At 73.6% G+C, this 56471-nt stretch carries 49 protein-coding genes and 1 pseudogene (2 of these 50 only partly in view); 26 read left to right on the top strand and 24 right to left on the bottom strand.

Annotated features, from left to right (window positions below; genetic code table 11):
• Together ACIBNE_RS04830 and ACIBNE_RS04825 are read left to right on the top strand one after the other, a co-directional pair.
• Positions 1-207 carry the end of a DUF6585 family protein gene (locus ACIBNE_RS04830; RefSeq protein ID WP_399269528.1) on the top strand. Its footprint begins 591 nt before the window's first position, so 207 of the gene's 798 nt are visible here — the last part of the coding sequence; the start codon falls outside the window, past its left edge; its stop codon occupies positions 205-207.
• Between the two features lie 101 nt (positions 208-308).
• Entirely contained in the window at positions 309-809 is a 501-nt protein-coding gene (locus ACIBNE_RS04825; RefSeq protein WP_399269526.1) for a hypothetical protein, read from the top strand.
• Positions 810-1065: 256 nt separating this feature from the next.
• On the opposite strand, the pseudogene ACIBNE_RS04820 reads toward ACIBNE_RS04825, so the two are convergent.
• Both ACIBNE_RS04820 and ACIBNE_RS04815 read right to left on the bottom strand, forming a co-directional pair.
• Positions 1066-1479, bottom strand: a pseudogene (locus ACIBNE_RS04820) (chaplin); the annotation flags it as partial.
• 222 nt (positions 1480-1701) lie between these two features.
• Positions 1702-2787 carry a DUF5937 family protein gene (locus tag ACIBNE_RS04815; RefSeq protein ID WP_399269524.1) on the bottom strand — a complete coding sequence of 362 codons (1086 nt, stop codon included), beginning with the start codon at positions 2785-2787 and terminating at the stop codon, positions 1702-1704.
• Between the two features lie 99 nt (positions 2788-2886).
• Here ACIBNE_RS04815 and ACIBNE_RS04810 point away from each other — a divergent pair, with 99 nt between their 5' ends.
• On the top strand, positions 2887-4131 hold the full coding sequence (locus ACIBNE_RS04810; RefSeq protein ID WP_399269522.1) for an MFS transporter: 1245 nt from the start codon (positions 2887-2889) through the stop codon (positions 4129-4131).
• Between the two features lie 40 nt (positions 4132-4171).
• Here ACIBNE_RS04810 and ACIBNE_RS04805 read toward each other — a convergent pair whose 3' ends face one another.
• Together ACIBNE_RS04805 and xylB are read right to left on the bottom strand one after the other, a co-directional pair.
• Complete coding sequence (locus ACIBNE_RS04805) at positions 4172-5482, bottom strand: ROK family protein (protein ID WP_399269520.1); 1311 nt, start codon at positions 5480-5482, stop codon at positions 4172-4174.
• A gap of 68 nt (positions 5483-5550) precedes the next feature.
• Entirely contained in the window at positions 5551-7023 is a 1473-nt protein-coding gene (xylB, locus tag ACIBNE_RS04800) for a xylulokinase (RefSeq protein WP_399269518.1), read from the bottom strand.
• 166 nt (positions 7024-7189) lie between these two features.
• On the opposite strand from xylB, the gene xylA reads away from it, so the two are divergent.
• Entirely contained in the window at positions 7190-8359 is a 1170-nt protein-coding gene (xylA, locus tag ACIBNE_RS04795; protein WP_399269516.1) for a xylose isomerase, read from the top strand.
• 215 nt (positions 8360-8574) lie between these two features.
• Positions 8575-10905, top strand: coding sequence for an FdhF/YdeP family oxidoreductase (locus tag ACIBNE_RS04790; RefSeq protein WP_399269514.1), 2331 nt, complete (start codon positions 8575-8577; stop codon positions 10903-10905).
• A 34-nt stretch (positions 10906-10939) separates the two neighbouring features.
• Here the strand turns inward: ACIBNE_RS04790 and ACIBNE_RS04785 are convergent, their stop codons facing one another.
• The 4 genes from ACIBNE_RS04785 to ACIBNE_RS04770 form a co-directional block, all read right to left on the bottom strand.
• The gene (locus ACIBNE_RS04785) at positions 10940-11365 is read right to left on the bottom strand and encodes an SRPBCC domain-containing protein (protein ID WP_399269512.1); all 426 of its coding nucleotides are present in this window, start codon (positions 11363-11365) and stop codon (positions 10940-10942) included.
• A 136-nt stretch (positions 11366-11501) separates the two neighbouring features.
• Entirely contained in the window at positions 11502-12281 is a 780-nt protein-coding gene (locus ACIBNE_RS04780; RefSeq protein ID WP_399269510.1) for a LuxR C-terminal-related transcriptional regulator, read from the bottom strand.
• Positions 12282-12332: 51 nt separating this feature from the next.
• Positions 12333-14045, bottom strand: a complete 1713-nt coding sequence (locus tag ACIBNE_RS04775; protein WP_399269508.1) for an amidohydrolase — start codon at positions 14043-14045, stop codon at positions 12333-12335.
• Positions 14046-14176: 131 nt separating this feature from the next.
• Entirely contained in the window at positions 14177-14968 is a 792-nt protein-coding gene (locus ACIBNE_RS04770) for an NADase-type glycan-binding domain-containing protein (RefSeq protein WP_399269506.1), read from the bottom strand.
• On the opposite strand from ACIBNE_RS04770, the gene ACIBNE_RS04765 reads away from it, so the two are divergent.
• Positions 14952-15260: a hypothetical protein gene (locus ACIBNE_RS04765; RefSeq protein ID WP_399269503.1), complete on the top strand. Its 309-nt coding sequence runs from the start codon at positions 14952-14954 to the stop codon at positions 15258-15260. The two genes, ACIBNE_RS04770 and ACIBNE_RS04765, sit on opposite strands and share 17 nt — an antisense overlap.
• Before the next feature lie 392 nt (positions 15261-15652).
• On the opposite strand, the gene ACIBNE_RS04760 is transcribed toward ACIBNE_RS04765, so the two are convergent.
• Positions 15653-18856 carry a hypothetical protein gene (locus tag ACIBNE_RS04760; protein WP_399269501.1) on the bottom strand — a complete coding sequence of 1068 codons (3204 nt, stop codon included), beginning with the start codon at positions 18854-18856 and terminating at the stop codon, positions 15653-15655.
• A gap of 315 nt (positions 18857-19171) precedes the next feature.
• Here ACIBNE_RS04760 and ACIBNE_RS04755 point away from each other — a divergent pair, with 315 nt between their 5' ends.
• The 3 genes from ACIBNE_RS04755 to ACIBNE_RS04745 all read left to right on the top strand — a co-directional run bounded on the left by ACIBNE_RS04755 (position 19172) and on the right by ACIBNE_RS04745 (position 23027).
• Positions 19172-20638 carry a hydrolytic protein gene (locus tag ACIBNE_RS04755; protein ID WP_399269499.1) on the top strand — a complete coding sequence of 489 codons (1467 nt, stop codon included), beginning with the start codon at positions 19172-19174 and terminating at the stop codon, positions 20636-20638.
• A 168-nt stretch (positions 20639-20806) separates the two neighbouring features.
• Entirely contained in the window at positions 20807-22222 is a 1416-nt protein-coding gene (locus ACIBNE_RS04750) for a hypothetical protein (RefSeq protein WP_399269497.1), read from the top strand.
• A gap of 58 nt (positions 22223-22280) precedes the next feature.
• Positions 22281-23027: a hypothetical protein gene (locus ACIBNE_RS04745; protein WP_399269495.1), complete on the top strand. Its 747-nt coding sequence runs from the start codon at positions 22281-22283 to the stop codon at positions 23025-23027.
• Between the two features lie 38 nt (positions 23028-23065).
• Here ACIBNE_RS04745 and ACIBNE_RS04740 read toward each other — a convergent pair whose 3' ends face one another.
• A complete protein-coding gene (locus ACIBNE_RS04740; RefSeq protein WP_399269493.1) occupies positions 23066-23989 on the bottom strand; it encodes a methyltransferase domain-containing protein in 924 nt (307 codons plus the stop codon).
• A gap of 257 nt (positions 23990-24246) precedes the next feature.
• The gene (locus ACIBNE_RS04735; protein ID WP_399269491.1) at positions 24247-24945 is read right to left on the bottom strand and encodes a peptidylprolyl isomerase; all 699 of its coding nucleotides are present in this window, start codon (positions 24943-24945) and stop codon (positions 24247-24249) included.
• A 185-nt stretch (positions 24946-25130) separates the two neighbouring features.
• Between ACIBNE_RS04735 and ACIBNE_RS04730 the strand changes: the two genes are divergently transcribed.
• The 5 genes from ACIBNE_RS04730 (at position 25131) to ACIBNE_RS04710 (ending at position 27840) form a co-directional block, all read left to right on the top strand.
• Positions 25131-25316, top strand: coding sequence for a hypothetical protein (locus ACIBNE_RS04730; RefSeq protein WP_399269489.1), 186 nt, complete (start codon positions 25131-25133; stop codon positions 25314-25316).
• A gap of 48 nt (positions 25317-25364) precedes the next feature.
• Positions 25365-25811 (top strand): DUF6892 domain-containing protein, encoded by a 447-nt coding sequence (locus ACIBNE_RS04725; protein ID WP_399269487.1) that lies wholly within the window; start codon positions 25365-25367, stop codon positions 25809-25811.
• A gap of 134 nt (positions 25812-25945) precedes the next feature.
• The gene (locus tag ACIBNE_RS04720; RefSeq protein ID WP_399269485.1) at positions 25946-26413 is read left to right on the top strand and encodes an SRPBCC family protein; all 468 of its coding nucleotides are present in this window, start codon (positions 25946-25948) and stop codon (positions 26411-26413) included.
• Between the two features lie 52 nt (positions 26414-26465).
• Positions 26466-27170, top strand: a complete 705-nt coding sequence (locus tag ACIBNE_RS04715) for a hypothetical protein (RefSeq protein ID WP_399269483.1) — start codon at positions 26466-26468, stop codon at positions 27168-27170.
• 181 nt (positions 27171-27351) lie between these two features.
• Positions 27352-27840 (top strand): hypothetical protein, encoded by a 489-nt coding sequence (locus ACIBNE_RS04710; protein ID WP_399269481.1) that lies wholly within the window; start codon positions 27352-27354, stop codon positions 27838-27840.
• A gap of 14 nt (positions 27841-27854) precedes the next feature.
• Here ACIBNE_RS04710 and ACIBNE_RS04705 read toward each other — a convergent pair whose 3' ends face one another.
• Both ACIBNE_RS04705 and ACIBNE_RS04700 read right to left on the bottom strand, forming a co-directional pair.
• A complete protein-coding gene (locus ACIBNE_RS04705) occupies positions 27855-29600 on the bottom strand; it encodes a serine/threonine-protein kinase (RefSeq protein ID WP_399269479.1) in 1746 nt (581 codons plus the stop codon).
• Positions 29601-29728: 128 nt separating this feature from the next.
• Entirely contained in the window at positions 29729-29920 is a 192-nt protein-coding gene (locus tag ACIBNE_RS04700; RefSeq protein WP_399269477.1) for a hypothetical protein, read from the bottom strand.
• Positions 29921-30041: 121 nt separating this feature from the next.
• Between ACIBNE_RS04700 and ACIBNE_RS04695 the strand changes: the two genes are divergently transcribed.
• Complete coding sequence (locus tag ACIBNE_RS04695) at positions 30042-30914, top strand: helix-turn-helix domain-containing protein (protein WP_399269475.1); 873 nt, start codon at positions 30042-30044, stop codon at positions 30912-30914.
• An 8-nt stretch (positions 30915-30922) separates the two neighbouring features.
• Here the strand turns inward: ACIBNE_RS04695 and ACIBNE_RS04690 are convergent, their stop codons facing one another.
• Together ACIBNE_RS04690 and ACIBNE_RS04685 are read right to left on the bottom strand one after the other, a co-directional pair.
• Positions 30923-31867 (bottom strand): isopenicillin N synthase family dioxygenase, encoded by a 945-nt coding sequence (locus tag ACIBNE_RS04690; protein WP_399269473.1) that lies wholly within the window; start codon positions 31865-31867, stop codon positions 30923-30925.
• Complete coding sequence (locus ACIBNE_RS04685; protein ID WP_399270076.1) at positions 31860-32288, bottom strand: nucleoside deaminase; 429 nt, start codon at positions 32286-32288, stop codon at positions 31860-31862. Before ACIBNE_RS04685 ends, ACIBNE_RS04690 begins: the two co-directional genes overlap by 8 nt.
• 358 nt (positions 32289-32646) lie before the next feature.
• Between ACIBNE_RS04685 and ACIBNE_RS04680 the strand changes: the two genes are divergently transcribed.
• Entirely contained in the window at positions 32647-34287 is a 1641-nt protein-coding gene (locus ACIBNE_RS04680; RefSeq protein ID WP_399269471.1) for a hypothetical protein, read from the top strand.
• A gap of 77 nt (positions 34288-34364) precedes the next feature.
• Here ACIBNE_RS04680 and ACIBNE_RS04675 read toward each other — a convergent pair whose 3' ends face one another.
• Genes ACIBNE_RS04675 through ACIBNE_RS04665 form a run of 3 tightly spaced genes read right to left on the bottom strand, consistent with a single transcriptional unit; the run spans position 34365 to position 37112 of the window.
• Positions 34365-35669, bottom strand: a complete 1305-nt coding sequence (locus ACIBNE_RS04675; protein WP_399269469.1) for an oxygenase MpaB family protein — start codon at positions 35667-35669, stop codon at positions 34365-34367.
• A gap of 50 nt (positions 35670-35719) precedes the next feature.
• Positions 35720-36799, bottom strand: a complete 1080-nt coding sequence (locus tag ACIBNE_RS04670) for a polyprenyl synthetase family protein (RefSeq protein WP_399269467.1) — start codon at positions 36797-36799, stop codon at positions 35720-35722.
• Positions 36789-37112 carry a hypothetical protein gene (locus ACIBNE_RS04665; RefSeq protein ID WP_399269465.1) on the bottom strand — a complete coding sequence of 108 codons (324 nt, stop codon included), beginning with the start codon at positions 37110-37112 and terminating at the stop codon, positions 36789-36791. Before ACIBNE_RS04665 ends, ACIBNE_RS04670 begins: the two co-directional genes overlap by 11 nt.
• Positions 37113-37426: 314 nt before the next feature.
• On the opposite strand from ACIBNE_RS04665, the gene ACIBNE_RS04660 reads away from it, so the two are divergent.
• Positions 37427-38623 (top strand): serine hydrolase domain-containing protein, encoded by a 1197-nt coding sequence (locus ACIBNE_RS04660; protein ID WP_399269463.1) that lies wholly within the window; start codon positions 37427-37429, stop codon positions 38621-38623.
• Positions 38624-38753: 130 nt separating this feature from the next.
• On the opposite strand, the gene ACIBNE_RS04655 is transcribed toward ACIBNE_RS04660, so the two are convergent.
• Positions 38754-39206 carry a hypothetical protein gene (locus ACIBNE_RS04655; protein WP_399269461.1) on the bottom strand — a complete coding sequence of 151 codons (453 nt, stop codon included), beginning with the start codon at positions 39204-39206 and terminating at the stop codon, positions 38754-38756.
• A gap of 40 nt (positions 39207-39246) precedes the next feature.
• Positions 39247-40071, bottom strand: coding sequence for a phosphotransferase (locus ACIBNE_RS04650; protein WP_399269459.1), 825 nt, complete (start codon positions 40069-40071; stop codon positions 39247-39249).
• A 229-nt stretch (positions 40072-40300) separates the two neighbouring features.
• Here ACIBNE_RS04650 and ACIBNE_RS04645 point away from each other — a divergent pair, with 229 nt between their 5' ends.
• Positions 40301-42127 carry a SpoIIE family protein phosphatase gene (locus ACIBNE_RS04645; protein WP_399269457.1) on the top strand — a complete coding sequence of 609 codons (1827 nt, stop codon included), beginning with the start codon at positions 40301-40303 and terminating at the stop codon, positions 42125-42127.
• Between the two features lie 83 nt (positions 42128-42210).
• Here the strand turns inward: ACIBNE_RS04645 and ACIBNE_RS04640 are convergent, their stop codons facing one another.
• Complete coding sequence (locus ACIBNE_RS04640) at positions 42211-42654, bottom strand: PPOX class F420-dependent oxidoreductase (RefSeq protein ID WP_399269455.1); 444 nt, start codon at positions 42652-42654, stop codon at positions 42211-42213.
• 403 nt (positions 42655-43057) lie between these two features.
• Between ACIBNE_RS04640 and ACIBNE_RS04635 the strand changes: the two genes are divergently transcribed.
• The 3 genes from ACIBNE_RS04635 (at position 43058) to ACIBNE_RS04625 (ending at position 46906) form a co-directional block, all read left to right on the top strand.
• The gene (locus ACIBNE_RS04635; RefSeq protein ID WP_399269453.1) at positions 43058-44470 is read left to right on the top strand and encodes a family 2B encapsulin nanocompartment shell protein; all 1413 of its coding nucleotides are present in this window, start codon (positions 43058-43060) and stop codon (positions 44468-44470) included.
• A gap of 117 nt (positions 44471-44587) precedes the next feature.
• Positions 44588-45991 carry a family 2 encapsulin nanocompartment cargo protein terpene cyclase gene (locus tag ACIBNE_RS04630; RefSeq protein WP_399269451.1) on the top strand — a complete coding sequence of 468 codons (1404 nt, stop codon included), beginning with the start codon at positions 44588-44590 and terminating at the stop codon, positions 45989-45991.
• 18 nt (positions 45992-46009) lie between these two features.
• Entirely contained in the window at positions 46010-46906 is an 897-nt protein-coding gene (locus ACIBNE_RS04625) for a geranyl diphosphate 2-C-methyltransferase (protein ID WP_399269449.1), read from the top strand.
• 97 nt (positions 46907-47003) lie between these two features.
• Here ACIBNE_RS04625 and ACIBNE_RS04620 read toward each other — a convergent pair whose 3' ends face one another.
• Positions 47004-47642 (bottom strand): SRPBCC family protein, encoded by a 639-nt coding sequence (locus ACIBNE_RS04620; RefSeq protein ID WP_399269447.1) that lies wholly within the window; start codon positions 47640-47642, stop codon positions 47004-47006.
• A 168-nt stretch (positions 47643-47810) separates the two neighbouring features.
• On the opposite strand from ACIBNE_RS04620, the gene ACIBNE_RS04615 reads away from it, so the two are divergent.
• The 3 genes from ACIBNE_RS04615 (at position 47811) to ACIBNE_RS04605 (ending at position 53585) form a co-directional block, all read left to right on the top strand.
• Positions 47811-48500: a TetR/AcrR family transcriptional regulator gene (locus ACIBNE_RS04615; protein ID WP_399269445.1), complete on the top strand. Its 690-nt coding sequence runs from the start codon at positions 47811-47813 to the stop codon at positions 48498-48500.
• Between the two features lie 253 nt (positions 48501-48753).
• Complete coding sequence (locus ACIBNE_RS04610; RefSeq protein WP_399269443.1) at positions 48754-50472, top strand: glycosyltransferase family 2 protein; 1719 nt, start codon at positions 48754-48756, stop codon at positions 50470-50472.
• A gap of 44 nt (positions 50473-50516) precedes the next feature.
• The gene (locus ACIBNE_RS04605) at positions 50517-53585 is read left to right on the top strand and encodes an acyltransferase family protein (RefSeq protein WP_399269441.1); all 3069 of its coding nucleotides are present in this window, start codon (positions 50517-50519) and stop codon (positions 53583-53585) included.
• Positions 53586-53681: 96 nt separating this feature from the next.
• Here ACIBNE_RS04605 and ACIBNE_RS04600 read toward each other — a convergent pair whose 3' ends face one another.
• A complete protein-coding gene (locus tag ACIBNE_RS04600) occupies positions 53682-54557 on the bottom strand; it encodes an alpha/beta fold hydrolase (RefSeq protein WP_399269439.1) in 876 nt (291 codons plus the stop codon).
• Between the two features lie 176 nt (positions 54558-54733).
• Between ACIBNE_RS04600 and ACIBNE_RS04595 the strand changes: the two genes are divergently transcribed.
• Together ACIBNE_RS04595 and ACIBNE_RS04590 are read left to right on the top strand one after the other, a co-directional pair.
• Positions 54734-55144 (top strand): pyridoxamine 5'-phosphate oxidase family protein, encoded by a 411-nt coding sequence (locus ACIBNE_RS04595; protein ID WP_399269437.1) that lies wholly within the window; start codon positions 54734-54736, stop codon positions 55142-55144.
• 20 nt (positions 55145-55164) lie between these two features.
• Complete coding sequence (locus ACIBNE_RS04590) at positions 55165-55611, top strand: hypothetical protein (RefSeq protein WP_399269435.1); 447 nt, start codon at positions 55165-55167, stop codon at positions 55609-55611.
• A 21-nt stretch (positions 55612-55632) separates the two neighbouring features.
• Here ACIBNE_RS04590 and ACIBNE_RS04585 read toward each other — a convergent pair whose 3' ends face one another.
• Positions 55633-56471: the end of a germacradienol/geosmin synthase gene (locus ACIBNE_RS04585; RefSeq protein ID WP_399269433.1), read on the bottom strand. It continues 1510 nt past the right edge of the window; 839 of the gene's 2349 nt are visible here — the last part of the coding sequence; its start codon lies beyond the right edge, outside the window; the stop codon is at positions 55633-55635.

The following is a 56471-nucleotide window of genomic DNA, read 5'->3' as shown; positions in this document are numbered from 1 at the left end:
GCCGACGGGGTGTCCGACGCGACCCGCGGCCGCCTCGCCTGGCCCGAGGTCACGGACGTCACCGTGAAGGGGGGCCGGGTGTACGTCATGCAGGCGGGCCAGAAGCACCCGTGGGCGAACAGGGAGGCGGACTCGGTGGCGAACCTCCACCTGTTCCTGACCATGGCCGAAGACCTCGGTCCACACCGGTCGGCCGACGCTCCCTGACACTCGTGGAACGCCGACGCAGCGCGCAGCACGTAAGCTGACGGGCCGTGAGCGGGGTCCGCACGGCCTGCGGGCCCCATGACGTTCGGCAGGTGGGGGCGATGTCCGCAGAAAGCTCGACGACCGCGGCGGAACGGGGGCCGCTGCCGCCCCGGTCCGGCTGGGGGCTGCGGTGTCAGTTCTTCCTGCAGTGGCTCTACCTGCCGCCGGTCCTGCTCTGCGTCTTCGCCGCGAGCCTCTTCTCCGGTGCGGGCGCCGGAGGGTCTCTCCGGGGACGCGGGGCCGAGATTCCCGAAGACCCCTTCGGGGACGGCTTGCCGCTGAGCCGGCGGCAGTACCGCCTGGAGCTGCGCGGCAGCCGCGAGGAGTGGCGCGTGCGCGCCGGTTTCGCCCTGCGCCGCGCCATCGCCCTGGGCCCCTCGGCCCCCGGGGAACCGTTGTTCCTTCCGGCCTGCGCCTATCGCGGGCTGGGACCCGAAGGCGTTCACGAGCTGGCCGTACCACTGGGGTGGCGCGTCGACTGGCCCCGCACCAGGTACGGGCCGGGCAAGGCCGTGTACCTGTCGCCCGCCGAGCCTTCTTCGCCTTCTTCGCGGACCTGAAATCGGCCCGCGGTCCCGTTCCGATGGGCCCCTAAACGCAGTGATGCCTCCCCGGCCCGATCGTGCTGGGGAGACACCATGGTGCTGCGGGGAAGAATCAGCCGCCGTAGTTCCCGTAGCCGGTGTCACCGGCGTCCGGGCCGGTGACCGGACCGGTGACCGGACCCATGCCGGTGACCGGGCCCATGTCGGGGCCCATGCCCACACCGGTGGCGCTGCCGGTGCTCACGCCCACGCCGTTGTCGCCCGCCTCGTCCTCGGCGCCGCCGCCGTTGGCGCAGGAGTTGCCGAACGCCGGGTTCAGACCGGCGATGACGTCGGCGGTGTTGCCGCAGGCGTTGACCGGAACGTGGACCGGGACCTCGGCCGCGTTGCCGGCGACCACGCCGGGCGAACCGACCGCGGCGCCCTCGGCCTTCGCGCCCTCGTCGTCGGCGTTCACACAGGTGTTGCCGAAGGCCGGGTTCAGCGCGCCGATGACGTTGACGGTGTTGCCGCAGAGGTTGACCGGAACGTGGACCGGGACCTGGACGGCGTTGCCGGAGGCCACACCGGGCGAGCCGACCGCGGCCGCCTCGGCGCCCGAGTCGGCGACGGCCAGACCGGCTCCGCCGAGGGCGACGGCACCCGTGCCGGCGAGTACCGCAGCAGCCTTCGCGATGCGAGACATCAAGAACTCCTTGTCTGAAAGCGACCGCACGGATCACGGCCGTCTGGCCCGCTCAACGCCTCATGCGGGACGGGGTCACGACCATTGGGCCGAACGGGAAAACTCCTCCGACCACGGGAAGAATCGTGCCTTCAGCCCCAGGTCGGAACGGCCGTCCCCCGCCGCGGGAAGGTGTCGCGCTTCGCGCCGTGTCGCTCGGGGGCGACCCTCGGGCACGGGCTCTCAGCGCAGCACGGCCGCCAGCAGGTCGGTGCCAAGCGCGGTGAGGTCGGGCAGGTTGAGGGTGTAGCGGACGTACCGGCCGTGCCGTCGGGGCGTGAGGAGGCCCGCGCGGCGCAGGACGGCGAGGTGGCGGGAGACCTCGGGGGGCGATAGCTCCCAGGCGTGGGCCAGTTCGCCGGTGGTGTGCGGGCCGCGGGCCAGGGTGCGCAGCAGTCGGAGCCGTACGGGATGGGCGAGCGCTTCCAGGCGGAGCGTGACCGTCTCCAGCGGGACCGGCTCCGCGGGGCCCGCCTCGGCCACGGGGTACTGCACCACCGGCTGCCAGCCGGCCGCGTGGACCACCACGAGGTGCGGGCGGCCGTGGACGCTGGGGATGAAGGTGACGCCGCCGCCACGGGCCGAGGTGGCCTTGTCCTGGAGCTTGTCGATGACGATGCAGTCCCCTTCGGGCGACAGGGCGACCGCGCCGGAGACCGAGGCGAGCGCCGCCCCGACGCCCTGGCGCTTCAGCAGGTCGTTCTTCAGGCGCAGGTCGGTGGCGATCCGCACGGCGACACCCGCCCAGGCCGCGTCGAAGAACGCGTCGGCGCACTGTTCGAGGGTGTCGCGCACCCTGGCCCGTACGGCGGCCGGGTCGGCCAGCAGGCTCTCCGCGAAGGCCCCTTGGAGCGGCCCGCGGGCCTGGGCCAGGTCCAGGGCTCGTGCGCGCGCGGCCGCGTCGGTGAGGGGCGAGGGGGCCGCGAGGAGGGACTGGCTGCTGCCGCACGTGGGGGCGAGCGCGGCGGTGACGTACGTCTCGTCGTCGATCCGGTCGACGTCGTCGAGTTCCCCGGCGAGGGTCGGCCGGGGCCTGGCGGGGATGAGGAAGTCGGCCTGCGAGGAGCGCCAGAGGGACTCCGTCTCGCGCAGCCGCTCGGCCAGTTCGGGACGCAGCCCGGCCCAGACGGTCCCCGCCCAGTCGGCGAGGTGCGGATGGTGTCCCGGCTCGGCCAGCGCGTGCAGCATCGCGGTGAGCTCGGCGAGCGGGGACGCGGCGAACCGCAACCGCTCGGACGGCAGGCCGCTGATGTCGATCCTCAAGGTCACGGCCTCATCATCACCGGGTACGCGGACGGAGGGGCACGCGGGTTGACCGAAACCGTCAACCCGTGCGGCGGATCCGGCGGCCGTACGGACCGTTGGCGCATGACGACCACCACCGCACCTCCCGCCAAGACCGGTCCCCGCGCCCTCGTCCGGGCCTCCGGAGGCCCCCGCTACGCCGTCGCCCTGGCCGTCGACGCGCTCGGCACCGGCCTGTTGCGGCCCTTCCTGCTGCTCTACGGGGTGCTGGTGCTGGACCTTTCCGCACCGGTCACGGGCATCGCCATGACCGTCGCGATCGTCGCGGGCCTGGTGTGCGTGCCGTTGGTGGGCCAGTGGCTGGACCGGGGCGCGCGCAGCACGGTCGTGGCGGCTTCCATGCTGGTGCGGGTGGTGGGCGTGGCGCTGCTGCTGGTGGCGCCCTCGGGGCAGGTGGGGCCGTTCGCTGCGGCGGCGCTCTTCCTCGGCATCGGCAACCAGGCGTGGCCCGCGGCCCATGCGGCGCTCGTGGCCACGGTCTCCCGCGGCAGGGAGCGCGACGCCGCGCTCGCCGGGGGCCGCGCCCTGCGCAACGCCGGTCTGGGGGTGGGCGCGCTCGTCGCCACCGCGTGCCTCGCGGGCGGCGCCGCCGCGCTCCAGGCGCTGGCGGCCTTCACCGGGCTCGCGTACCTCGCCGCCGCTGCCCTGGCGTGGTCGGTGCGGCTGCGTGCGCGCCCGGCCGCCGCCTTGGCCGCGGACGAGGAAGGGGACGAGGCCGGGGCCGGGGGCGGGGCCGGGGACGGGGGCGCTGACGCGGGGGCCGCGCCCCGGATGCGCGCGCTGCTGGCCGCCAACGTGATCTACGCCTTCTGCCTCAACGTCCCCGAGATCGCGCTGCCCCTGGTCCTGGTGACGCAGTTGGACGCGTCCCCCGTGTGGTCGGCGGCGGTCTTCGTGGCCAACACGGTGCTGGTGGTCGCCTTGCAGGTGCCGGTCACCGTCGCGCTGTCGCGCTTCTCCCGGCGGAGCGTGCTGGCGCTGGCCGGGGTGGTGCTCGCCGTGTCGTACCTGGGCTTCCTCGCGGCCGTCTCGCTGGGGCACGGTTGGGGCCCGCCGGCCGTCGCCGCGGTGTCCGTGGTCTGCACGCTCGGCGAGATCGTCTACGCGGGGAGCGCCACCGCGCTCGTCACCCACCTCGCCCCCGCCCGCGCCCTGGGCCGTACCGTCGCGCGCTTCGAGCTGTCCACGGGCTTCGGCCTCGCCGTCTCCCCCACGGTCATCACCGCTCTCGTGCCCCATGGCCCCGCCGCGCTCTGGGGCGGCCTCGCCGCCGCGACGCTCCTGTCGGCGGGGGCGGTCGCGCGCTGAGCGCTCGGAGCGGCCGGGTGGCGGGGCGGAGCCGGGCCGGTCAGCTCCGCTTCGCCGTCCCGTACGCCAGGGGGTCGGCCAGCACGTCCCGTGCGACGCGGCCCGCCGCTCCCCTGGCCGCGTCGGCCGAGGGGGAGGCGGCGCGGAGCCGGTCGCCCCCGGCCGCCCACATCCCGGAGACGGCGCGGCCGCCCAGCTCCCCGTCGGCCGGGGGCGCCAGCCAGGGCAGCAGGCCCCGGTAGACGCCGCCCAGCACCACCGCCTCGGGGTCGAAGAGGTTCACCGCGCCGGACAGGACCAGCCCCAGCACGCGCCCCGCCTCGCCGACGGCCGCCACCGCCCGCGCGTCGCCCGCGCGGACCCGCCGCTCCAACTCCCCCGTGCCGACCGGGCCCGCGCCCACCGCGCCCGCCGCTGTCGCACCGGACGCGCCCGCACCGGACACGCTCGCGCCGGGCGCCGCCGGCCCTGCCGCCTCCTCGATGCCCGCCGCCCTCAGGAGCGCGAGCTGCCCCGCGTACTGCTCCAGGCAGCCGCGCGCCCCGCACCGGCACTCGGGGCCCGCCGGATCCACCACGACGTGCCCGATCTCGCCCGCGAAGCCGTGCGCGCCGGGCAGCAGCGCGCCGTCCACGACGAGCGCGCCGCCGACCCCGATCTCCCCGCTCACGTAGAGGAAGCTGCGCACGCCGCCCATGCCGCCGAACCACAGCTCGGCGAGGGCGGCGAGGTTCGCCTCGTTGTCGGAGCCGACGGGGAGGGTGCGCAGGTCGGGGCGCACGTCCGTGAGGGCCGCCGCGAACAGTCCTTCCGCGTCGACCCGGTGCCACCCCAGGTTCGGGGCCTGGCGGACGACGCCGCCCGAGACGAGCCCCGGCAGGGCGAGTGCCGCGCCGACCGGGCGCAGGTCCTGCTCCTGCGCCGAGGCGACGGCGCGGGCGGCGATCCTGGCGGCGCGGGCGAGCACGTCGCCGGGCGCGGGCGCGCTGTTGTCCACGTACTCGGTGAGCCTGACCCGGCCGGTGCCCGCCAGGTCCACCACGCACACCGAGACGTAGTCGACGTTGATCTCCACGCCGAGGCCGGCGGGTCCGGTGCGCGCGACCTTCAGTACGGTGCCGGGCCTTCCCGCCTGGCCGCTGAAGGCCTTGCCCGACTCGGTCAGGAAGCCGTCGCGCAGCAGTTGGTCGGCGAGGGAGGAGACGGCGGCGCGGGTGAGGCCGACCCTGGCCGCGACGCCCGCCCGCGTCGCCTCGCCCGCGTCGTGCACGGTGCGCAGCACGAGGCTGAGGTTGTGCCGTCGCACGGTGTCCTTGCCCGCCCTCGAATCCCGCGCGTTGCCCTCGCTCATCACCACGGGAGCCTAAGGGATCGCGAGGAGGCCGGGCGTCCTCGCCCGCAGGCCGCGCGCCGCACGGCTCAGCCGAGGAGGGCGGGGCCCGCCCGGTCGATCACCGCGCCGATCCGTTCGAAGGCGGCGGTGTCCCGCTCGACGGGCGGCAGTTCGGTGCCGCGGCCGCTCTGCCAGGCGGTGGCCAGGGTCACCGGGTCCTCGCCCGTGGCGGCTCCGGCCGCGAGGGCGGCGGCGCCCAGGGCGCCCAGTTCGGTGCTGTCGGGGATCAGCAGGGGGCGCCCCGACAGGCGTCGTACGGTCTCGATCCACGTACGGCCCCGGGCTCCGCCGCCGACCAGGCGCAGCGGGCGGGCCGCGGCCTCGGGGGCCGTCGGGTCGAGGCCGCAGACGCGCAGGAGTTCGTCGAGCGCGCGCAGCACGGTGACGGTGGCGCCCTCGTAGGCGGCGCCGAGGAGCTGCCGCGGGGTGGTGGTGTGGCGCAGGCCGGTGAGCAGGCCCGCCGCGCCGGGGAGGTCGGGGGTGCGCTCGCCGTCGAGGTAGGGCAGCAGGACGGCTTCGCCGCCCGGTTCGGCGTCGTCGCGGTCCAGGCCCAGCAGGGAGGCGACCTTGTCCACGGCGAGCGTGCAGTTGAGGGTGCAGGCGAGCGGCAGGTAGGCGCCGTCCGTGGCGGCGAATCCGGAGAGGGCGGGGGTGCCGGGCCGGGAGCGGGTGGCGGCGAAGACGGTTCCCGAGGTGCCGAGGCTGAGGACGGGGTGGTCGAGCAGCCCCGCCGTGCCGAGGCCCAGGCCGACCGCGGCGGCCATGTTGTCCCCGGTGCCCGCGGCCACCGCGATGCCCGCGGGCAGCCCGAGCGCTTCGGCGGCGCGCGGGGTCAGCGGGCCCACGCGGGTGGCGCCGGTGGGGGCGACGTCGGGCAGCAGCGCGTGGTCCAGGCCGATCAGGTCGAGGACGTCCCGGTCGTAGGCGCCGGCTCCGTGCGCGTACCAGCAGGTGCCCGAGGCGTCGCCGGGGTCGGTGGCCGCGACGCCCGCGAGCCGCTCGGTGAGGAAGTCGTGCGGGAGGCGCACGGCGGCCGTCGCCCCGGCGACGGCCGGTTCGTTCTCCCGCAGCCACTGCCACTTCGCGGCGGTCACCGCGGCGACCGGCGCGGAGCCGACGCGCCGCGTCCAGGCGTCCGGGCCGCCGAGCGCGTCCGTGAGCGCGGCGGCCTGCGGGGCGGACCTGGTGTCGTTCCAGAGCAGTGCGGGGCGCAGCGGGCGCCCGGAGCCGTCCAGGGCGACGAGGCCGTGCTGCTGGCCCGCGACGGCGATGCCGACGACACGGGACGCGGGCACGGCGGCCTCGGCGAGCCCCGCGGCGACGGCGGTGCGCAGCGCCCGCCACCACGCCTCCGGGTCGCTCTCGCGCGCGCCGCCCTCTCCGGTGACGGTGTGGGGGGCGCGTCCGACGGCGAGGAGGCGGCCGGTGGCGGCGTCCACGCACGCGGCCTTGGTCGACTGGGTCGAGCTGTCCACACCGACGACGACGCTCGGCGCCATGATCCGACCTCTTCCGTCCGCTCATTTGATCAGTGGGACAACAAATTACGAGAAGCACGGCTCTCGCACCAGGGGTTCTGCCGCGTCCCGGCATGTGGTTGATTAGTAATCTTAGAAAACAATTACCGGTGCCCTCCGGGCCCGCAGACGTACAAGGCGGCCAGAGATGTCGGAACGCTTCGCCCCCACCCCCCAGGACCGCTTCACCTTCGGCCTGTGGACCGTCGGCTGGCAGGGCCGCGACCCGTTCGGCGAGGCGACCCGCCCCGCGCTCGACCCCGTGGAGACCGTCGAACGGCTCGCCGGCCTCGGGGCGTACGGCGTCACCTTCCACGACGACGACCTGATCCCCTTCGGCGCGCCCGAGGCGCGGCGCGAGGCCGCCGTGAAGCGGTTCAGGGACGCCCTGGACCGCACCGGCCTCCAGGTCCCCATGGCCACCACCAACCTCTTCGCCCACCCGGTCTTCAAGGACGGCGCCTTCACCGCCAACGACCGGGACGTGCGCCGCTACGCACTGCGCAAGACGATCCGCACCATCGACCTGGCCGTCGAGCTCGGCGCGCGGGTGTACGTCGCCTGGGGCGGGCGCGAGGGCGCCGAGTCCGGCGCCGCGAAGGACGTCCGGGTGGCCCTGGACCGGCTGAAGGAGGCGTTCGACCTGCTCGGCCAGTACGTCACCGAGCAGGGCTACGAGCTGCGCCTCGCGATCGAGCCCAAGCCGAACGAGCCGCGCGGCGACATCCTGCTGCCCACGATCGGGCACGCCCTGGCCTTCATCGAGCGCCTGGAGCGCCCCGAACTCGTCGGCGTGAACCCGGAGACGGGCCACGAGCAGATGGCCGGGCTCAACTTCCCGCACGGCATCGCGCAGGCCCTGTGGGCGGGCAAGCTCTTCCACATCGACCTCAACGGCCAGTGCGGCGTCAAGTACGACCAGGACCTCCGGTTCGGCGCGGGCGACCTGCGCCAGGCGTTCTGGCTCGTCGACCTGCTGGAGTCGGCCGGGTACGCGGGCCCGCGCCACTTCGACTTCAAGCCGGTGCGCACCGACGGCCCCGACGGGGTCTGGGAGTCCGCGAAGAACTGCATGCGCAACTACCTGATCCTCAAGGAGCGCACGGCCGCCTTCCGCGCCGACCCGGAGGTCGTCGCCGCGCTCGCCGCCTCCCGGCTGGACGAACTGGCGCTGCCCACGGCCGCGAACGGCCTCGCGGAGCTGCTGGCCGACCCGACCGCGTACGAGACCTTCGACGTGAACGCGGCGGCGGAGCGCTCGATGGCCTTCGAGCGGCTGGACCAACTGGCCCTGGAGCACCTGCTCGGCACCCGCTGACGCCCGTGTCCGGCGCCCCCGACGCCCTCCGGACCCGGCGGGCGCGCCACCCGTCCCGGCGTGCGGGGCCGCCCGCGCTCCCCCAGAATGCGAAAGACGGAAGCGGGTGCCGGGTGCCGGGTGAGCGTGGAGGGCGGATGCGTCGGCTGTCCGGTTGGCGGAGGCGTTCCCGTGCCCGGCAGGCGCGGCTGGACCGGCTGGAAGGGGCGAGAGCCGTGAGCACCAGCAGTGACGAGCAGGAGCCGGCGCGCCCCCGCGTGGGGCCCGCCCCGGCGGCCGAGCCGGAGTTCCGGCCCTACCACCACCCCGCGGCGGGCTGGGGCGCCGCCAAGAGCGTGACCAGGTTCCTGCTCCGCGAGCGCGAGCTGGTCGACGGGGCGCGGGCCATCGCGAAGATGAACCACGAGAACGGCGGCTTCGACTGCCCCGGCTGTGCCTGGCCCGACGACCGCAAGGGCCTGCGCCTCGACATCTGCGAGAACGGCATCAAGCACGTCACGTGGGAGATGACCGGCAAGCGGGTCGGGCGCGAGTTCTTCGCGGCGCACTCGGTGGGCGAGCTGTCCGGGTGGAGCGACTTCGCGCTGGAGGACCAGGGACGGCTCACCGAACCGATGGTCTACGACCCCGGAACGGACCACTACGTCCCCATCGGCTGGAAGGACGCGTTCGAACTGGTCGGCGCGGAGCTGCGGGCGCTGGACAGTCCGAACGGGGCGTCGTTCTACACCTCGGGCCGACTCGGCAACGAGGCGACGTTCCTGTACCAGTTGTGGGCGCGCGAGCTGGGCACGAACAACCTGCCCGACTGCTCCAACATGTGCCACGAGGCCAGCGGGCGGGCGCTGAAGGCGTCGCTCGGCACCGGCAAGGGCACCTGCGACCTGAAGGACTGGGAGAGCACCGACGCGCTGTTCGTCATGGGGGTCAACGCCGCGTCGAACGCGCCCCGCATGCTCACCGCCCTGGCCGGGGCGTACGAGCGCGGGGCACAGGTCGTGCACGTGAACCCGCTCGTCGAGGCGGCCGCGACCCGGACGATCATCCCGCACGACATCACCGACATGGCCCTGTTCAAGTCGACCAGGACCAGCACCCTCAACCTCCAGGTGCGCATCGGCGGCGACATGGCCTTCCTGCGCGGCGTCGCCAAGGCCCTGCTGGACCGGGCCCGTACGGAACCCAAGGCGCTGGACCGCGAGTTCGTCGACCGGTACACGACGGGGTTCGAGGAGTACCGGGCGATCTGCGAGGCCACGTCCTGGGAGGAGATCGAGCGGCAGTCCGGGCTGAGCCGCGAGGACGTCCTCGCGGCGGCGCGCGTCTATCACGAGGCCGACCGCAGCATCATCAGCTGGTGCCTGGGCGTCACTCAGCACGAGCACGGCGTCGACACCATCCGGGAGATCGTCAACGTCCTGCTGCTGCGCGGCAACCTGGGGCGCGAGGGCGCGGGCCCCTCTCCCGTGCGGGGGCACAGCAACGTCCAGGGCAACCGCACCTGCGGCATCGACCACAGGCCCGCCCCGGAGTTCCTGGACCGGCTCGCCGCGGCCTGCGGCATCGATCCGCCGCGCGAGCACGGGCTCGACACGGTCGGCACCATCCGGGCCATGCACCGGGGGGACGTGAAGGTGTTCGTCGGCATGGGCGGCAACTTCGCCCTGGCCGCGCCCGACACCCCGTACACCCACGAGGCGTTGCGCAACTGCGAGCTGACCGTCCAGGTGAGCACCAAGCTCAACCGCAGCCACCTCGTCCACGGGCGCAAGGCGCTGATCCTGCCCTGTCTGGGCCGCACCGAGAAGGACGAGCAGCGAGGCGGCGTGCAGAGCACGTCGGTCGAGGACTCGATGAGCATGGTCCACCTGTCGGTGGGCATGAAGCGGCCGGCGTCGAAGCACCTGCTGTCCGAGCCCGCGATCATCGCGGGGATGGCCCGCGCGTCGCTGCCCGCCAGCGCCACCCCGTGGGAGTGGTACGTCGAGGACTACGACCGCGTCCGCGACACCATGGCGCGGGTGCTCGACGGCTTCGAGGACTGCAACCGCCGGGTGCGGCTGCCGTTGGGCTTTCGCATCAAGCAGCCCGCGCGCGAACTGGTCTTCCTCACCCCGTCGGGCCGCGCGGAGTTCTCCGCGGTCCCGCTGCCCGACGTCGTCCCCGAGCCGGGCACCCTGGCGCTGGGCACGATGCGCTCGCACGACCAGTGGAACACCACGATCTACTCCGACGACGACCGCTACCGCGGCATCAAGAACCTGCGCACGCTCGTCTTCATGAACAAGGACGACATGCGCGAGCGGGGCGTCGGCGAGTTCGACCCGGTGGACATCACCAGCACGGCGAAGGACGGCAGCCACCGCGGTCTGTACGGCTACCTCGCCGTCCCCTACGACATCCCGCGCGGCTGCGCCGCCGGGTACATGCCCGAGATGAACGTGCTGTGCGCGCTGGGCGACCACAGCGCCCAGAGCGACCAGCCGATCATGAAGCACCTGAAGGTGACCGTCACGGCCGCGGCGGGAGCCGGCGCCCCCGGATAACCGGGCAGGGGGGCGGCGGCCCGCCGGGGCCCGATCACGGCTCTATGTGGGCGGCCAGGCCCGCGAGGATCATCGTGCTGCCCTCGCGGGCCTGCTCCCGCGCCTCCTCGGTCGCGTTGGTCTGGTCGATGGTGACCCGCGCACCGCCCTCGTGCTCCTCGAACGTGATCGCCATGACCTCGGCGGGAGCGTCGGGCACGTCCATCGTGAGGACGATCCTGCGCCCCTCCTCGACCTCCAGGAAGAGCCCCGTGAGCGGGTACGCCCCGCCGTCAGGACCGAGCAGCGTCGCCTTCCAGGCGCCGCCCGCCCGCACGTCGATCTCGACGCTGCCCTCGGCCGCGCCGAACCAGGCCGGCCACTCGGCGGCCGTCGTGTAGGCCTCCCAGGCGCGCCCGAGAGGCGCGTTCATGACGCGGGAAACGGTGTAGGGGAAACCGGTGGTGGCGTGCTCGCTCATGGCAGGTCCTTCTCTCGCGTCTCCACGGCCGAAGCGGCCGTTGCTTTCGAAGTGTTGACGCTCGGAGCGGCGAGAACTCATCGCGGGTTACGCGGTGACCCGGGTCACATCGCGGGCGGCCGTGGCGCGGCCCCTGTCAGCGGGCGGGTTCGATGCCCCAGGCCGTGGCCCTGGCGGCGGCCGCCGCGCGGTTGGGGAGGTCGAGCTTGGCGAGGATGTGCTCGATGTGGGTGCCCACGGTGCGCGGTGTGACGTACAGCCGCGCGGCGATCTCGCGGTTGGTGCGGCCCGCGGTCAGTTCCGCCAGCACCTGGAGCTCTCGCGGCGAGAGCCCGCCGGGGCGCCGCTCACCGGAGGCGGCGGGGGCGGCGGGCGCGGCGGAGGCGGTGGGCGGCGGGCCCGCGTGGGAGTCGACGGCCGCGGCGAGGGCCTCGGTGAGCAGCGTGACCGCGGCGCGCGCCGGATCGGACGCGCGGCGCGGCGCGCGGGTGCTGACGTTCAGCATGCCGACGTACCGCCCGTCGGCGGCGAACAGGCACTGGGCCACGCCGTCCTCGATGCCCAGCGGGGACAGCACGTCCCGGAAGCCGGGGGACGCCGCCAGGAGCCGCCCGGGGACGTCCTTGAGCCACAGGCCGCCCCTGGCCGGGCTGCGGAGCACGGGGAACACCGGGTCGTGGTGGAGACGGGCCTCGATGTACGCCGTGGCGTCGTCCGGGTAGCTCCCGGCCAGGGTGGTGTGGCGGCGGCGCAGCGGATCCCACCTGGTCAGCGAGGCGTGGTCGTACTCCACCACCTCGGACAGCGCGGCCAGGACCGCGTCGACGCCGGTCGCGCCCGCCGTCGCGCGCCTGGCGGCCTCCCGGACGTGGACGGCCGCGTCCAGGACGTCCGCCGTGCTGCGCTCCGCTCTCATCCCATCAGGATGATCATTTGTCCGGATGACGTCAATCTCGGCCGGATGGCGTCAATCGCGAAGGGTGTCGTGCACGATCCGTCCGTCCATGACCGTGAGGACGACCGGCATCCCCGGGATGTCGTGCGGGTCGGCGCCGAGCAGGTCCCCGTCGAGCACGCAGAGGTCGGCGGCCTTCCCCGGCTCCAGGGAGCCCTTCCAGTCCTCGGCGAAGTCCTGCCAGGCGGCGTCGATGGTGTACGTGCGGATCGCGTCGGCCAGGCCGATGCGCTGCTCGGGCCCGCTGACCCGGCCCGTGGCCTTCGACTCGCGCAGCACCATCGTGGCGACGCCCTGGCGCCAGTCGGGGTGCGTGACGGGGGCGTCGGACCCGCTCGCGACCCGTACGCCCGCGTCGAGGGCGTCGCGGTAGGGCCAGGCGTACGCGGCCCGCTCGGCGCCGACGAAGTCCTCCTCCATGTCGGCGACGGTCCACTTGATGGTGGGGTTCATGTTGACGCCGAAGCCGTGCTCGGCGAGCACCTTCATGCTGTGCGCGGTGAGGAAGTCGCCGTGGATGACGTAGTGCCGGGCGTCGGGCAGCGGGTGCTCGGCCGCCGCGGCGGCGAAGGCGTCCGCGACGGTGTCGCAGGCCCGTTCGCCGGTGGCGTGGATGCCCATCTGGTGTCCGGCCGCGTGGGCGTGCCGGACGATCGCGTCGATCTCCCCGACCCGGTCCTCGTCGGTCTCGCCGCCGACGCACAGGGAGCCGCAGCCGCCGCCGACGTACGGCTCGTGCATCCAGGCCGTCTTGTTGGGGACGATGCCGTCGGCGAAGATCTTGACGCCGTGGATCGCGAGGCGGCGCGGGTCCGCGGAGTGGCTCTCGCCGGACTCGTCGAGGGCGGTGAGGGTGCGGGCGAACTCCTCGGCGGTGCCGGTCATTCCGGTGGGCAGGAGCAGCACGCCGACGCGGGCGGTCAGCTCGCCGTCGGCCAGCAGGTCGCGGTAGACCTCCAGGGTCCGGGCGCCGAGCGCGCCGCGCATGATGCCGTCGCCGCCGGGGCCGAGTCCGGGCTCGGTGTAGCTGGTGATGCCGAGCCGGGCGAGCGTGGCGAGCGTCGACCTGATCGCGTCGGTGCGCTCCTGGCGCGTGAGCGGCGGCAGCACCTCCTGGATGAGCGCCTGGGCCCCTTCGTGGAGCATGCCGGTCGGCTCCCCCGCCCGGTCGGCGACGATGGCTCCGCCGGGCGGCGCGACGGTGTCCCGGTCGATCCCGATGAGTTCGAGCGCCTTGGAGTTGACCCAGGTGGCGTGCCCGGAGAAGGAGTAGAGGGCGACGGGGTGGTCCGGGCTCACGGCGTCGATGTCCTGCCGCGCGGGCTGCCTCGCCGGGTCGGCGACGCACTCGTCGAGGTAGCCGGTGTCCCAGCCGTGCCCCGTGATCCACTGCCCGTCCGGGACTCGCCCGACGGCCTCGCGGACCGCGTCGGCGACGTCCGCGAGGGAGGACACGGCGGGGTGGCTCAGGTCGAGCGAGAGCGGGGGCGTCGACATGCCGAAGGCGCAGCCGTGCAGGTGGGAGTCGTTGATGCCGGGCAGCAGCGTCGCCCCGCGCAGGTCGACGACCCTGGTGCCGGGCCCGACGAGCGGCGCGACGTCCTCGCGCCCGCCGACGGCACTGATGACCCCGCCGGTCACCGCCAGGGCCGACGCGACGGAGAACTCCGCGTCGACCGTGACCACCTTCCCGTCGAGAAACACCAGGTCCGCGTACGTGTCCACAGAAGGGTCCTTTCGGAAGCCGGGCGCACGAAGGCCACCCGGGAACGATCTCCCGAGAACCATCGCCGCTGCCCCGCCGCCGCCACATCGGTCATCCGACCGATGCGGGCCCTTCCGGCGGCGCCGTACGGTCAGGACCGCTTGAAGAACTCCACCTCTCCGAGCGCGATGTGCTTGCCGGACTCCAGTCCCACCGCGGCCCGGACCACCAGTTGGGCCTTGACCACGTCGCTGACGCCCAACTGCACGGTCTGCTGGCCCGGCTTGTCGTTGAGGGTCAGCTTCTTGCGGCGGACCTCGCCGTCCTTCGAGGTCGTCACGAGCTCCAGCTGGGTGGCGCGCGCCTGGTTCCGGAACTCCTGGGCCTTCGCCGACGGGCCCGTGAAGACCACGGCGGCCACCAGCCGGAAGGGCCTGTCGAAGGTGAACGTGACCGACTCGCCGAGCCGGGGAGCACCCCAGTACCGGTTGGACAGCCCGTCCATCGCCAGGCCCGCCGGGTGGCCCGGCACCTCCGCACTCGCGGTGACCGCGCTCGGGCTGATCTCCACCGGCTTCTTGAGCTTGTCCTGGGTGTCCTCGAAGAGCGCGCGGCCCGCCGGTATGAGCAGCACGACCGCGGCCAGCACGGCGAGCGCGACGAGCACGATCACCGTACGTCTGAACCCGTCGCCGGAACCCGCGCGCACGCCGCCCTTGCGCCCGAAGGGCCAGCGCGTGCGCCAGCCCGTCGGCACCGGGGCGGTCCTGGTCTCCGTCAGCGGCGCGGCGCAGCGCAGGCAGAAGCGCCGCTCCGGCTTGTTGGGCGTGCCGCAGGCCGGGCAGGGCCGCCCGTCCGTCGCCTCGGTGACTTCCGCGGACCGTACGACAGGGCGCTGCGCGACCGGCTTCGCGGGGAGCACCGGCGTGAAGTCGTCCTGCATCTGCGGGGCCGAGGAGGACGTGGGGCGGGGCGGATCGCCCTGCGCGGGCCGTACCGGCCGCACGGGCTGGATGGACGGCGCGGACGGCGCGGGCCGCACGGGCGGCGCGGAGGGCGGGGGCTGTACGGGCGGCGGGGCCTGCACCGGCGGCGCGGGCGGCGCGACCGGTGCGGGCGGGGTGGACCGGGCGGGAGGCGCGGGCGGCGCGGCCGGAACTGGTGGGGTGGCCGGTACGGGCGGCGCGGGCGCTTCGGGTGTGCCGGTCGCCCCGGCCGTCCCCGTCGGCACCTGACCCGTCCCCGTCGCAGCCGGCACCTCGCCCGTCGGCGCGACGGGTGCCGGGGGCACTGGTGCCGGGGGCACGGCGGGCGCGGGTGTCACGGCGGGCGCCGGAGGCACGGTGCTTCCTGCGGGCGCGGGAGCGGGGGCGGGCGCTGCCGCGGGGGCCACCGCCGTACCCGCTCCCGCGGTCGACGCCGCGCCGCGCTCACCGGTCCGCGCGTCGTTGGCGGTCGTCTCCGACTGCTCGGCCCAGCGCAGATACGCCCCGCACGTCCCGCAGAAGTCCTCGTTCTCCTCGTTGGCCGCGTTGCAGCTCGGGCACGGGCGCACGTGGTCAGTTCCTTCCACGGTCGGTACGGTTCGGGCGCGTCGCCCGGGTTGCGGCACGGGACTGGCGTCCGGTCATCGGCGGTCCACCTCGTACGGCGGCTGCACGCTGCCGTTGACCACCAGGAAGGGCGTGGTGACCGGGGAGAACCCGGCGCCCTTGGCCGTGATGGTGCGCGGCCCCGTCTGGTCCTTGCGGAGGATCAGCAGCTGCGCGGTGAACGTGAAGTCGGCGCCGGGGCGGGTCGGTGCCGCCGCAGCCGTGATGCCGGGCTTCCAGGTGAGCGTGACCGGCACGCCCGGCGGGAAGTCCCAGCCGCGCACCAGGGTCACGAAGCCGGGCTTGCCGATGGCGGGCACCGCGAGGATGCGGGGCTGGAGGATCCGCAGCGGCACCCGGGCGGTGTTGTCGCGGAGGTCGGCGTCCGTGCCGGTCGTCGTCAGCTCGGCGTCGATCCGGGTGTTCACGGCCTTCGTCGGCGCGAGCACGACGCGGGTCACCGCACTGCCGCCCGGCGCGAGGTCGGGCAGGGCGCACTCGCCGCCCGCGCAGCCCGCGGGCAGCTGCTCGGCGGGAATGCCCTGCGGCAGTCCGAGCCGCAGCCGCAGCCCGGTGGCCAGCGCGCTCTTTCCGTTGCGCACCGTGTAGGTGACGACGACCTTGCCGCCGACGAAGCCGGGGCTCGGCTGCGCCGTCGCGGTCAGCGCGGGCCCGGCGAGGGGGGCCGGGGGCGGCTTCGGGAGCGGCGGCGGTACCGGCTTGGTGGCCGGGGGCTCGGGGGACGGCGGCCTCGGGGACGGCGGGACCGTGGGCCGCGTGGGCGTCGGGGTCGGCATCGGGGGCCTCGTCGGCGGCCGCTCCTTCTCGATGACCTCGACGGAGGTGTCGGCGGAGTTGTCGCCCGGCGCCGCGTCCGTGACGGAGCCGGAGACGGTCCAGCCGATCCGCACCTGACCGGTGGTCACACCGGTCAGGTGCGCCGTGACCTTCACCGACTCACCGGGCTTGAGCACGCCGATGGCGCACTTCGGGGACCCGTCGGCGCACTGTCCCTCCGTGGTGGTCAGCCGGTCGAGGTTCAGGCCCGGCGGCACGTCGGCGACGATCTCGGTGCCCGGCGAGGCGGCGGGGCCGTTGTTGGTGACCGTGACCTCGATGGTGGTGGACGACTCGACGCGTACGGGCGGCGCGGTCGGCGAGGCCTTGACCGTCAGGTCGACGGACTGCTGGACGGTCGGCTCCTTCTGGCGTCCGGGCAGCCGGTTGGTGAGCCAGGTCATCTTGTCGGTCGTCAGGTCGAGGGTCTTCAGTCCCTCGCGGGCGTTCGGGGCCGCGCCGCGCCGCGCGCTGAACACGAGCGTGTTGCCGTCGGCGGTCCAGGCCACGTCGCGCGGCTGGTGCGGGCCGGTCTCCGCGGTGTCGGGCAGCGGCCGCTCGCAGGCGTCGGGGTCGTCGCGCAGCCCGGCGGGGAGCAGGACCTCGCAGCGACCGCCGTCGACGGGGGCGAGCACGAGGCCGTTGCGCTCGTTGACGCGGCCCGCGCCGTCCTTGCGGTTGAAGACGATGTTCCCGCCGTCGGGCGAGAACGCCGGGCTGTCGTCGATGACCGCGCACCGGTCGGGGCAGGCGGTGGCGCTCAGGTCGCGCTGGTCGCCGAGGTCACCGACCGGCACGGTCCAGACGTGCTTGTTGCCTCCGTTACCGCCGATCAGCCGGTTGCGGGTGAAGGCGAGGGTCTTGCCGTCGGGGGACCAGGTCGGCTGGGCGTCCTGGCCCGTGAGCCCGTCCGCGGGCGGTACGACGCGCCCGGTGATCGCCCCGGTGGCGACGTCGGCGATCAGGATCTGGCTCGGGCCCGCGGCCCCGCCCGCGCCACCGGGCGACACCCGGGTGAAGGCCAGGCGCTTGCCGTCGGGCGAGAAGGTCGGGTCGGTGTCCCAGTCCCTGGCGCCGCGTCCGGCGAGCGGCAGCGCCGCGTAGTTGGAGCCGTCCGCGTCGGCCAGCCAGATCCGCATGACGCGCGCGTCGGCCGGCCCCTCGAAGCGGGTCACCACGATGCGGCGGCCGTCGGGCGTGTAGTTCTGCCGCTCGGTCCACGGGTCGTTCCCCGGGGCGGGGTTGAACAGCGGGTCGACGGCCGGGTCGGTGTTGGTGTCGGCCGCCGGGTCCTCCTTGAGGATGTCGAGCCCGAGGTCGCGCGGGTCGGATCCGTCCGGGCGCACGTCCTGGAGGGTCGCGGTACGGGTCGTGGGCTGCGAGGTCCTGTCGACCACGACGCCACCGCCCTCCTGCGGGCCGAGCCAGGTCGCCGAGGAGACCGAGCGGTCCTCGTCGAGCACGAGGACGGGGACGACCTCGCTGAGCTTCGTGGCGCGGAAGACGTGGTCGAACTCGGTGGTGCAGTCACAGGTGCGCTCGGGGCTGATGAAGACGACGTCGCTGCCGTCGGGCAGCCAGTCGGCGGTCCTGGCGTTCCAGTTCTCCGCCGCGCCGCCCAGCAGCGGCCGGTCCGTGCCCTGGCAGTCGGCGAGCCGCAGCTGCGTCTTCTTCGCACCGGGGGCGCGCAGCGTGTAGGCGACGAGTTCGGCGCGGTTGGCCCTGGTTGAGGGGTTCCAGACGGGCTCCGTCGCGTCGCCTTCGGGGCCCGTGCTGATCCGGGTCTCGGGGCCGCCGTCCAGGGCGCGCATGAAGATCTGGCGGCCGCGCGCGGCGTCCACGTCGCTGGAGTACGCGATGCGCGCGCCGTCCGGGGAGACGCTGGGCGACGTCTCGTCGGCCGGGGTGTCGGTGAGCTTGCGCGCGCCGCTGCCGTCGGTGCCGACGATCCACAGGTCGCGCTGCTTGGCGCCGGAGTCGGCGGAGTCGAAGACCACGGACGTGCCGTCCGGGGTGAGCCTGGGGTGTGCGGCGTCGCGGCCCGTGGTGAGCCTGCGCACCTCTCCGTCGCTGTTGCGCAGGTAGACCTGGGGCCGTGCCTCGTCGCGCAGGCTGGTGAAGACGGTGACGTCGCCGCGTGCGGCGGGCTGCCGGTCGAAGTGCGCGGGTCCCGGGCCGAACAGCGGTTCGCTCGTCCTGGTGTCCTTGACGCGGCCGAGGCTGCGGTGCCCCGTACCCGCGTACGCGATGCGTCCGGCTTCCGCGGCCGGGCCGTCCGCCGCCCTCGCCTCCGACGACCTGGACCAAGTGGCGGCGCCCACCGCGAGCAGCGGAACCAGCATCGCCAGGGCCAGTACCAGTCTGCCGAGGCGGGACTTGCCCGCCGGGCCAGCGGTGCCCATCACATCCACCCCATCAGTCCAGGAAACGCCATACGAACACCAGATTGACAGCTCTTCAGAAAGAACAACATGTCCGGACCAGCAGACTTGAGGGCAATCCTCGCTGCCCTTTGGACCAACCGGTCAGTTGCGGCCCCGCACCGCACCGCCCGAACCCACCTGTTCCGTACGGCGGAAGCAAGGCGTACGCCCGTCCCGCGCGAACATCACGGATGGCCGTCCGGTGTCCACGAGGGCACAAGAGGGCAACGCGCGTGCCCGTTCGTTGCCCACCACTCCCTTCGCACGAACCTCCGTTCGCCCTACGTTCGTACGGTGACCACATCTGCCAAACTCGACACCTCCACCGTGACCGTCGCCCCGGGCGGCCGGGCTGCCACGAGCCTCACGGTGCACAACACCAGCGACATCGTCGAGGGATACACCCTGGAAGTGGTCGGCGACTGCGCGCCGTGGACCACGATCGAGCCCGCGAAGATATCGCTGTACCCGGGCACCTCCCAGACGGTGACGGTGCACCTGGCGCCGCCCCGCTCCCCCGAGGTGCGCGCGGGGGAGGTTCCCCTCGGCGTCCGGGTGCTGCCCAAGGAGCACCCCGAGTCGGTGGCGGTGCCTGAGACCACGGTGTACGTCGAGCCGTTCCAGCAGCTGCGCGTGGAGCTGGTGCCGCAGCGCAGGCGCGGATGGCGCGGCGCCCGCTACCGGACCACCGTGCGGAACACGGGCAACATCCCGGTCGACGTCGCCCTCGCGGGCAAGCAGGAGGGCGAGGACCTCCAGTTCGGCATCACGCCGGAGCGGCAGCGCGTGGAGCCCGGTGCGCGGGCCGACGCCCGCCTCCAGGTGAAGGTCCGTCGGCTGATCTGGTTCGGCCAGCCGACGACCTGGCCCTTCGAGGTCCAGGCGACGGAGACCGTGGCCAAGGCGCTCGCCGCCCCCGTCGCCGTCGCCGCCACGGCGGGCGCCGCGGCGGCCGCCCCCGCGGCGCCGACCGCGTCGGTGGCCTCCACCCTCGACCCGCCGAAGCCGACCCCGGTGCCCGACCCCTCGGCGGTGGGCCCGGTGGATCCGCTCCAGGGCGAGTTCGTGCAGATGCCGCTGCTCCCCCGGTGGCTGCTGGCCGTGCTGGCCGCGCTGCTGGCACTGATCCTCGCCTGGTTCATGCTGGTCCGTCCGGCCGTGCGCAGCACCGCCCAGGAGGCCGCGGACAAGGCCGTCAAGAACAACCCGACCGCGGACAGCCAGGGTCAGCAGGGCGGCGGTTCGGGCACGGGCAAGAACCCCGGCGGCCAGAACACCGGCCAGTCGCCCTCGGCGGGCGCGGACGGCTCGGGTACGGGCACGGACGCCGGTTCCGGCGGGGCGAGCACCGGTGCGGGATCGACCGGGGGCGGCGGAGTGGCGGACGCGGTGCCGGGCAGCGGACGGCAGAGCTCGGCGACGATCGACGTCGAGACGGGCGGCGGTACGGAGAAGGCGGGCACGTACAGCGTCCCGGCCGGCAAGGTCTTCGGCATCACGGACGCGGTGGTCGCCAACTTCCAGGGCGACGAGGGCGTTCTGACGATCTCGTTCGGGGCGACGAAGGTCACCACCATCGCGCTGGAGACCTTCCGCAACCAGGACTACCACTGGGTCACCCCGATCCGGGTTCCGGAGAACGAGACCGTGACGGTGTCCGTGACGTGCGCCAAGCCCGGTACTCCGGCGAGCGGCCAGCAGGCGTCGGGGTGCCACGAGGTCCTGAACGTCAGCGGAGTGCTGAGCGACATCAAGCGCTGAACCGGCGTCGGAAGTGGAGGGCCCGCACCCCGGAAAGGGGGTGCGGGCCCCGTTGTCTTCCGGTCGAACCGGGCCGGTCGACAGCCATTGGAATGATTGTCCGACCATGATCGAAAAGTCGTGCGCGTGCTGTCGGGCCGGGGCCCGGTCGTCGCCGAGCATGACGGCATGGGTGTCCGTGTCCGCAGGGTGAAGAAGCGCGTGTGGCCTCGCCAGGTGTCCGCGCTGCTGGTTCTGATGTGCGCCGCAGCCGTACCCGGAGGCGGGCACGCGCTCGCGGACGGGGCCGGGAGCGGCGGTCTCGAACTGCGGGTCAGCGTCAACTCCAGGCCCGGTACGGAGGCGTTGCGGCCCGGCATCCGGGTCGGCGACCCCGTCCGCACGGTGTACCGCCTGATCAACCACACGGGCGCCGACCTCCACGACGTACGGGTGACCGACCCGGCCCTTCCCCCGGGCACCTCGATCAGCTGCGGGGGCCGCTCCCGCGTGGCGATGCTGCGCGGCATCAGCTCGACCACGTGCGAGGCCGAGACGCGGGCCCGCGCCGGGGTGTGGACGGGCGAGGTGACCGCGGTCGGCAGCATCCCGTCCCTGCACCTGAAGTCCCGGGCCCGTGCCCGCGCGGGGTACCGCGGTGTCGGCGGCGTCCTGACGCTCGACCAGTCGGTCGAGGCCGCGGGACGCAGGGCCGTGATCCGCTACGCCGTCGCCAACGAGGGCAACCGCACCTTGTACGACGTCCGCGTCGGCGACGCGCTGCCCGGGGCGCGGGCGGTCGACTGCGGGGGCGGCCGGCCCGTGGTCGCCCGGCTCGCCCCCGGCGACTCGGCGTCGTGCCGCTCCACCGTGCGCGGGGAGCCGGGCGGTTACCTGAGCGAGGGTCGGGCGGGCGCGAGCGACCGCACCCGGACGCTGGGGCGCCGGGGCGACCTGCTCCCGCCCCCGCACCTCACGGCGCGCTCCTCCGTGCGCTTCGTCCTGCGCGACGCCCCCGTCGAAGCGGACGGGCCCGCCGACCCGCCCAGGGACCAGGACCAGGGGCAGAACCAGGAACAGGAGCAGGGCCAGGAGCAGAGCCCCGGCCGGGAGCGGGAACAGGACCAGGGACAGGACCCGACCGCCGACGAGTCGTCCCTCCCCCCGGCCGACGCCGACGCGCCCTCGCTCCCGCCGGCGGGCCCCGACGCCCAGCGGCCGAAGGCCCCGTTGGCCCCGTTCTTCCCGTTCGCCCCTCCGGCCCCGCTTCCCCCGGCCGCCCTGCTGAAGCCCCCGGTCGGCCCGCTCGACCCGTACGGCCCGCTCGGCCCGGTCGTCCCGTTCACCCCGTTCGCCCCGCCCGGCGCCGCGCCCCCGCCCGGCGTAGCGCCGCCCGCCCCCGTGCCCCCGGCTCCCCTGGCCGAGGACGAGGGCTCAGCGGCCGCACGGACGCGGCCCCACCGCGCCGCCCGAGATGTGCCGTTCCTGGAGCGGTTCTATCGTCCGGGACAGGGGCCCACCAGGACCGGTCTGGTGGCCATCCTGTTCCTCGTGGTGCTTCCGGCGGTCCTCGCGGCCGTCCTGCTCGGCTCCCGTCTGAGGTGATCCGGCGGCCCGCGGGAGGGGAGACGTACGCGCAGGGGGCTCGGCTGAGAGGGCTTGGATGACCGAGACGATCGCAGTGGTCCTGGGCGTCGCCCTGCTGGCCGCGGCGGGCGTGCTGCTGCGCCACCGCTACTGGCCCGGCTCCGAGCAGGAGCCGCGCGAGGACGTCGCGGAGTACATCGCGATGATGGTCGGCGTGCTGTACGCGCTGCTGCTGGGGCTGTCCCTGGTGTCGGTCTGGGACGCCCGCGCCGGCGCGGAGGAGCACATCCAGAACGAGGCCAGCGCCGCGCACGAGATCTACCAGTTGGCCGACACCCTGCCCCCGGCGGACTCGCGGCGCCTGCGCGACAGCGTCACCCGGTACGTACGGCACACCGTGCGCACCGAACTTCCCGCGATGGCCGAAGGGAAGCCGCCCGAGCAGGAGGGCTGGCGGCTCCTGCACGACGTGCGCACCGCCAACCAGGTGCCGCCGGACGCCGAGGCGGTCGAGCAGGCCACCGTACGGGAGGTCCTGACCCAGCTCTGGTCCCTGGGCGACGCCCGCAGGGGGCGGGAGGCCGACGCGCGCGAGAGCCTGTCGCCGATCCTGTGGTTCGGGCTGCTCGGCGGCGGGCTGCTGACCGTCGCCTTCATGTTCATGTTCGGCATCCAGCGCAGCGCCACCCACGTCGTCATGGTGATGGGCCTGACCGGGCTGATCACCCTGACCGTGCTGCTCGTCCACCAGCTGAACCAGCCGTTCACCGGCCCCATGGCGGTCGACGCGTCCGCCTTCGACCGGTACTTCCCGGACGCGTAGCGCGGCGGCGCGCGAGCGGGCCCGGTCGCCCGGACGGCCTACCGGGCCGCCACCGGCCCCCGGGGCTCGACGACGATGCGCTGCCCCGAGCGGCCCGCCGTGACGCGGTACTGCTGCCAGGCCGGCCAGTTGCCCGGCGGGTAGGCACGGGACGGCGGCCAGCCCAGTTCGCCGTACGTACGGCCGTCGCGCTGTCCGCGCACCCGCATGAACGCGACGCCGCGCAGCAGGCGCCCGCGGCCGGTGCCGTGGCCGTCGGCGACGAGGCGCAGGAGCCCGTCGCAGTCGAAGGGGGTGTCCAGCGGGGCCAGCAGCACCCCTCCGGGGCGGAGCTGGTCCAGCCAGGAGGCGGGGACGCGGCGGATGGAGGCCGTGGAGATGATCCGGTCGTAGGGGGCGCCCGGCGGGTGCCCGCGCTCGCCGTCGCCCACCACGACGGTGGCGCGCACGCCCTGGGCGGTCAGGGTCCGGGCGGCGCGGACGGCCAGGGCCGGGTCGATCTCGATGCTGACGACGTTGCGCGCGCCGACGCGGTGGGCCATCAGGGCCGTGTTGTAGCCGGTGCCCGTGCCGATCTCCAGGATGTGTTCGCCGGGCAGGGGGGCGAGGTGGTGCAGCATCTCCACGACGACCGCGGAGCAGGAGATGGAGGAGGTGAACTCCCGGTCGGTGGGGCCGTCCTCGGGGCGCACCGTGCCGTCGGCCACCTGGGTGACCAGGGAACTCCTGGGCCGGTAGACGGCCTTGAGCCAGGCGCGGGGCCTGGTGGCGCGGTCGATGACGTGGCACAGCCCGTCCTCGCGCGGGTGGGGCCACCACACGCGGTCGGGGACGAACGCCTCCCGGGGAACCGCCAGGAACGCCTCGCGCAGCCACGGCCTGCCGTGGAAGTGTCCGCTCTCGTACGCGTCGATCTCGGCCGCGCAGCGCGACCTCAGCTCGTACGCGTTCGCGGCGGACATCTAGTCGTCGTCCTCCACCGGTTCGGGATCCGGTTCCGGCATCGGGTTGCCCGGGTCACCGGGGCTGGAGTAAGGGCCGCCCACCTCGCCGTCGTCGTCCCGCCGGTGCATGAACGTCTCCTTCCGCGCGATGTCCGTTCGGCTGCCGCACGCCCTTCGTGCGGCTTGTGGGCCTCTCGCCCCATTGTGGCGTTCCGCGGCCGGTTCCGGCAGGGCGCCTCGCACCGTGCCGGAACCGGCCGCGCCGCACGCCGGGGCTACTTGCTGTTCTTGATCTTCACGCGCTTGATGTCCACCGGCAGGGTCGGGAACCCGTCGCCGGGGCCGTTCTGGTCGTCCTGGCCGCCCGCCGCGATCTTCCGCAGCACATCGAGTCCCTCGGTGACCCGGCCGAACGGGGTGTACGCGGGCGAGAGCTTGGTGTCCTTCCAGACGAAGAAGAACTGGCTGCCGTTGGTGTTCGGCCCCGCGTTGGCCATGGCCACCGTCCCGGCCGGGTAGGTGGCGCCCGTCAGGTTCTCGTCGGGGAAGGAGTAGCCGGGGCCGCCGCTGCCCGTGCCGGTCGGGTCGCCGCACTGGAGCACGTGGATCCGGGCCGTCGTCAGGCGGTGGCAGTGCGAGCGGTCGAAGTAGTCGCGCTCGGCGAGGAACCGGAAGGAGTACGTGGTGCACGGGGCCTTGTCGGTCAGCGCCCGCACCTTGATGGTGCCCTGCCGGGTCCGCAGAGTGGCGGTGTACGGCTTGGCGGCCTTCACCGGGTCGAAGACCGGTATGCCCTTGAAGTTGTCCGCGGGGACGGCCGGGGTGTACGTGCAGGCGGCCGCGGCCGGCTGTGCGGAGCGCGCGGGCCGTGCCGGGGAGTCGGCCTCGGACTGCGTCGCGGTCCCGAGCCCGACGGGGACCAGGGCGGCGGCGACGAGCAGGGCGTGGGTCTTGCGGAGCGCGGGACGGGACACGGGACGGGGCCCTTTCGGATCGGCGACGGACCTTCCTGACATGGCCGCCTCATCCTGCCCGTTTCACGGCGCCCCATGCGCCGTCGGCCCCGCGGTTCCGGGGCGCGGCACCCCGACGCTCCCGGACGTGAGAGCGTGTCCCTGTTCCCGGGATCCGGCTCGCGGGACGGGACGGGAGGAACCGCGTGGGCGGCGTCGACGACGAACTGGAGATCACCCGCACCGACTGCCCGCAGTGCGGCGCGGAGGTGTCGGGCATCGAGGGCCGGTACGCGTGCACGCTGTGCGGCTGGACCAACGACTGGTCGCAGGGCCACCGCCCGCTGCCCGAACCCGAAGAGGCCCCGGAGCCCCCGCTGCCGCTGCGGTGAGGCCCGGCGGGAGCCGCGTTGTCGGTGCCCCTTGATATACCTGGGCGCGTGACTGCACCGATCGTGTTCCGCGACTTCAACTTCAAGCTGCTCGTCGTCGAGAAGCTCATGTACGAGGACGAGACGCTCGTCCCCGCCTTCGACCTGTCCGAGCACATGCGCGCGCACGGGGTCGACGACCTCGCCCGCCACGTGAGGGAGAACGGACTGGAGTACACCGTCCTCGCCGAGGCCCGCGCCCACTTCGAGCAGTTGGAGATACCGGCGGAGCTGCTCGCCTCGGTGGAGGAGCTGATGTTCGACGGCGGGCTCCAGGTCTTCGCGGAGTGCGCCCCGGTCTGGGACGGCGAGGACGACCTCTTCGACGTGCGCGGCCTCGACGACCTCGACCTGCTGCCGAACCTCAAGGTCTTCTCCGGGGTGGACGCGCTGGAGTACATGCTTCCCGGCGCGACCGAGGTGCTCACGGCCCGGGGGATCGAGACGGAGGACTGAGAGCCCGCGCCTGAACCCGGCCAGACGCCGAACGGCGCTTCACCCGCGACCGGTCGGGACGAGCGGCCCTGCGGCCCTTCGCCGATCCGGCACGGCCCCGCTCCCCGCCAGGTCCCCGGCCCTAGAATCGGCCCATGGCAAGGACCGACTGCGCCGGCCGGGTGATCGCGGCACCACCGGCGGCCGTCTACGGCGCCCTCCTGGACCGCGCGGCCCTTCAAGCGTGGCTGCCGCCCGACGGCATGCGCGGGCGGATCGAGCGCTGGGACCCCCGGCCGGGCGGCGGGTTCCGGATGGCCCTCACCCGTCTCGACCCCACCGGCAGCCCCGGCAAGACGTCGGCGGCGACCGATGTCGTCGACGTCGGGTTCACCGACCTGGCGCCGCCCGAACGCGTCGTGCAGCAGGCGCGGTTCGAGACCGACGACCCGGCGTGCACCGGCACCATGACGATGACCTGGCAGCTCGTGGCCACCGGCGCGGGCACCGAGGTGACCGTCACCGCCACTGACGTGCCGCCGGGGATCGACCAGGCGGTCCACGAGGCCGCGATCGCCTCCTCACTGGCCCATCTGGCGGCGCACGTCGAAACCGCCCGCTGACCGCCCGGCCCCGTCCCGCCCTTTGGCGGCCGCTCTCCGAAGGAGGGCCCGAGTGATATCCGAACCCGAACTGGTCGGCGGCGACGGGGCACCACCACCGGAGCCCGTGCCTCCGGACCACGACGGCGCCGCCCGCCACCGGCCGCTGCGCGAGCGCCCGTGGGCCTGGGGACTGACCGGGGCGCTGCTGGCCTCCGCGCTGTGGACGGTCGGCCTGTACACCGGCGACCGGACCCCCGAGCCCGACCGGCGCGGCTACCACCTGGACGACGACACCTGCGAGCGGATCGCCCTGGCCGGCCTCACCGCCCAGCTGGGACGGCGCGACCGTCCCACCGACACCCAGGAGGTCTTCCAGGACCCCGCGTACAACAGGGTGAGCTGCAACCTCGGGATCCGCACGACGGACGCCCCCGAGAAGGCCACGTACTACACGGTCGAGTTCACCGTCGAGCAGCACCTGCGCACCGACCCGGGCCCCGAGTTCGAGGCGGTCCTCCGCAGCGGCGGCCCGAGCGGCATGGAGCCCAACGAACAGCAGCCGGTGGAGGGGCTGGGCGACGAGGCGTACTTCATGACCGTCCCCGACATCATGAACAGCGTCAAATTCGCCGTCCGTGACGGGGGCACGGTCCTGACGCTCCGGATGAACGCCTTCCGCAACGGTCCGGTCGACGTCCGCGCGGAGCACCCGGGCGCCCTGCTGAAACTGATCGAGGCGGACGTGCGGGCGGCGATGGCCGCGCTCAAGCGCTGACCGGTCCCGCCCGCCCGCCGCGTCCCTGCGGGCGGCCGACCAGGGGCGGGTGCGGTACGCGAGTGACGCACGTGCACAATGCGTGGGTCGCCCGGCCCGCCGGGGACACGACCGTCGCCGCCCGTCCGTACGGCCTCGGCACCGTCCACGCACCGCCGCCCGACCGTGAAGGGGATTCCACATGCACCGCGACGCCTCCTGGGATCCGCCACCGGTCCGGGGCTCCGCCCGACTGACCGCGCAGTTCCTCCTCACGGTGGTGTACGCGCCCGTCCACTGGGTGCTGTGCGCGGCGCTCGCGCTGGTCGTCATCGCCTGCGGCGTGGTGCTCGAACTGATCTCCTGGATTCCCGGGGTGGAGGCGGGGCTGAAGAAGCTCGTCGACGTGGTGTTCGGCGTCGTGCCCTTCTGGCCGCGCTGGTTCGTCACGCTGCCCGAGCTGCGGCACGAGGGTGACACCGACTTCTACCGGGCCCGCGTGCACCACGAGCTGAGCGGGTCCGGGCGGCCCGTGAACACCAGGACCCGCGCGCTCTCACTTCCGCTGCGCAAGTACCGCGCGGTGGGCGCGGGTTACGTGGTGCGGACGGCGCCCGCGCACAACTGGACGCCGGACCCGGGCAACGCGTACGACCCGAGGCGCGAGGTCGAACTGCTGCGTCCCGTCTGACCGGCCGGGCCCCGTCAGGACTTCTTCACGTACTCCGCGGGTTCCGCGTCCACGTCCATGCTGAACAGCAGCATGCGGCCGTTGTCGGCGACGGTGAGGAACACCGCGTCGGGCTGGCGGCAGTCCTTCCCCGATTCCGCCGCGTACGTCGCCGGGCTCAGCGCCAGGACCGGGGAGACCGCGCCGACGACGTACGAGCTGTCGCAGTACTCCTTCTTGCCGTCCTCCGTGTCGAACGTGCTCGACGTCCGCACCAGGCGGCCGCCGGCCGGCCCCTGGGAGATCCGGATCATCTCCTGCTCCCGGTAGCGCTCGTTGGCCGGCACCCAGGCGCCGACGTACCGCTCGGGCACGGCCTCCCTGCCGCCGGTCGACCGGTGCAGCTCGGCGCTCCGGCCGCCGGACGTCCACGTCAGCACGTCCCGCGACCGCACCTTCAGGGTCTGCTCGACGGGCGGTGCGCAGCGCCCCTTTGGCATTGCCGCGGTCACCAGTCCCTTGCCGACGACCAGCCCGTCGGCGTCGGCAAAGACCAGTGCGGCGCGCCCCGTGCACTGGAGCCTGCCGCCGGTCTCGATGTACGAGGCGATCTTCTCGCCAGGGCCGCCCTGGGCGAGTTCCAGCCGCAGCACCCGCTTCGGCATCTCGGGGTCGCCCTTGAGCACGCCCTCCCAAGCGCCGAGGAGTTCCCTCGGCACGGCCGCGCCGCGGCCCGGGGCCGTCGGGTCCGCGGCCGACGAGGACCTGGCGGGCGCGCCGCCCGTCCCCCGCTCCTTCTCCCCGCCGTTGCGCAGCACGAGCGCGGTGCCGGTGGCCACCGCGGCGAGCGCCACCGCCCCGGCGACGACGGGCACCCAGCGCCGCTTGGGCCGTGTCGGGGCCGGTGAGCCCTGCGGCGGGGTCCGTGCCGTGAGCATCCGGGCGGCGAGCCGTCCGAGGTCGGCCAGCAGCTCGGCCGACAGCCAGGGCACGGCCGCGTCGGTACGGGTCCAGGCGGCCAGCTGCCCCGCCGTGGGGCGGCCGTCCGCGTCCTTGGCGAGGCACGAGGTGACCAGTCCGAGCAGGCTGTCCGGCACTCCGGTGAGGTCCGCCTCCTCCTCGGCGATGCGGAACATCAGCGCGTGCGCGCCCACTTCGGCGGAGCCGAACGGCAGCCGCCCGGTCGCCGCGTACGTCAGGACCGAGCCGAGGCTGAAGACGTCCGTCGCCGGTGTCACCCGCTGTCCCCGCACCTGCTCGGGCGACATGAAGCCGGGCGAGCCGAGCACGACGCCGGTGGACGTGCGCAGGCTGCCCGCCACGGTGTCCAGGGCCCGCGCGATCCCGAAGTCGATGATGCGCGGGCCGTCGACGGTCAGCAGGATGTTGGACGGTTTGAGGTCGCGGTGCACCAGGCCCGCGCCGTGGACGGCGCGCAGCGCCCGCGCGAGCCGCCCGGCCAGGGAGTGCAGCGTGGCCTCGGGGAGCGGGCCGTAGCCGGACTCGACGACCTGCTGGAGCGAGGGTCCCGGCACGTACTCGGTGGCCACCCAGGGCGCCGCGGCCCCGGTGTCGGCGCCGAGGACCGGCGCCGTCCACTCGCCGCCGACGCGGTGCAGCGCGGCGACCTCCTGGCGGAACCTGGCCCGGAACTCGGGGTCGTCGGCCAGCTCCGCCCTGACCACCTTCACCGCCGCGACCCGGCCGGCCTCGTCGCGCCCCAGGAAGACCTGGCCCATCCCCCCGACGCCGAGCCTGCCGATCAGCGTGTACTCCCCCATCCGCCGTGGGTCCCCCGACTCCAGGCCGTGCATCCGTGCCCCGCTCTCCCCGTGAACGCCGTTCCGCTGTACGCGGCGGCGACGTTACCCGCTCGAACAGGCCTACGGGGCCACCCGGCAACGGAGGTTCAGCGACAGCGCCAGACCGGCTGGTCGTGCAGGGCGTCGGTGAACCCGTGCAGGGGATCGTCGTCCAGCGCCCGTGCGGCACCGCGCCGGGCGTGCAGGACGGCGGCACGTTCGCCCTGTTCGGCAGAACCGGCGCGCGTGACACCGGCGTAGCGGCACACGGCCCGCACCAGACGCCTGATCCTCTTCATCCCGTCTCCCTCGGCCCTGCGCGGGGCTTCACCGCCCGCACGGTGCCCTTCACACTGGAGGACGGTCCACCACCCGTCTTGTACGCACACGCAGCGTCGTCCGAGGTACCGGGAGCCCGCCGTGCCCGAGCCGTCAGCCCCGGCCCACGACCGGGGCGAGACCTTCCAGCGCCCCGCCCCCGCCTGGCTGCGGGACCACGTGGTCGGGTACCGGGGATACCGGTCGGTGGCCGCGGGACCGACCAGGCTGACGCTGCCCGCCGCCACCGTCACCCTGGTCCTGGGCTGGGGAGCGCCCGTGCGCCTGGCCGATGCGGGCCCGACGGGCACCGTGCAGGAGTGGAGCGCGATGCTCGCGGGCCTGCGCACCTCGCCCGTGCGGGGCCGCTGCGACGGTCTCGCGCACGGTGTCGAGGTGGAGTTCACTCCGCTGGGCGCCTACGCGCTCCTCGCCCTGCCGCTGCGGCATCTGTCCCGCACCCGCGCGCACCCCGACGACGTGCTCGGCCTCGGCTGGACCCGGCGCCTGACCGAACGGCTCGCCACGGCACCCCACTGGCGCGACCGCTGGCGCGTCCTCGATTCGGAGTTGGCCGGACGGCTCGCGGCGCCCGCCCGGATCTCCCCGGCAGTGGCCCAGGCGTGGGACATGCTCACCCGCACCCGTCCCGCAGCGGCCGTCGCCGACCTCGTGGCGGCCACCGGGCTGGGGCACCGGCGGCTGCAGTCCCTCTTCGGCGAACAGGTCGGACTCCCGCCGAGCGCCCTCATCAGGGTGCTGCGCTTCCAGCGTGCGCTCGCCGTGGCTCCCGGGGCCCGCAACCTCGCCGACCTCGCGGCCGCCTGCGGGTACTACGACCAGGCGCACCTCAACCACGACTTCCGCGCCCTGTCCGGCCGCACGCCCGCCCAGCTCTCCGCCTCGGCCGGCCTTCTGGCCCGCATCGGGGAACCCGCACCGGACAACCACCTCACCGGCGTGTACGCCCTCTGAGGGCCGGCTCAGTCCGCGGTGATCGCGTCCAGTTGTGCGCGCAGGTAGGTGTGCGAGTCCGTGCCGCGTACGTCCGTGCCCGGGTCGCACTCGTAGAAGTAGACGAGCGACATCAGCTCCTCGGCCGGGGCGTCGGCCGGCGGGGGCAGGACGCGGTGGCGGCCGGACCGCCAGCGGTCCCGGGTCCAGCGGGCCATCAGGTCACCGATGTTGACCGTGAAGGCGCCGGGGACGTACGGGGCGTCCTGCCAGCCCCGCGCGTCGGTGAAGACCTGGAGCCCGCCCTTGCCCGCTTCCCGGTCGAGGACGGTGACCGTGCCGAAGTCGGTGTGCGGGCCGATGCGGAACTGGCCGGGCGCGGGCTCGCCCACGGTCCGCGTGCCCGGGTACCAGTTGATGTTGAAGCCCCAGGTGGGGTGGCCGGTGTGCCGGGTGAAGAAGTCCGCGTCCTCGCCGAGGACCGTGCCGAGCAGTTCCAGCAGTTCGTCGGAGAGCGTCCGCATCTCGCGCAGGTAGCGCTCAGCCGGTGCCCGCAGTCCTGGGACCTCCCGCGGCCAGACGTTGGGCCGGAACCACTCCGCGTCCACCGCCGCGTCCCCGGTCGGCTCCTGCGCCGCGAAGGACAGCGACTCCTTCAGGTCGGGCGGCGTCCGGGTGCCCTCCGCGTAGCCGTTGGCCTCCGCCCCGGGACCCAGCCAGCCGCGCCCGCCGACCTTGACGGCGTAACGCTCCTTGAGCTCCGTCGGCAGCCCGAAGAACTCCCGCGCGGCGGAACGGATCCCGGCGCGCAGCCCGGCGTCGACGCCGTGCCCCGTGACGAGCAGGAAGCCCGCGTCGCGCAGGGCCGGGTCGACGGCGGCGGCGATCGCCCGCCGGGCGTCCGGGCCGCCGGTGCGCCACTCGCGCAGGTCGACGACGGGCAGGGAGGCGGGAGGGCGGGGGTCGTCAGGCATCGCCGATGTCCTCGTTCCACAGGTCGGGCCGGGCGCCGATGAACGCGCCCATCATCTCGGCGCACTCGGGATCGTCCAGCAGCATGATCTCCACCCCGTTCCCGGCCAGCCAGTCGTGGCCGCCGCGGAACGTACGGGCCTCGCCGATCACCACGCGCGAGATGCCGAACTGCCGGACCAGGCCGCTGCAGTACCAGCACGGCGAGAGCGTGGTCACCATGGTCGTGCCCCGGTAGTCGCGCACCCGCCCCGCGGCGCGGAAGGCCGCCGTCTCGGCGTGGGTGGCCGGGTCGTCGTCCTGGACGCGGCGGTTGCGGCCGCGCCCCAGCAGGGTGCCGTCCCGCCCGTACAGCGCGGCGCCGATGGGCAGCCCGCCTTCGGCGAGCCCGGCGCGCGCCTCGGCCAGCGCGGTGGCCAGCATCCGGCGCGCGAGGTCCTGGGTGATCGGTTCCACGGCGGCTCCGGATCTCCTGGGGCGGATTCCACGGGGGCGGCAGGTCGTGACCGTGCGCCCGGCAGGGGTTCACGGCGCACCGTACGGGAACCCGACCCGTCGCGCACCGAGCACCGCCGAAGAAGACGCGACCGGCGACGCGCGGCACCGGGTTCCGCCGCCGGTCGCGGTGGACCCCCTTCAGGACGGGCACACGACTGGCGGAAGTCAGTTCGATCTCGGCGCGCCGGGGTGAAACTTCCGTTTCCCGGGGGCTGATCGGCCGTGATCCCTGATGATGGGGACCGCGTGGGACAACGGGTCGAGCGATTCTGGGAGTACGCACATGGTGGTGGAGGCGAGCACGCAGCAGGATCGCGTCGCGGGACGGGTGTGGACGGTGCGCCTCGATCCCCACGGCCGCGCGTCCGCCAGCGAGGTCCGGCTCTCCTGCTCCGGTCCCGCGTGCGCCGACGAGCGGTTCCCCAGCACCGCCGTGGGCCGCAAGGCCGCCGTCGCGCACGTCAACATGCATCTGGCCAGGATCCGCACGGGCGGCGGACCGCGCGGCGACGCGTGGTGCGGCTGCCGCGCCGCCGACTGCGCGTGGCACACCTCCGACCCCGACGCCGTCGCCGGGCGGCGCGGCGGCCCCCGGCCGGGCGCGGTGCGGTGCGGGGGCCCGGTGACGCTGTCGGTGTACGCGGACCGTACGGGGCGGTTGTGGCGCATCGCGGAGACCTGCGCGCGCTGCGCGGCCGCCACCACCGGCTGCCGCGTCCTGGACACCGCGCCCCCTCCCGCGCCCCGCCCCGCCCCGGCGGACCCGTCGGCGGCGGGGCGGGAGCCGACGGGCGGCAGCGCGGCGGCGACCTTCTCCGACCAGGCATCCTCCTCTCCCGTTTCCGCCCCGGCGGATTCCTCCGACGAGGACGCCGCCGCCCCGGCCGCCGAATCCGCCACGGTCCCCGCCGCCCGCGCCGCCTCGTCGGGCCGGGCGCCCGGCCGGGCGAAGCCCTTGGGGAAGATCGCGCAGCGCACGGTGCCGCCCGACCTCGGGCCCGAGGCCCTGCGCGTCGAACTCATCGAGCTCGGGGACGCGTTCCGCGCCTACCAGAAGCGCACCGAGCCCGACCTCCTGCTCCTCGCCGAACTGCACGAGCGCAAGGCCCGCGCGTTCGCCCTGTGGGCCGACGTCACCGCCGACACCTCGCTGCGCCTCGAAGCGGAGCGGGCCGAGAAGGCCGCGCGGAGCAGCCGCGAGATGTACGAGAACCGGTTCGGCGTGACCTCGGGCGACGGGGACGACGACGGCCCGTCGACCGTGGAGCGGCTGCTGACCCGGAGCCAGGCGGCGCACGCCCGTACCGTGCTGCGGTACGTCGGGGCCCACGCGCCGCACGCCGAGGCCGACGTGCACCTCGCGGTGTTCCTGCTCGCGCTGCGGGCCGCGCGCGCCGGTACCGGCAACGTGACGGGCCAGGACCTCAGCGGTTGGCTGCGGGACGACGCCGAGCGCGTGCTGGAGCAGTTGATCGCGGCCGACTGGCTGCTCCTGCCCTGCACGGCGGCCGAGGCACTGGCCGCCCGCCCCGAGAATCCCACTCCCTTCACCGTCCCCGAGCTGCTGCCCGAGGGGTCGCGCCCGTTCACCCTGGGCAAGGCCACCCGGTCGAGGGTGTCCGGCTGGGCGCAGAAGGTGGTGAGCGACCGGAAGCTGCGCAAGAAGAAGGCGGACGCCGCCACCCGGCTCCTGGCGCTCTACACCGCCGCCCAGATCCGCCCCGACGGCCGGCTCGGGAGCGCCGACGACGGCGGGCTCGACCTGGCCGGGGCCGCCGCGTTCTGCGCCCTGCCGCCCGACGAGGTCGCCGCACGCGCCGAACTGCTGGTCGCCGCGGACTGGCTCGCCGAGGCCGACACCGCGGGGGGACTGCTGCGCGGCCGGATCTCCGAACGGATCCTGCCGCTGGGCGGGTTGCTCTGACGTGCGGGGGGGGCCGCTCCGAAGCCCCGGGCGGCCGGATGGCCCGTCACCCGGCTGACGGGCCACCGAAGGGTCCGTCACACGAGCGAGGAGGCCGGGGGCGCCCATCGCTGCGTGCGTGACTGCTGGGAGCGTACGCCGTAGTCCGACTTCAGCTCCTCGGGGATCGCGTACTGCATCACCCGGCCCCGGGTCAGGGACGCCAGCTCGAAGGTGGTCAGCAGGCTCCCCGCCTTGTCGAGCGCCCACTCCCCCAGGGGGCTGCTGTCCTCGATGCTCTCCAGCATCCCCAGGAAGACGGGGATCGCCTTGGCCGCGGTGTCCCAGGCGCTGCGGGGCAGTTGCAGCCAGTCGCCGATGGTGTCGCCCACGAGGAAGCGCATGGTGGCGGGCACGATCGGGTCGAACAGGGTGCCGGGGACCACGTCCTCGTACATCTTGACCAGCTGCCGCGTCAGCTGTACGCCCTCGTCGGACGGCCCCAGGTTGCGCGTCAGGTAGAGGTCGCAGAACTCACGGGCCTCGGCGAGGTTCTTGGGCGCCGACTCCATGTCGCAGCCGAGGATGGACCCGACCACGGTCCACGCGTAGAAGTACGCCTCGGCGCCCTCCTCGCTCATGTGGATGCCCAGCCGGTGCATCGCGTCCAGGACGAGGATCGAGAAGCACATCTGCCCGCCGACCATGTCCTCCTGGCACAGCGGCAGGCCGTCCTTCTCGATGTCCCAGCGCCCGGAACGGCTCAGGTGGTAGCGCACCGCGGCGTGCAGCAGCCTGACCTTCTGCGCGGCCGGGATGAACTTGCTGCCCTCTTCGAAGGCGTTGGTCTGCATGAGGTAGGTGACGAACTGGCCGGTGTTCGCCATGCGCCGGGACGGATAGTCCAGGGAGTGGGTCGAGGAGAGCAGCCGGGCGACGCGCGGAATCGCGTACGTGGCGGGCATCGCGGCGAAGGACAGACCGGTGTTGATGTGCGGGGCGTTGTCCATGAAGAACAGCCGGGCGCGTTCCATGACGTCCCAGTCCACCCAGGCGGGCGGCAGCGCGGTGGTCCGCAGGAAGGATTCGACGGACGACGGCAGCCCGTCGGGCAGCCGGTTCCCCGCGGTGCTGAAGAACCGCATGAGCGTGTTGAAGTCCTTCACCTCGCCCCGCTCGAACATGGCGGCGACCGTCGCGTCGGCCAGCGGGTCGCCCTGCCGGCTCAACTTGTCGAGCAGCGCGTTGGTGATCCGCGGGGAGTCGGCGGGCTCCGCGGAAGACGTGGAGAAGGGCTTGGCCGAGGAAGGGCGGGTGGAGGAGGACGTCTCGGAGTTCGCGGAGTTGGCGGAGTTCGGGGAGGTCGAGGAGTTCGGGGAGGCAGGGGCTGTTCGGGCAGTCATGGTCTCTCGCTGTCTCTCGTACTCAAGGGGGCTGTCTCAAAGGGGCTGTCTCAAAGGGGACGGTCGACCGACGCGGTCGCCAGGTCGCGCAGCGCGTTGTGCGCGGTGCGGGGCATGGGCGTGCTCGCCAGGGCGCGCTGGGCCAGCGCGAGCCGTTCGACGATCATGTCCTCGACCTGGGCGCGCGCGCCGCAGTCCACCATCAGGTCCCGTACCCGCGCCGCGTCCGCCTCGTCGAGGTCCGGGCGGCCCACGGTCTTCGCCAGGATCTGCCGGTCGTCGTCGGAGACGAGCGAGACGGTGAGGGCCATCAGGGCGGTCGGCTTGCCGTCCCGCAGGTCGTCCAGGTTCGACTTCCCGGTCACGTCGGGGTTCCCGAAGGTGCCCAGCAGGTCGTCCCGCAGCTGGAACGCCTCGCCGAGCGGCAGCCCGTAGTCGGTGAACGCGTCCAGCAACCGCGCCGAGCCGCCGCCGAGCGTCACGCCCAGGTGCAGCGGACGCTCCACGGTGTACTTGGCCGTCTTGTACCGGGCGACTTCCAGCGACTCGGCGACCTTCGGCACCGCGCCTCCGGTGCGCAGGACCTCCAGGAACTGGCCCGCGACGGTCTCGCGCAGGAGGGTCGACCACAGCGGTGTCGTCCGGGCCACGAAGGCGCCGGGCAGCCCGCAGGTGGCGAACACCTGTCCGGCGTACCCCATCAGCAGGTCGCCGAGCATCATCGCCAGCGCGGCGGGCTGGTCGCGGCACTGCCCCTCGCCCTCGCTCCACGCTGCGGGAGAGCCCCTGCCGAGCCCGGCCCCCGCGAACGCGACGTGCGCGGTGGGCATTCCGTGGCGTACGAGGCTGCCGTCGATGATGTCGTCGTGGACGCACGCCGCCGCGTGGACCAGTTCCATGGCCGCCGCCGCGCGGATGATGCCGTCGCAGTCCGGCTGCCCGGCCGCCCGCCATCCCCAGTAGAGGAACGCCGCGCGCAGGCGCTTGCCCTGGGTCAGCGCGCCCCGCAGCTGCTCGCACAGCGGTGCCAGCTCGTTCGACACCTGGAGCAGCTGGGCCGATTCGCCCTCCGCCAGGCCGACCAGGTAGGCGTCGACCCGCTGCTTGAACTCCCTCGCCTCACTCAGCACTGGACCGGCCCTGTTCCGCGACCCTGCGGGCCATCAGCTCCAGGTAGTTGTCCGAGTTCTGGGACATCCGCCGGGCCGCGAGCTCACCGCGCGCGTGCAGTTCGTGCACGCCGTCCGTGACCAGGTCGCCCAGGTCGGAGCGCTGGGCCACCCGCTGTCCCCGGTCGGTGAGCCGGCGCAGCTGGTCGAGGGCGAGATCGGCGAGGCCGAGGGCCAGCAGGCCCACCTGGCCGAGGGCGTCGACCGGGTTGCGCTCCGGTCCCATGGAGGGTGGCGGGGGTGCCGCGGTCGTGTACTGCGACGGTTGGGGCATGGGGGCGGATCTCCTGTCGATGGATAAGCGGAATGAGGGATTCACCATCAACAACGATCTTCACGGCGCAAGGCATCGCCCCAGACGCGTCCTATTTCGGCCGGTCGAAAGGTTCATGCTCCCGACATCGCTGTCGGGCCCGCTCGACGCATCCGGCCAATTCCGGGAGCCGCTCAACCACTTCGTCGCCGGGCGTGGTCTTTCTGCGCGTACGGCCCGTGGGCAACGCGGACGGTGACGCGTCGCCGCTGTCACGGGAACGCGCGAGTACGGCCGAGTGCAGGCGACGACGGACGAGTTGCGAGGAGCACGGCATGGCGTTGAGGAAGATCTTGAGGACGGGCCTGGTGGGTGTCGCGGCGGCAGCGGTGGCCGCCACCGCGTTCGCGGCCCCCGCCCAGGCGTCGTCGGACGGCGCGGCGGCAGGGGCGAGGACGGGGGCGAATGCGGGGGCCGGGCACCAGGCGACGCGGAGCGCGATCGACGCGGCGGTGCGGGCGGGCGTCCCCGGCATCACGGCGCAGGCACGCGACGCCGACGGGGTGTGGGCGGCGGCGTCGGGCGTGGGGAACCTGCGGACGGGGGCGCCGCGCGCCAAGAACGACCGGTTCCGCGTCGGCAGCATCACCAAGACGTTCGTGGCCACCGTCCTGCTCCAGATGGAGGCGGAGGGCAGACTCAGCCTCGACGACACGGTGGAGCGCCGCCTGCCCGGTCTGGTGCGGGGCAACGGCAACGACGGCCGGAAGATCACCGTACGGCAGCTCCTGAACCACACCAGCGGGCTCTTCGACTACCTGGCCGACGAGGAGTACAACCGGACGTACCTCGCGGGCGACGGCTTCCTCAAGCACCGGTACGACACCCTGTCGCCCCGGAAGCACGTGAAGGTGGCGCTCTCCCACGCGCCGCTGTTCGAGCCGGGCACGCGGAACTCGTACTCCAACACCAACTACGTACTCGCCGGGCTGATCATCGAGAAGACCGCGGGGCGGACGTACGAGGCGGAGGTCCGCGACCGCATCATCGAACCGCTGGGGCTCAAGGCCACCACCAACCCCGGCAACTCCGTCCACCTGCCCAGGCCCAGCGGCCGCGGCTACGCCAAACTGTTCGAGTCGGCGCCCGACCGGATCGACGACGTCACCGCGATGAACGGTTCGCAGGGGTGGGCGGACGGCGACATCATCTCCACCACCGGCGACCTGAACCGGTTCTACCGGGCGCTGCTGCGCGGCGACCTGCTGCCGCCGAAGCAGCTCAAGGAGATGAAGACCACCGTCCCGATGACGGGAGCGTTCCCCGACACGTCGTACGGACTCGGCCTCATGCGGATCAGGACGAGCTGCGGCACTACCGTGTGGGGCCACGGGGGCGCCATGCCGGGCTGGCTCTCGATGGCCTTCACCACGGCGGACGGCCGGCACCAGCTCGCGTACAGCCTCAACTCCAGCTGGGACGGATCCGCGATGATGCCCATCCTGGAGGCGGAGTACTGCGGCAAGCGGTGAACGACCGCCGAGGAGCCAGGGTGCCCCGGACCTTCAGGGCCGGGGCACCCGGATCCGGCGCTCGGCGTCCGGTGACCGCCGACCGGCTACCGGACGCGGTCCTGCTTCCCCCGCCGCCGCTCCCCCGCCCTCACCGGAAGACCAGCCCGTCCTGGCCCGTCCGCATCCTGAGCCGCAGCCTGCTGTACCGCGGGTCGCGGCCCTCGGCCGCGCACTCCAGGGCCTCGCGCACCGCCAGGGTCCCCAGCCGCACGAACACCGGCTCCCACGAGTCGCCCAGGCTGTACGAGAGCGTGCGCACGACCGCTCGGACCGCCACGGCGCCGCCCGGACGGTGCCGCTCGTCGCTGTCGTACTCGCCCGCGAGCTCCCGCAGCACCCCGCGGATCAGCCCGGTGGCCAGGCTCGCGTCCTCCGGGAGCTCGCAGGCCAGTTCGCACGATGCGGCGACGCCCTCCGGAACCGGCTCGAAGTCCACTTCCACCATGCCGTACAGCGGCATGCACAACCCCATCACCTGCCGGGACTCCACCCGCACCCCGCGCACCGGGCGCTCCAGCGGTCCCCGTCGTATGTCCCCCATGGCCGACAGGGTAGGGACCGCACGCCCCGGGCGCCCTTCATTAAGGGGCGGCCGCTCCGCCTGCTTGAGGGGCGGCCGCTCCGTCGCGGGGCGGCTGCCCCTCCTCGAAGGCGGCACGCAGGGTTTCCCGGTGCGCCCGCACATGGCGGACGTCCGCCCGGTACAGGTCGGCGTGGCCCTCCGCGATGTGCCGCTGGAACGCCGCGTCGCCCCGCGCGGCCCGCTCGTGCATGAAGTCGACGAGGGCCTCCAGCCGGTCGGGGACGACGTCGATGACATCCGCGCCCACGCCGGGCCCGTACGCCCGGCAGAACGCCGCGACCCTGCGCCCCTGCTTCCGCGGCGTGCCGAAGCCCTCCGGGTTGTCCGGTCCCTGGAGGGGCGCGAACCGGTACACGGCGTAGGCGACGTCCCAGACCCTCGGCCCGGGGTGCGCGGCGTCGAAGTCGATGAACCCGACCGCCACGCCGTCCCGCACCACGCAGTTGTACTGGCCCGCGTCGCCGTGGCACATGACCTCCCGCGGTTCCCGGGCCGGAAGCAGCCAGCGGTCGTCGGAGCGCGGCACGAACCCGGCGCTCGCGTCGTGCAGGTCCCTCAGCAGGGTGGCCGCCGAGGTGAGGAGTTCGGGCGTCCGCAGGTCCGGCGTGAGGACGTCGGGCACCTCGCCCTCCAGGAAACCGAGCAGTTCGTTGCCGTCGGCGTCGAAGCCGCGCGGCTCGGGCGCGCCGCGGAACCCCTGGTCGTGGAGGTGCCGCAGCAGCCGGTGGATCGCCGGGGCCGCCGGGGAGGAGGGCCGGAGCACGGTGTCGCCGCACCGGTGCACCACGTTCACACCACCGCGGAATTCCTGCCGGTCAGCCATGTCGTCGCTCGCTTCCGAAGGTGCCTGAGGCCGGGTCCTGGGGATCGTACGTCGTCCCAGGAGCCCGGAACCCGCTGCGGGGTCCGCCGCGGGCCCCGTCGCCGGGCGCCGGCGAAGGGGCCGTCACCGCGCCGCGGGCGGTACCGCGGCCGGTCCGTCACCAGTACACCCGTCACGACGCACCAGCAGGCACCTCGCTGTCCGGCGCTCGCGGTGTGAGGATGTCCGCATGACCGAGAAGGAGGCGCGACCGGACCCCGCCCGAGCCCTGTTCACCGAGGCCGAGGCCCTGGCCGCCCTCGCCCGCTTGGAGACGCTGCCGAACGGGACGCTCCCCGCGGAGCTGCACGCCTGGGCCACCGACTACCGGCTGCTGCGCCAGGTGGTGGGCCAGGCCGACGTCGGCATCGCCGTATTCGACCGGACCCTGCGCTACCGCTACGTGAACGGGGCCCTGGCCGCGCTCAACGGCTTGCCCGCCGACGAACACATCGGACACAGGATCGGCGAGGTGCTGCCCGACATCAACGTCGAGAGCGCCGAGCACGCGCTGACCGCCGTACTGAAGGACGGCGTGCCGCGCTCGATCACCGTGCGCGGCACCACCCGGTCCGCGCACCCCTCGGGGCAGCGCTGGTGGCACAACTCCTACCACCGCCTCGACGACCCCGAGCACGGGCCGCTGGGCGTCGCGGCGATGGTCCTGGAGATCACCTCCGACCGGGTCATCCGGCAGTCCCTGGACCGGGCGAGGAAACGCCTGGCCCTGCTCGACCGGGCCGCCACCCGCATCGGCACCACCCTGGACATGCAGCGCACCTGCGAGGAGCTGACCCAGCTCCTGGTGTCCCAGCTCGCCGACATCGCCGCCGTCGACGTACTCCAGTTCGACCGCCTGCCGCTGCCGCCGGGCCCCCTGCGGATGAGGCGCGTGGCGCTCACCACGGTCCGCTCGCTGAAGTGGACGGGGCACTACCTCGGCGCCCCCGGAGCGGTGTTCACCACCCCTCCGTCGTCGGCGCTGACGCGCTGCGTGGACCAGCAGCAGCCCATCGTGCTCAACCGCGCGGGAGAGATCGAGCTCCAGGGCCTCGACCTGCTCGGGGAACAGGAGCGGGCCGATCTCTACCGCAAGCTCGGACTGCACTCGGGCTGTTACGTCCCCCTCGCGGCGGGCCACGACACCGTCGGCGTGGTGGCCCTGGGCCGGACGGACGGCAGGCCGCCCTTCTCCGACGACGACATGTCCCTGATCACCGAGCTGGTGCGGCGGGCGGCCAACAGCATCGACAACGCCCAGCGCTACGCCAAGCAGCGGGACACCGCCGTCGTCCTCCAGCGGGCCCTGCTCTCCAAGCTCACCACCCCGCACCCCGACGTGGAGTGCGCCAGCCGCTACCTGCCCTCAGGGTCGGGCGCCGAGGTCGGCGGCGACTGGTACGACACCATCGCCCTGCCGAGCGGCATCACCCTGCTCGTGGTCGGCGACGTCATGGGCCACGGCCTGGACGCGGCGGCCACCATGGCCGAGTACCGCGCGACCGTGCGCACCCTCGCCTACCAGCAGCTCCCGCCCGACCGCATCCTCACCGAGACCGACGCGCTCGTCCAGGTCCTGGACCTGGAGCGCATGGCGACCTGCCTGGTGATCGCCCTGGACCCCCGTACGCACACCGCGACCTGCGCCTCCGCCGGCCATCTGCCTCCGCTGCTCGCCGCCCCCGGCCGCCCCAACCGGCTCCTCGACCACCTGCCCGTCGGTCCCCCGCTCGGCGCGGCCGTCAGCCACTACGAGCACCTCCCGGTGGAACTGCCGCCCGGCTCCGCGCTGCTGCTGTACACGGACGGGCTCGTGGAGCGCCGCGACCAGGACATCGACCACTCGCTGGCGGAGCTGGCCTCGCTGTCCCTGGATCCCGCGCAGCCGCTCGACCGGATGCTGGACACCGCGCTCTCCCGGCTGTCGTCCGAGCCCGGGGAGGACGACGTGGCGCTGCTGATCGCCCGCATCCGCGCGGCGGGCACGTCGGGGGACGGGGCGCACGGGGCGCGGTGAGGGCGCCGCCGATGTCGCTGCCCGGCTCGCCAAGCGCGTCGACCGGCTGACCACCTGCCCCGGCGCACCCCGGGGGCCGCCTTCTACGGAGTACGCGCCCCGGGTGCCCCGGGCGGGAGCGGTTCGACCCCGTTCACCCGGCGCACGCGCGAGGGCTCGACCAGAATGAGGACCCGTCGCTCGCCGGGAATGCGCCATTCGTACGTCTCGGTGCCCAGGTAAGCCTTCGCCAGCGCGTCCATGCTCCGGTCCGCCTCCGGACCCTCCACGAACCGGACGGCGCTGCCGCGGATCTGCACCCGGTCGTAGGGGTCGTCCGGGTCCGCGAGCGACAGGCACACGCGCGGATCGCGGCGCAGGTTGCGCTCCTTGACCCGGCCGATCGCGGTGTTGAACAGGAGCAGGTCGCCGTCGTGTCCCAGCCACATCGGGCTCACGTGGGGCGACCCGTCCTCGTTGACCGTGCCCACATACCAGATGTGCGGCGCTTCGATCTTCCGTCGGATCTCGTTCGGCAGTGTCACCATGGGGCAAGTGGTGCCCAGCCGGGGCCCGTCGGACACGCCCCGGGCCGGGACGTCCGCCCCCGCGGTCCCGCCGCCCGGCCCGGTCGACCGCGCCGACCTGGGCCTACGTGGAGCACGGGCCCGCCGCCGCCCCGCCGCCCCGGCCACGAGCAGTTTCGGCCGCCGCGCGGGGCGTCTTGCCGATCACGTCCGAATCCCATCGGTACCCGGGCAAACATCGAACGGGCGCGATCATCGTATCGAGTTAATGTCCACGGCTTCCCTTGCTCCGACGGGTGAACCGGCCGTTACTGTTCCCCGGGATCTGGACGGATTCCCTTTCGATTACCCCCTTTTTCCTCCTCTTGCCCGGCAGGCGCACGCCCGCGTGCGCCGACCGATCCGACCAAGGAGAGCTCGCCCGATGACAGTTGACTCAAGCCCGGAAGCACAGCTGGAGCAGCCCAAGCAGTCCAGCCTGGGCACCGCGGCCGCCCGCAACCTCGCCACCACGACCAAGTCCGCGCCGCAGATGCAGGAGATCACCTCCCGCTGGCTGCTGCGGATGCTGCCCTGGGTGGAGACCAAGGGCGGCGCGTACCGGGTGAACCGTCGCCTGACCTACACCGTCGGCGACGGGCGCGTGGAGTTCGTCCAGGACGGTGCCGAGGTCCGGGTGATCCCGCGCGAGCTGGGTGAACTCGCCCTGCTGCGCGGCTTCGACGACGTCGAGGTGCTGGCCGCGCTGGCGGACCGCTGCGTGCAGCGCGACTTCCGGCTCGGCGAGACGCTGGTCGAGCGCGGCGCGGCCGCGGACCGGATCCACCTGATCGCCCACGGCCGCATCAGCCCGGTCGGCGTCGGCAAGTACGGCGACGACGTCGTCCTGGACGTGCTCGCCGACGGCGACCACTTCGGGGAGAACGTCCTGCTGGACGAGGACGCCCAGTGGGAGTACACCGCGAAGGCCGAGACCTCCGGCACCCTGCTGACGCTGTCGCGCGCCGACTTCGCGGCCGTGCTGGCGGGCGCGCCGAGCCTGCGGGAGCACGTCGAGGCGTTCAGGTCGCTGCCGCTCCAGCGGCAGAACCACCGCGGCGAGGCCGAGATCGCGATGTCGGCCGGCCACACCGGGGAGCACGAACTGCCCGGCGCCTTCGTCGACTACGAGCTGAAGCCCCGCGAGTACGAACTCTCGGTCGCGCAGACCATCCTGCGGATCCACACCAGGGTCGCGGACCTCTACAACGGACCGATGAACCAGACCGAGGAGCAGTTGCGGCTCACGGTCGAGGCGCTGCGCGAGCGCCAGGAGCACGAGCTGGTCAACAACCGGGAGTTCGGCCTGCTCCACAACGCCGACTTCAAGCAGCGCATCCAGCCGCACTCCGGGCCGCCGACCCCGGACGACCTGGACGAGCTGCTGTGCCGCCGCCGCGGCTCCAAGCTCTTCCTCGCCCACCCCAAGACGATCGCGGCGATCGGGCGCGAGCTGAACGCGCGCGGCCTCTACCCGGACCACGTGGACCTCGGGGGCCAGCAGGTTCCGGCGTGGCGCGGGGTGCCGATCCTGCCCTGCAACAAGATCCCCATCACGCCCGAGAAGACCAGCTCGATCCTCTGCATGCGTACGGGCGAGGACAACCAGGGCGTCATCGGCCTGCGCCAGACCGGTCTGCCGGACGAGTACGAGCCGGGGCTCTCGGTCCGCTTCATGGGCGTGAACGAGCAGGCGATCATGTCCTACCTCGTCACCACCTACTACTCCGCCGCGATCCTCGTGCCGGACGCGGTCGGCGTGCTGGAGAACGTGCAGATCTCCCGTTGGCCCCAGTAGCGGCCCCGTCCTTCGCGGCATGCCGCGCCGCCCCGGGCTCCCCGGGCCGGCCGCGCGTGCCCCGAGGGCCCGAGCCCGCCCGCCCCGCCAAGGAGTCAAGGAGCCGAGGAGCCTTCGATGCCCGCGCCTGAGCTGACACCCCCGCAGTCGAGCCTGCCCGAGGCCGTCTCGCGCTTCGGGGCGCACGTCCTCGCCGACGCCGCGGCCCGCGCCCACGACGTGCGGGCCGTGACCGGCGGCCCGCCCCGTGCGTCCGCCCTGCCCGATCCGCCGCACGTCGGCGCCGCGCTCCACGCGGCCGCAGTGCCGCACCCGGCCGCACCCCCGCGCCTCGACGGCGCGGTCACCGAGGCCCCGGCCCGGGGCGCCGACCTGGGACCGGTCCTGCGGGGGCCGAGCGGGCTCGGCACGTCGGGCCTGCGGCAACTGCTCCGGCGGGCGGAGCCGCCCGTGCTCCCGGGCGTGCCGACGCCTCCACCGGTCCCGGGCCCTCCGTCGGCTGATCCCTCGCAGGCGGCGGCGAGCGGCAGCGCCCCGCCGGAGGGCAGGCCGATCCCCGGTCTGTACTTCCATCCGGTGCCCGAGCCCGATCCGGTGCGGGTCGCCGAGGTCAGCCGCAGGATCAAGGAGTGGGCGCTGGACGAGGTCTCCCTGTATCCCGACGACTGGGAGGAGGAGTTCGACGGCTTCCTGGTGGGGCGCTACATGGTCGGCTGCCATCCGGACGCGCCCAGCATCGACCACCTCATGCTCGCCACCCGTCTCATGGTGGCCGAGAACGCGGTGGACGACTGCTACTGCGAGGACCACGGCGGCTCGCCCGTCGGCCTCGGCGGGCGCCTGCTGATGGCGCACACCGCCCTGGATCCGCTGTACACGACGCGCGAGTACCAGCCGCTGTGGGCCGATTCGCTGCACGCGGACGCGCCCCGGCGCGCCTACCGCTCCGCCATGGAGTACTTCGTCCGGGCGGCCACCCCGTCCCAGGCCGACCGGTTCCGGCACGACATGGCCCGGCTGCACATGGGCTACCTCGCCGAGGCGGCCTGGGCGGAACAGGACCACGTGCCGGAGGTGTGGGAGTACCTGGCGATGCGCCAGTTCAACAACTTCCGCCCCTGTCCCACCATCACCGACACCGTCGGCGGCTACGAACTGCCGGCCGACCTGCACGCGCAGGCCGCCATGCAGAAGGTCATCGCGCTCGCGGGCAACGCGACGACCATCGTGAACGACCTGTACTCGTACACCAAGGAGCTCGACTCCCCCGGCAGGCACCTCAACCTGCCCGTCGTGATCGCCGAGCGCGAGAACCTCTCCGAACAGGACGCCTACCTCAAGGCGATCGAGGTCCACAACGACCTCATGCACGAATTCGAGGCCGAGGCGGCGGCCCTGGCCGCCGCCTGCCCCGTACCGGCCGTGCTGCGCTTCCTGCGGGGCGTGGCCGCCTGGGTCGACGGCAACCACCACTGGCACCAGACCAACACCTACCGCTACAGCCTGCCCGACTTCTGGTAAGAAGAAATGGAATCATCTGTGACCAGCATTGAACTGTCCGACGCCACCGCCGCCTCCACCGGTGCTCCCCTGCTCATCCCCGGTCCCGCGACGCCCTACCAGGGCGACATCGCCCGCTACTGGGACGGAGAGGCCAGGCCCGTGAACCTGCGCCTCGGCGACGTCGACGGTCTGTACCACCACCACTACGGCATCGGTGACGTCGACCACTCCGCGCTCGGCGGTGCCGACGCCGGTGAGAGCGAGAAGAGGCTGATCGCCGAGCTCCACAGGCTGGAGTCGGCCCAGGCCCACTGCCTGCTGGGGCACCTCGGCGACATCGGCCGCGAGGACACCCTGGTGGACGCGGGCTGCGGCCGCGGCGGCTCGATGGTGATGGCGCACCAGCGCTTCGGCTGCAAGGTCGAAGGCGTCACGCTCTCGGCCAAGCAGGCCGACTTCGCCAACCAGCGCGCCCAGGAACTGGGCATCCAGGACCACGTCCGCGCCCGCGTCTGCAACATGCTCGCCATGCCCTTCGAGACCGGGCAGGCCGCGGCCTCGTGGAACAACGAGTCGAGCATGTACGTCGACCTGCACGACCTGTTCGCCGAGCACTCCCGCGTCCTCGCGGTCGGCGGCCGGTACGTGACCATCACCGGCTGCTGGAACCCGCGCTACGGCCAGCCCTCGAAGTGGGTCTCCCAGATCAACGCGCACTTCGAGTGCAACATCCACTCGCGCCGGGAGTACCTGCGGGCGATGGCCGACAACCGCCTCGTGCCGCAGGCCGTCATCGACCTCACGCCCGACACCCTCCCCTACTGGGAGCTGCGGGCCACGTCGTCGCTGGTCACGGGCATCGAGGAGGCGTTCATCAACTCCTACAGGGACGGCTCCTTCCAGTACGTCCTGATCGCGGCCGACCGCGTCTGACGCCGCGCGAAGACGCTGTGCGAGGGCCCGTCCCCCTGGGGCGGGCCCTGTCGCCCGTCACCGTCCATCGCCGCCCGTCACTGCTCGTCGCCGCTCGTCAGTGGCGCGCTTCGGCGGCGGTCTTGAGGTCGCGCAGCCATGCGTCGAGGCCCTCCTTCAGCATCCTGTTGGCGGTGGCGGCGTCCGCCTCGACCTGCTTGCCGGTGTGGGTCTCTTCGGTGCGGACCCGGACGCCGCCCTTGACCTCGGTGAAGTTCCAGACGTGGACGCCGTTGTCTATGCGCAGGCCCTCGCCGACCGCGGGTCCCGTCCAGCGGATGCAGGAGCCGCGCTTCAACTGCTCGACGGCCGAGGTGATTTCCAGGGTGGTGGCGGGCGTCGTGGGCGTGGCGGGCACCGGCACCGTCCAGACGAAGGCCGAACGCTTGCGCAGGGGGCCGTGGTCGAGGCGCTTCGCGGTCTCGACCGCACCCTGCCAGGACGGCCAGCGCTCCACGTCGGTCTGGAGCTTCCAGATGGTGCTCAGCGGCGCGTGGATCACCGTCTCGGTGCGGTAGCGGATGATCGCGGCCGGGTCGACGCCCGCTCCCCGGCACGTCAGGGACGTGGGCGCGGAGCGCGGGGCGGCCTCCACGGGGGCGACGGCCGCGGCGCCGAGGACGCCCGCGACGAGCGGGAGGGCCAGCAGGGCGGTGCGGACTCGGGCGCGGTCGGCGGACGTGCGGGTACGGGACATGGTGTCTCCCTGTGGTCTCTGGATCGAGCGGAGTTAGCGCGTTTGCCGTTGGTTATAAGTTCTAACTTCCGCGAAGATGTGTCGTCAAGGGTGTGCGTGATACCTTCTCACTCGAACTTGACCCTGTAGCCGCGAGACGCGGGGCGACGCACCGGAGAGGGCCGCACCATGGCGGAGAGCAGCGCGGAGAGCAGCGCGAAGAGCCCCCGCGAGCGCTACCGCGCCCAGGTGCGCGCCGAGATCAAGGGGCACGCCAGGGAGCAGATCGCCACCGCCGGAGCCTCCGCGCTCTCGCTCAACGCGATCGCCAAGCGGATGGGCCTCAGCGGCCCCGCCCTGTACCGGTACTACGCCAACCGCGACGAGCTGATCACCGAGCTCGTCACGGACGCCTACCGCAGCCTCGCCGACGCCTTCCGCGCGGTCGACCCGCCCCGGCCAGACCTGGCCGCGCTGGCGCACGCCCTGCGCGACTGGGCGCTGGAGGACCCCCAGCGGTACCTGCTCATCTACGGCACCCCCGTACCCGGCTACCGCGCCCCCGACGACGTCACCGCCGTCTCGGACGAGATCCTGGGCATCCTGCTCGGCGCCTGCCGGGCGGCGCCGGCGGACGGCACCAGGACGGCGCTCGAAGCCCGCTTCGAGGCCCACCTCGAAGAGCACCTGCGACCGGCGGGCGACCGGACCGTCGCGCCCGCCGCCCTGCACCGCGCGCTGACCTTCTGGACCCGGCTGCACGGGGTCCTGTCGCTCGAACTCGCCGGGCACTTCAGCGGGATGGGCTTCGACCCCGCGCTCCTCTTCGCCGCCGAGCTGGAGAACCTGCTGGGCGGCGCCGAGGGCACGGCCGCCTGACGTACCGCCACGCGGCCGTAACATCCCCTCGCCTCAAGTCTTCGCAGGCTGTTCATCCGCCTGTGACCTGCGCCTTTCCGAAACCGCGCGGCCCGAGTGTCAGATGAAGCCGTCCAAGAGGTCTGGACCAATCGACTCGCGCCAAATCCGTGTCTCATTCGGCCCGGTAGGCCACTCAAACGCAATTGGTCTACACCTGTGGCGCTAAGTTGAAGTGCTCGATACGGGCACATACACAGCCGTGGGGGGCTTTATGACCGTGCATCACCTTCCGCAACCACCGTCCGACGAGGAGCTCTACTGGTACTTCGGACCCCAGCGCCGCTGGGTCCTCATCAGCTCGTCGCTCGCCTTCGTCTTCACGGCGGCGACCATGTTCACCTTCGCCCTGCGCACCCCGGCCCTGTGGACCTTCCTCGCCGTCCTCGGGCTCAACGTCGTGGCCCTGGTGCTCTCCTCGGTCAACAGCCTGCGCCAGCGCCGCCTCACCCGGCAGTCGCACGAAGTGCTCGTCCACGCCTGGCACCCCCCACAGCTGCCGAGCGTCGACCTGTACCTGCCGACCTGCGGCGAACCCCTCCCGGTCCTCGCCAACGCCTACCGCGCCGTCGCCGCCCTGGACTGGGACGACTCGCTGACCGTCTGGGTGCTGGACGACGCCGACCGGCCCGAAGTCGCCGCGCTGGCCGCCTCGTACGGCTACCAGTACGTCGTACGGCCCGACCGGGGGCACCTGAAGAAGGCGGGCAACCTCAACCACGCGCTCACCCTCAGCAGCGCCGAACTCATCGCGATCCTCGACGCGGACTTCGCACCCCGCCCCGACTTCCTGCGCCACCTCGTCCCCTACCTGGCCGACCCGGCCGTCGGCATCGTGCAGAGCCCCCAGTGCTTCGACACGGACGAGACCATGGGCTGGATCCAGCGCGCCGCGGGCTCCGCCCAGGAGTGGTTCTTCCGCTGGATCCAGCCGTCCCGGGACGCCAGCGACGCCGCCATCTGCTGCGGCAGCAACGCCGTCTACCGGCGCAGCGCCATCGACCTGGCGGGCGGCTTCGCCCGGCTCGACCACAGCGAGGACCTGTACACCGGACTCGCCCTGCACGAACAGGGGTTCCGCACCCTGTACGTCCCCGTGCTCGTCGCCAAGGGCACCTCTCCCGACGAGGTCACCTCCTTCGTCAACCAGCAGTACCGCTGGGCGATGGGCAACCTCCACCTGCTCGGCACCCCCGTGCTGAAGCGGATGCGCGCGCCCTGGCGGATGCGGCTCTGCTTCTACGAGGGCGTCGTCGGCTACCTCACCACCGCGGTCAACACCTTCGCCGCCCCGCTGCCGCCGCTGGTGATGATGTTCTGGTACCCGGACCACATCAGGCCCTGGCACGTGCTCCCGCTGCTCGCCCCGCTCTGGCTCTGGCACGTCCTGCTCCCCCGCATCAGCCGCACCCGCTGGCGGATCGAGGTCATCCGGGCGAACGTCCTGACGAGCGTGGCCGCCGCGACCGCGTTCTGGCACACCCTGCGGGGCCGCAGCGCCGCCTGGGTGCCCACCGGCGCCCAGAAGGCGAAGACCTCCGGCGGCATGGCCCGCCGCGTGGTGGCCGCCTCGCTGGTGTGGCTCGTCCTGTCCAACGGCGCCGCCGCCGTCGGCCTCGCGCTGGCCGTGGGCCGCAACGGCTGGGAGCCCAACTGGGGCCTGCTCCTCTACCTGGTGGTGCAGTGCCAGATCAACGTCCCGCTGATCCGGGACCTCTTCGCGGAGCTGCGCCCCGCCGAGCCGCACCGGCTCCGGGCCCTCCTCCGTCCCCGTAGCGATCGTCCTCGTACCGGCAACGGCGCCGGTACCGGTGCCCGTACCGGAATGCTGCCCCGCCGCTGGCCCGAGACCGTGGCCGCGTCCGCGGTCCTGCTGCTCACCGGCCTGCTGGCGTCCGGATGGGTCAACCCGATGCTCCCCTGGCTGAGTTGAGCCGGGCCGAGCCGAGTTGCACTGAACTGAAAGGCACCCCTTTCATGTCTTCCCTAGTGGCCCCGGATCCCCGGGACCGCCGAAAGCGCCCCGCCCCGCCGTCCGGTCCCGCCGCCCCGGGCCCCGCGGCTTCCGGTTCCGCCGCGAACAGCGAGTCCGGGCCCAGCCCGCACCGCTCCGCCTTCCGGCCCGACATCGAGGGACTGCGCGCGGTCGCCGTCCTCGCGGTCCTCGCCTTCCACGCCCAGGTCCCCTGGACCCAGGGCGGCTTCGTCGGCGTGGACGTCTTCTTCGTCATCTCCGGTTACCTGATCACCGGCCTGCTGGTGCGGGAGGCCATCACCACCGGACGCGTCCGGCTGGGCGACTTCTTCTCCCGGCGGGCCCGCAGGCTGCTGCCGTCCGCCGCCGTGGTGCTCGTCGCGGTCGCGGTGGCCGGGGCCTGGCTGACCGTACCGCTGCGGCGCGCCGACCTGGAGTACGACGTCGTCGCGGCGGCGCTGTCCGTGGCCAACTGGCGGTTCGTCTCCCAGCAGACCGACTACCTCGCCGCGGGACACGGACAGAGCCCGCTGCTGCACTTCTGGTCGCTCGCAGTCGAGGAGCAGTTCTACCTGTTCTGGGCCCCGCTGCTGGCCGTCGCCGCGCTGTGCGTCACGCGGGCCGTGCGCAGGGGCCGGGCCGTGCGCTCCGGCGTGGCGCTCGTCACCGCGCTGCTCGTGCTCGCCTCGTTCGCCCTGTCCCTCCACTGGACGGACAGCTCCGTCTCGCTCGCGTACCTCGGAACGCCCTCGCGCGTCTGGCAGTTCGGGGTCGGCGCACTGCTCGCCCTGCTGCCCTGGCACCTGATGCGCGGCCCCCGGCCGCTGCGGCTGCTGTGCGGTTGGGCCGGGGCCGCCGCGATCGTCTGGTGCGTCGTGGCGTACGACGCCGCCACGCCGTACCCCGGCTACGCGGCGCTCGTGCCGACCCTGGCCACCGCCGCCGTCATCCTCGCGGCGATACCCGGTCGGGGCGAGCGCGAGGTCCAGGGTTCCTACGGCGTGGACCGGCTGCTGGCGGGGCGGGCGCCCCGTGCGGTGGGGCGGCTCTCCTACAACCTGTACCTGTGGCACTGGCCGGTGCTCGTCCTGGCCGAGGCCAGGTTCGGGACGCTCGGCTGGCCCGCGAAGGCCGCGCTGACGCTGGCGGCGGCGCTGCCCGCGCTCGCCACCCTGCACTGGGTGGAGCGGCCGCTGCGCCGCAGCCGCACGGTCTCCGAACACCCCAGGCGCGGACTGTCCGTCGGCGTGTCGGCGATCGTGCTGCCTGTCGTCCTCGCGCTGGTGGTGGGCACCGCGACGCTGCACGTCCTGGGCCCGGCCCAGCCGATCGACCCGAAGGGGCTGCCGCAGGGCGCCGCATCGGGCCCCCACCTCCTCGCGCGCGTCCCCGGTCAGGCCCTGCCCGAAGGGCCGGTGGTTCCCGGACCCGCGCAGGCGCGCAAGGACTTCCCGCCGGACGGGGCCTGCGAGATCGCCCCGGCCGCGACCCGCAGCCCGAAGTGCCTGTTCGGCGCGGTGGACAGCCCGGACCGCATCGTGCTGCTCGGCGACTCCCACGCCGGACAGTGGTTCTCCCCGATGCTGGCGCTCGCGTCGCAGCGCGGCTGGGCGCTCCAGGAGCTGGTGAAGCAGGGCTGCCCGCTGCCGCGGATCGCGGTGGACAGCCCGCAGCTCGGCCGCGCGTACCGGGAGTGCGACACCTGGCGGGCGAACACCCTGGAGCAACTGCGCACGCAGCCGAAGCCCCGGCTCATCGTGGTCTCCTCGCTCAACCGCTACACCGCCGACCAGAAGCTGCTCGTGGCGGGCTGGGAGGAGACGCTGCGCCCGCTGCGGGCGCTCGGCGCGCCGATCGTGTACGTCGAGGACACTCCCGTACCCGGTGAGGACGTTCCCGCGTGCGTGTCGGGCAGCCTCGATTCGCCCGGTGACTGCGCGTTCGACCGCGCCAAGGCGCTTCCAGCCGATCCGCTGGCGCGGCGCATCGCGTCCGGCGCGCTGCCCGGCGTGCGGAGCGTGGGCGTCAACGAGGTCCTGTGCCCGGGGTCCGGGCCGACCTGCCCCGCCGTACTGGACCGGATCCTGCTCTACCGGGACGACGCCCATCTGACCAACGCGGCGGCCGTCGTGCTGACGTCCCGGCTGGAGCGGCTGCTGACCGGGAGCGGCGCGCTGCCCGCCGCGGGAGCCTCGGGGAGCCCCGCGCCGGTCCCCGGCGCGCCGGGGAAGCCCGGGGCAGACGGGTGGGTGCGGTTGCTGCGGGACGACTTCGACGGTCCCAAGGGCGGTCGCCCGTCCGCCGCGAACTGGGTCCACGACCTCGGCACCTGCTATCCGGGCTGCCCCGCCCCGCAGTGGGGCACGGGCGAGATCGAGACCATGACCGACTCGACCGAGAACGTCAGGCTGGACGGGAAGGGCGCCCTGGAGATCGTCCCCACCAGGAAGGACGGACGGTGGAGTTCGGGGCGCATCGAGACCAGGCGCGCCGACTTCGCGCCGCCGCCCGGCGGGGTCCTGCGCATCGAGGCCTCGATCGCGCTGCCGAACGTGACGGGCGCGAAGGCCGCGGGGTACTGGCCCGCGTTCTGGACCCTCGGGGCGCCGCTGCGCGACACGTACTCCGGTTGGCCCGGCGTCGGTGAACTCGACGTCATGGAGTCCGTGAACGGGCGGGACACCTTCTTCGGTTCGATGCACTGCGGAATCGCGGCGGGCGGTCCGTGCGAGGAGCCGGTGGGGCTGACCTCGGGGCCCAGGCCCTGCCCCGGCTGCCGCACGGCGTTCCACACGTACGCCGTGGAGGTGGACCGCTCCCCGGGCACGGAGGAGGTGCGCTGGTCCCTGGACGGCCGGGTGTACCACCGGGTGACCGCGTCCCGGATGGACCCGGCGACCTGGAAGCGGGCGGTGGACCACGGGCTGTTCCTGATCCTGAACGTGGCCATCGGCGGGAAGCTGCCGCTCGCGGACGGCGCTTCGCCGGGGCCCGCGACCGAGCCGGGTCACGCCATGCGGGTCGACCACGTCACCGTGTCGGCGCGTGCGGGAAGGAGCGGGGCCCGGTGAGGACGGGCGGCCGGTAGACCGGCCGGGTGCGCCCGTCGGCGTCCTGGAGGGAGGACGCCGACGGGCACGTCGACCCGGGTCGCCGCGCGGCCCGGGTCAGCTCTCGGCGGACAGCACCTCGCGGAGGATCTTCGCGAACTCGTCCGGCTTGCCCTGCTGGCCGTACTCGCCGCCCAGGAAGCCCGCGTGGTTGCCGGGGAACACCACCGCGTCCCGGCCGAGCCCGGCGGCGACGGCGCGCCCGGCGCGGGCCGGGAACTCCTCCCCCGACTCCTCGCCCACCGCGACGACGATCCGCGTCGACGCGGACTTCAGCGCGGCGAAGTCGGGCTGGTAACCGGTGCAGCCGCGCATGTTCTGGCCGAGCAGCGCGTCGTCGCGGGAGCCGTCGTCCTCGGTCGGCAGGCCGAAGGAGGCCGGGTCCGGGGCGGGCTGGCGCACCCACTCGTCGGTGAGCTGCCCCTGGTGCATGCACAGGGCGATGAACTTGGCCATGCCCGCGCCCAGGCCGTCGCGCAGGTACGTCTCGTAAATGTCCGCGCAGGCGGCGAGCGCGGCCTCGCTGTCCGGGAGGACCGGCGCGGCCGGCGGCTCGTGCGCCACGAGCACGCGCACGAGCTCCGGGTGACGGGACACCAGGGCAAGGGAGTTGACGGCTCCGCCGCTGCTCGCGAAGAGGTCGACCGGTCCCTTGCCGAGCGCCTCGATCACCCGGCGCAGATCGTCGGCGTGCTCCTCGGGCAGGGTCTCCGATGCACCGTCGTCGCGCACGCTGCGGCCGCATGCGCGCGGGTCGTAGGTGATGACCGTGCGGTCGGTGAAGTGGGAGGCCAGGGTGACGAACCCGGCGGCGTCCATGGGCGAGCCGATGAGGAAGAGCGGCGGCTGGTCCGCGCCATCGGCCGCGGTACGGACGTCGTAGCGGACGGTGGCGCCGACGGCGTCCAGGGTGTGGGTCACGATCTCGGTCATCAAGGTCTCCTCAGTCAATGTGCTGTTGGAGGGTAGACCAGGACGATCATCAAAAGTCATCGCACCGGCGGAACATTCTTTCGAGCGTCCGGAGCCGGCCCCGGCGGGTGGACCTAGGACGTTCGCCGGACGCCTCGGCCGATGCGCTCCACCCCTGGCGGTGATCGAATGCACATATGGACGATCTTGCAGCAGTGCCCTCCGACGCGGTCCGCGAACGGCTGGCCGAGGAGCCGAACGTCTGGCTGTGCACCGTGCGGCCGAACGGGTCGCCGCACGTCACGCCGGTGTGGTTCGTGTACGGGCACGAGTCGTCCCGCTGGTGGATCGGCTCGGACCTCGGCGCGGTCAAGGTCAGGAACGTGCTGGCCGACCCCCGGGTCTCGCTCGCCCTGGAGGACGGGCGGCATCCGGTGGTGGCCGAGGGGGACGCGACGGTGCTGCGGGGCGGCTTCCCGCCCGATGTGGTGGACGCGTTCCGGCGGAAGTACGGCTGGGACGTCACCGTCCCCGAACGGCCGGGCGGCAGCAGGGTACTGCTGGAGGTGCGCGTACGGCGCTGGCTGTTGGCCGGTACCGCCCAGTGAGCGTGCCGCATCATGGAGCGGTGTTCGAGTTGCTGCCGGGGACGGGGCTCGCGCTGCCGCGCGGCGCGGGTGTGTTGCGGTTCGGGATGCCCGAGCGGGAGGCCCAGTGGGCCGTCGCGACGCTGGCGGACGTGCGCGAGACCTGGATCTGCCAGGCGGGTTGGGCCTTCGCGGCGCGCTACGAGGGGCTGGACCTGCTCGTGTACGGCGACTGCGCGGACCGGTCGGGCCGCGACGCCCACGACAGGGCCGGGCTGGACGCCGTCCACCTGTCCCGCGCGGAACCCGGGCCGACCGGGCCGTCCGCGGTGCCGGTGGTCCTTCGCGGCATCGACGTGTTCGGCTACCCGGCGGCGGAGGTGCGGGACGCCCTGGGGGACGACCCGCACGCCACCGTACGCCTGACTCCGCCCGGCTCCCCCGGCTACCTGGCGTCCGCGCACCTCTCGTCCGGCCCCCGCCGGTGAGGGGCCGGGGCCGACACGGCCTCACGGTGCCCGGAGTTCGCGGACGCGCCTTCCGACGGGGGCCAGGGACTCCGTGAGGCGCGCCGCCGACGTGCCGATTCCGCTCGGGCCCCCCAGCAGGCGTGCCAGGGTCGTGCTGAGCGTGTTGGTGACCGTCACCGGGTTGGTCGGGCGGCCCACCGGGCGTTCGTACTCCGGCTTCCGGTAGCGGTCGACCTCCATGTGCCAGGTGTGGATCGAGGAGAGCCAGTTCTCCAGGTCCCGCGCATAGGTGTCGAGCGCCGCCCTCGCCTCCTCGTCCAGGTCCAGGTCGTCGCAGAGGGCGGGCAGTTCGTCGGCCACGATGTGCTGGAACTCCTCCGTGCGCGCGTTCATCAGGTCCACGCACATCGCGAGCGCCGTCGCGTGGTCGCAGTCGAAGAACGTCCGGACCACCAGCAGCAGGTTGTGGAACTCGCCCTCGTGCTCGATCTCCTTCGGGTAGGAGAAGATGTCGTTGATGATCCACGCCGCGTCCACCGCGGCGTGCGCCAGCGACCGTACGGGCCCCGCCTCCCACAGCTCCGGGGGCATGGCGTCGCCGTGGGCCAGTTGGTTCAGCGCGGTCGTCAGTTCGGAGCCGAAGGTGGTGCGGCGCATCTCCACGTAGTCCACGGGATCGGGGACCCGGTTGAGCGCCTGGTTGTCCAGCTCCCACAGCCAGCTCGCGAACATGACGCCGACGGCGTCCTTGAAGGTGGCCCTGGCGGCGAGGTCCATCGGCGCGGCGGTCCGCACCCACAGGTCGTACAGGCCCCGTTCCAGCGCGGTCGTCATCTCGGCCGGCCGGGACAGGTCGAGGCGCATGCAGTCCGACAGCC

This window comes from Streptomyces sp. NPDC050504, assembly GCF_044458065.1.
In the GTDB taxonomy this organism is placed as follows: Bacteria; Actinomycetota; Actinomycetes; order Streptomycetales; family Streptomycetaceae; genus Streptomyces.
Note: the sequence above shows the minus strand (reverse complement) of the source record. Positions and strands in the feature narration are given on the sequence as shown.

Bases quoted from the DNA above. Each gene is read 5' to 3' on its own strand.
- ACIBNE_RS04705 (WP_399269479.1), bottom strand. From the start codon at position 29,600: ATGGGGGAGTACACGCTGATCGGCAGGCTCGGCGTCGGGGGGATGGGC.
- ACIBNE_RS04690 (WP_399269473.1), bottom strand. From the start codon at position 31,867: ATGCCTGACGACCCCCGCCCTCCCGCCTCCCTGCCCGTCGTCGACCTG.
- ACIBNE_RS04640 (WP_399269455.1), bottom strand. From the start codon at position 42,654: ATGGTGACACTGCCGAACGAGATCCGACGGAAGATCGAAGCGCCGCAC.
- xylB (WP_399269518.1), bottom strand. From the start codon at position 7,023: ATGGCGCCGAGCGTCGTCGTCGGTGTGGACAGCTCGACCCAGTCGACC.
- ACIBNE_RS04665 (WP_399269465.1), bottom strand. From the start codon at position 37,112: ATGCCCCAACCGTCGCAGTACACGACCGCGGCACCCCCGCCACCCTCC.
- ACIBNE_RS04760 (WP_399269501.1), bottom strand. From the start codon at position 18,856: ATGGGCACCGCTGGCCCGGCGGGCAAGTCCCGCCTCGGCAGACTGGTA.
- ACIBNE_RS04810 (WP_399269522.1), top strand. From the start codon at position 2,887: ATGACGACCACCACCGCACCTCCCGCCAAGACCGGTCCCCGCGCCCTC.
- ACIBNE_RS04620 (WP_399269447.1), bottom strand. From the start codon at position 47,642: ATGTCCCGTACCCGCACGTCCGCCGACCGCGCCCGAGTCCGCACCGCC.
- ACIBNE_RS04710 (WP_399269481.1), top strand. From the start codon at position 27,352: ATGCACCGCGACGCCTCCTGGGATCCGCCACCGGTCCGGGGCTCCGCC.
- ACIBNE_RS04655 (WP_399269461.1), bottom strand. From the start codon at position 39,206: ATGGGGGACATACGACGGGGACCGCTGGAGCGCCCGGTGCGCGGGGTG.
- ACIBNE_RS04610 (WP_399269443.1), top strand. From the start codon at position 48,754: ATGACCGTGCATCACCTTCCGCAACCACCGTCCGACGAGGAGCTCTAC.
- ACIBNE_RS04785 (WP_399269512.1), bottom strand. From the start codon at position 11,365: ATGAGCGAGCACGCCACCACCGGTTTCCCCTACACCGTTTCCCGCGTC.
- ACIBNE_RS04745 (WP_399269495.1), top strand. From the start codon at position 22,281: ATGACCGAGACGATCGCAGTGGTCCTGGGCGTCGCCCTGCTGGCCGCG.
- ACIBNE_RS04595 (WP_399269437.1), top strand. From the start codon at position 54,734: ATGGACGATCTTGCAGCAGTGCCCTCCGACGCGGTCCGCGAACGGCTG.
- ACIBNE_RS04770 (WP_399269506.1), bottom strand. From the start codon at position 14,968: ATGCAGGACGACTTCACGCCGGTGCTCCCCGCGAAGCCGGTCGCGCAG.
- ACIBNE_RS04685 (WP_399270076.1), bottom strand. From the start codon at position 32,288: ATGCTGGCCACCGCGCTGGCCGAGGCGCGCGCCGGGCTCGCCGAAGGC.
- ACIBNE_RS04680 (WP_399269471.1), top strand. From the start codon at position 32,647: ATGGTGGTGGAGGCGAGCACGCAGCAGGATCGCGTCGCGGGACGGGTG.
- ACIBNE_RS04605 (WP_399269441.1), top strand. From the start codon at position 50,517: ATGTCTTCCCTAGTGGCCCCGGATCCCCGGGACCGCCGAAAGCGCCCC.
- ACIBNE_RS04825 (WP_399269526.1), top strand. From the start codon at position 309: ATGTCCGCAGAAAGCTCGACGACCGCGGCGGAACGGGGGCCGCTGCCG.
- xylA (WP_399269516.1), top strand. From the start codon at position 7,190: ATGTCGGAACGCTTCGCCCCCACCCCCCAGGACCGCTTCACCTTCGGC.
- ACIBNE_RS04700 (WP_399269477.1), bottom strand. From the start codon at position 29,920: ATGAAGAGGATCAGGCGTCTGGTGCGGGCCGTGTGCCGCTACGCCGGT.
- ACIBNE_RS04675 (WP_399269469.1), bottom strand. From the start codon at position 35,669: ATGACTGCCCGAACAGCCCCTGCCTCCCCGAACTCCTCGACCTCCCCG.
- ACIBNE_RS04660 (WP_399269463.1), top strand. From the start codon at position 37,427: ATGGCGTTGAGGAAGATCTTGAGGACGGGCCTGGTGGGTGTCGCGGCG.
- ACIBNE_RS04600 (WP_399269439.1), bottom strand. From the start codon at position 54,557: ATGACCGAGATCGTGACCCACACCCTGGACGCCGTCGGCGCCACCGTC.
- ACIBNE_RS04645 (WP_399269457.1), top strand. From the start codon at position 40,301: ATGACCGAGAAGGAGGCGCGACCGGACCCCGCCCGAGCCCTGTTCACC.
- ACIBNE_RS04720 (WP_399269485.1), top strand. From the start codon at position 25,946: ATGGCAAGGACCGACTGCGCCGGCCGGGTGATCGCGGCACCACCGGCG.
- ACIBNE_RS04805 (WP_399269520.1), bottom strand. From the start codon at position 5,482: ATGAGCGAGGGCAACGCGCGGGATTCGAGGGCGGGCAAGGACACCGTG.
- ACIBNE_RS04635 (WP_399269453.1), top strand. From the start codon at position 43,058: ATGACAGTTGACTCAAGCCCGGAAGCACAGCTGGAGCAGCCCAAGCAG.
- ACIBNE_RS04650 (WP_399269459.1), bottom strand. From the start codon at position 40,071: ATGGCTGACCGGCAGGAATTCCGCGGTGGTGTGAACGTGGTGCACCGG.
- ACIBNE_RS04740 (WP_399269493.1), bottom strand. From the start codon at position 23,989: ATGTCCGCCGCGAACGCGTACGAGCTGAGGTCGCGCTGCGCGGCCGAG.
- ACIBNE_RS04615 (WP_399269445.1), top strand. From the start codon at position 47,811: ATGGCGGAGAGCAGCGCGGAGAGCAGCGCGAAGAGCCCCCGCGAGCGC.
- ACIBNE_RS04780 (WP_399269510.1), bottom strand. From the start codon at position 12,281: ATGAGAGCGGAGCGCAGCACGGCGGACGTCCTGGACGCGGCCGTCCAC.
- ACIBNE_RS04630 (WP_399269451.1), top strand. From the start codon at position 44,588: ATGCCCGCGCCTGAGCTGACACCCCCGCAGTCGAGCCTGCCCGAGGCC.
- ACIBNE_RS04750 (WP_399269497.1), top strand. From the start codon at position 20,807: ATGGGTGTCCGTGTCCGCAGGGTGAAGAAGCGCGTGTGGCCTCGCCAG.